53 protein-coding genes and 2 pseudogenes (1 of these 55 running past the window's edge) are annotated in these 55547 nt (G+C 72.6%); 28 read left to right on the forward strand and 27 right to left on the reverse strand.

The window, feature by feature from the left end; genetic code table 11:
• Nucleotides 1-198 precede the first annotated feature (198 nt).
• Complete coding sequence (locus AB0L59_RS21290; RefSeq protein ID WP_365585846.1) at nt 199-1059, forward strand: hypothetical protein; 861 nt, start codon at nt 199-201, stop codon at nt 1057-1059.
• Here AB0L59_RS21290 and AB0L59_RS21295 read toward each other — a convergent pair.
• Entirely contained in the window at nt 1035-1235 is a 201-nt protein-coding gene (locus AB0L59_RS21295; RefSeq protein WP_365585849.1) for a DUF397 domain-containing protein, read from the reverse strand. The genes AB0L59_RS21290 and AB0L59_RS21295 overlap by 25 nt on opposite strands.
• The gene (locus tag AB0L59_RS21300) at nt 1219-2058 is read right to left on the reverse strand and encodes a helix-turn-helix transcriptional regulator (protein ID WP_365585852.1); all 840 of its coding nucleotides are present in this window, start codon (nt 2056-2058) and stop codon (nt 1219-1221) included. Before AB0L59_RS21300 ends, AB0L59_RS21295 begins: the two co-directional genes overlap by 17 nt.
• Before the next feature lie 115 nt (nt 2059-2173).
• Here AB0L59_RS21300 and AB0L59_RS21305 point away from each other — a divergent pair, with 115 nt between their 5' ends.
• The 4 genes from AB0L59_RS21305 (at nt 2174) to AB0L59_RS21320 (ending at nt 5473) form a co-directional block, all read left to right on the forward strand.
• Complete coding sequence (locus AB0L59_RS21305) at nt 2174-2407, forward strand: hypothetical protein (RefSeq protein WP_365585854.1); 234 nt, start codon at nt 2174-2176, stop codon at nt 2405-2407.
• Nucleotides 2404-2616 (forward strand): hypothetical protein, encoded by a 213-nt coding sequence (locus AB0L59_RS21310; protein WP_365585857.1) that lies wholly within the window; start codon nt 2404-2406, stop codon nt 2614-2616. The genes AB0L59_RS21305 and AB0L59_RS21310 overlap by 4 nt, the downstream gene beginning before the upstream one ends.
• Before the next feature lie 115 nt (nt 2617-2731).
• Nucleotides 2732-3856: an NADH:flavin oxidoreductase gene (locus AB0L59_RS21315; RefSeq protein ID WP_365585859.1), complete on the forward strand. Its 1125-nt coding sequence runs from the start codon at nt 2732-2734 to the stop codon at nt 3854-3856.
• A 63-nt stretch (nt 3857-3919) separates the two neighbouring features.
• Complete coding sequence (locus tag AB0L59_RS21320; protein ID WP_365585862.1) at nt 3920-5473, forward strand: carboxylesterase family protein; 1554 nt, start codon at nt 3920-3922, stop codon at nt 5471-5473.
• Between the two features lie 101 nt (nt 5474-5574).
• Here the strand turns inward: AB0L59_RS21320 and AB0L59_RS21325 are convergent, their stop codons facing one another.
• Nucleotides 5575-6150, reverse strand: coding sequence for a hypothetical protein (locus AB0L59_RS21325; RefSeq protein ID WP_365586290.1), 576 nt, complete (start codon nt 6148-6150; stop codon nt 5575-5577).
• Nucleotides 6151-6193: 43 nt separating this feature from the next.
• Here AB0L59_RS21325 and AB0L59_RS21330 point away from each other — a divergent pair, with 43 nt between their 5' ends.
• Entirely contained in the window at nt 6194-6844 is a 651-nt protein-coding gene (locus AB0L59_RS21330) for a methyltransferase domain-containing protein (protein ID WP_365586293.1), read from the forward strand.
• Here AB0L59_RS21330 and AB0L59_RS21335 read toward each other — a convergent pair.
• The 4 genes from AB0L59_RS21335 to AB0L59_RS21350 form a co-directional block, all read right to left on the reverse strand.
• On the reverse strand, nt 6817-7080 hold the full coding sequence (locus tag AB0L59_RS21335; protein ID WP_365585865.1) for a hypothetical protein: 264 nt from the start codon (nt 7078-7080) through the stop codon (nt 6817-6819). The genes AB0L59_RS21330 and AB0L59_RS21335 overlap by 28 nt on opposite strands.
• A 102-nt stretch (nt 7081-7182) precedes the next feature.
• Entirely contained in the window at nt 7183-8583 is a 1401-nt protein-coding gene (locus AB0L59_RS21340) for a PTS transporter subunit EIIC (RefSeq protein ID WP_365585868.1), read from the reverse strand.
• A 16-nt stretch (nt 8584-8599) separates the two neighbouring features.
• On the reverse strand, nt 8600-9523 hold the full coding sequence (murQ, locus tag AB0L59_RS21345; protein ID WP_365585870.1) for an N-acetylmuramic acid 6-phosphate etherase: 924 nt from the start codon (nt 9521-9523) through the stop codon (nt 8600-8602).
• A 46-nt stretch (nt 9524-9569) separates the two neighbouring features.
• Nucleotides 9570-10475: a MurR/RpiR family transcriptional regulator gene (locus AB0L59_RS21350; protein WP_365585873.1), complete on the reverse strand. Its 906-nt coding sequence runs from the start codon at nt 10473-10475 to the stop codon at nt 9570-9572.
• A gap of 56 nt (nt 10476-10531) precedes the next feature.
• Here AB0L59_RS21350 and AB0L59_RS21355 point away from each other — a divergent pair, with 56 nt between their 5' ends.
• Together AB0L59_RS21355 and AB0L59_RS21360 are read left to right on the forward strand one after the other, a co-directional pair.
• Nucleotides 10532-10915, forward strand: a complete 384-nt coding sequence (locus tag AB0L59_RS21355; protein WP_365585876.1) for a hypothetical protein — start codon at nt 10532-10534, stop codon at nt 10913-10915.
• Nucleotides 10912-11193, forward strand: a complete 282-nt coding sequence (locus tag AB0L59_RS21360) for a DUF4031 domain-containing protein (RefSeq protein WP_365585878.1) — start codon at nt 10912-10914, stop codon at nt 11191-11193. Before AB0L59_RS21355 ends, AB0L59_RS21360 begins: the two co-directional genes overlap by 4 nt.
• Here the strand turns inward: AB0L59_RS21360 and AB0L59_RS21365 are convergent.
• Together AB0L59_RS21365 and AB0L59_RS21370 are read right to left on the reverse strand one after the other, a co-directional pair.
• Complete coding sequence (locus AB0L59_RS21365) at nt 11175-12278, reverse strand: GNAT family N-acetyltransferase (RefSeq protein ID WP_365585881.1); 1104 nt, start codon at nt 12276-12278, stop codon at nt 11175-11177. The genes AB0L59_RS21360 and AB0L59_RS21365 overlap by 19 nt on opposite strands.
• A 27-nt stretch (nt 12279-12305) precedes the next feature.
• Nucleotides 12306-12950 carry a hypothetical protein gene (locus AB0L59_RS21370; protein ID WP_365585884.1) on the reverse strand — a complete coding sequence of 215 codons (645 nt, stop codon included), beginning with the start codon at nt 12948-12950 and terminating at the stop codon, nt 12306-12308.
• A gap of 47 nt (nt 12951-12997) precedes the next feature.
• Between AB0L59_RS21370 and AB0L59_RS21375 the strand changes: the two genes are divergently transcribed.
• Together AB0L59_RS21375 and AB0L59_RS21380 are read left to right on the forward strand one after the other, a co-directional pair.
• The gene (locus tag AB0L59_RS21375) at nt 12998-13666 is read left to right on the forward strand and encodes a maleylpyruvate isomerase family mycothiol-dependent enzyme (protein WP_365585886.1); all 669 of its coding nucleotides are present in this window, start codon (nt 12998-13000) and stop codon (nt 13664-13666) included.
• Nucleotides 13667-13766: 100 nt separating this feature from the next.
• Nucleotides 13767-14468, forward strand: coding sequence for a copper homeostasis protein CutC (locus AB0L59_RS21380; protein ID WP_365585889.1), 702 nt, complete (start codon nt 13767-13769; stop codon nt 14466-14468).
• Between the two features lie 64 nt (nt 14469-14532).
• On the opposite strand, the gene AB0L59_RS21385 is transcribed toward AB0L59_RS21380, so the two are convergent.
• The gene (locus tag AB0L59_RS21385; protein ID WP_365585892.1) at nt 14533-15342 is read right to left on the reverse strand and encodes a hypothetical protein; all 810 of its coding nucleotides are present in this window, start codon (nt 15340-15342) and stop codon (nt 14533-14535) included.
• Between the two features lie 56 nt (nt 15343-15398).
• Complete coding sequence (locus tag AB0L59_RS21390; RefSeq protein WP_365585894.1) at nt 15399-17495, reverse strand: UvrD-helicase domain-containing protein; 2097 nt, start codon at nt 17493-17495, stop codon at nt 15399-15401.
• A gap of 284 nt (nt 17496-17779) precedes the next feature.
• Here AB0L59_RS21390 and AB0L59_RS21395 point away from each other — a divergent pair, with 284 nt between their 5' ends.
• Complete coding sequence (locus AB0L59_RS21395; RefSeq protein ID WP_365585897.1) at nt 17780-17962, forward strand: hypothetical protein; 183 nt, start codon at nt 17780-17782, stop codon at nt 17960-17962.
• 177 nt (nt 17963-18139) lie between these two features.
• Here AB0L59_RS21395 and AB0L59_RS21400 read toward each other — a convergent pair whose 3' ends face one another.
• On the reverse strand, nt 18140-19792 hold the full coding sequence (locus tag AB0L59_RS21400; protein WP_365586295.1) for a DNA repair helicase XPB: 1653 nt from the start codon (nt 19790-19792) through the stop codon (nt 18140-18142).
• A gap of 65 nt (nt 19793-19857) precedes the next feature.
• The gene (locus AB0L59_RS21405) at nt 19858-22404 is read right to left on the reverse strand and encodes a helicase-associated domain-containing protein (protein ID WP_365585899.1); all 2547 of its coding nucleotides are present in this window, start codon (nt 22402-22404) and stop codon (nt 19858-19860) included.
• Between the two features lie 132 nt (nt 22405-22536).
• Between AB0L59_RS21405 and AB0L59_RS21410 the strand changes: the two genes are divergently transcribed.
• Both AB0L59_RS21410 and AB0L59_RS21415 read left to right on the forward strand, forming a co-directional pair.
• On the forward strand, nt 22537-23595 hold the full coding sequence (locus tag AB0L59_RS21410; protein WP_365585902.1) for a hypothetical protein: 1059 nt from the start codon (nt 22537-22539) through the stop codon (nt 23593-23595).
• Nucleotides 23596-23648: 53 nt separating this feature from the next.
• Nucleotides 23649-24275 (forward strand): haloacid dehalogenase-like hydrolase, encoded by a 627-nt coding sequence (locus tag AB0L59_RS21415; protein WP_365585905.1) that lies wholly within the window; start codon nt 23649-23651, stop codon nt 24273-24275.
• Here the strand turns inward: AB0L59_RS21415 and AB0L59_RS21420 are convergent.
• Nucleotides 24251-24502 carry a hypothetical protein gene (locus AB0L59_RS21420; RefSeq protein ID WP_365585908.1) on the reverse strand — a complete coding sequence of 84 codons (252 nt, stop codon included), beginning with the start codon at nt 24500-24502 and terminating at the stop codon, nt 24251-24253. The genes AB0L59_RS21415 and AB0L59_RS21420 overlap by 25 nt on opposite strands.
• A 176-nt stretch (nt 24503-24678) precedes the next feature.
• On the opposite strand from AB0L59_RS21420, the gene AB0L59_RS21425 reads away from it, so the two are divergent.
• Nucleotides 24679-25062, forward strand: a complete 384-nt coding sequence (locus AB0L59_RS21425) for a cold-shock protein (RefSeq protein WP_023549364.1) — start codon at nt 24679-24681, stop codon at nt 25060-25062.
• A gap of 26 nt (nt 25063-25088) precedes the next feature.
• Here AB0L59_RS21425 and AB0L59_RS21430 read toward each other — a convergent pair whose 3' ends face one another.
• The 4 genes from AB0L59_RS21430 to AB0L59_RS21445 all read right to left on the reverse strand — a co-directional run bounded on the left by AB0L59_RS21430 (nt 25089) and on the right by AB0L59_RS21445 (nt 28706).
• Entirely contained in the window at nt 25089-25940 is an 852-nt protein-coding gene (locus AB0L59_RS21430) for a 1,4-dihydroxy-6-naphthoate synthase (RefSeq protein ID WP_365585912.1), read from the reverse strand.
• Nucleotides 25930-26676, reverse strand: coding sequence for a futalosine hydrolase (locus AB0L59_RS21435; protein ID WP_365585915.1), 747 nt, complete (start codon nt 26674-26676; stop codon nt 25930-25932). The genes AB0L59_RS21430 and AB0L59_RS21435 overlap by 11 nt, the downstream gene beginning before the upstream one ends.
• Entirely contained in the window at nt 26649-27122 is a 474-nt protein-coding gene (locus AB0L59_RS21440; RefSeq protein WP_365585917.1) for a DUF2771 domain-containing protein, read from the reverse strand. The genes AB0L59_RS21435 and AB0L59_RS21440 overlap by 28 nt, the downstream gene beginning before the upstream one ends.
• A gap of 171 nt (nt 27123-27293) precedes the next feature.
• Entirely contained in the window at nt 27294-28706 is a 1413-nt protein-coding gene (locus AB0L59_RS21445) for an MFS transporter (protein WP_365585920.1), read from the reverse strand.
• 301 nt (nt 28707-29007) lie between these two features.
• Here AB0L59_RS21445 and AB0L59_RS21450 point away from each other — a divergent pair, with 301 nt between their 5' ends.
• The 5 genes from AB0L59_RS21450 (at nt 29008) to AB0L59_RS21470 (ending at nt 36244) form a co-directional block, all read left to right on the forward strand.
• Nucleotides 29008-29934, forward strand: coding sequence for a DUF3027 domain-containing protein (locus AB0L59_RS21450; protein WP_365585923.1), 927 nt, complete (start codon nt 29008-29010; stop codon nt 29932-29934).
• 200 nt (nt 29935-30134) lie between these two features.
• Nucleotides 30135-33284 (forward strand): molecular chaperone Hsp90, encoded by a 3150-nt coding sequence (locus tag AB0L59_RS21455; protein ID WP_365585925.1) that lies wholly within the window; start codon nt 30135-30137, stop codon nt 33282-33284.
• A 133-nt stretch (nt 33285-33417) separates the two neighbouring features.
• Entirely contained in the window at nt 33418-34176 is a 759-nt protein-coding gene (locus AB0L59_RS21460) for a calcium-binding protein (RefSeq protein ID WP_365585928.1), read from the forward strand.
• Nucleotides 34177-34299: 123 nt separating this feature from the next.
• Nucleotides 34300-35190, forward strand: coding sequence for a hypothetical protein (locus tag AB0L59_RS21465; RefSeq protein ID WP_365585931.1), 891 nt, complete (start codon nt 34300-34302; stop codon nt 35188-35190).
• Between the two features lie 229 nt (nt 35191-35419).
• A complete protein-coding gene (locus AB0L59_RS21470; RefSeq protein ID WP_365585934.1) occupies nt 35420-36244 on the forward strand; it encodes a hypothetical protein in 825 nt (274 codons plus the stop codon).
• Between the two features lie 136 nt (nt 36245-36380).
• Here AB0L59_RS21470 and AB0L59_RS21475 read toward each other — a convergent pair whose 3' ends face one another.
• Together AB0L59_RS21475 and AB0L59_RS21480 are read right to left on the reverse strand one after the other, a co-directional pair.
• Entirely contained in the window at nt 36381-38780 is a 2400-nt protein-coding gene (locus tag AB0L59_RS21475; protein WP_365585936.1) for a cation-translocating P-type ATPase, read from the reverse strand.
• Between the two features lie 94 nt (nt 38781-38874).
• Nucleotides 38875-39141 (reverse strand): DUF2530 domain-containing protein, encoded by a 267-nt coding sequence (locus tag AB0L59_RS21480; RefSeq protein WP_365585939.1) that lies wholly within the window; start codon nt 39139-39141, stop codon nt 38875-38877.
• Nucleotides 39142-39312: 171 nt separating this feature from the next.
• On the opposite strand from AB0L59_RS21480, the gene AB0L59_RS21485 reads away from it, so the two are divergent.
• Nucleotides 39313-40764, forward strand: a complete 1452-nt coding sequence (locus AB0L59_RS21485; RefSeq protein ID WP_365585942.1) for an NCS2 family permease — start codon at nt 39313-39315, stop codon at nt 40762-40764.
• Between the two features lie 16 nt (nt 40765-40780).
• Here AB0L59_RS21485 and AB0L59_RS21490 read toward each other — a convergent pair whose 3' ends face one another.
• A complete protein-coding gene (locus AB0L59_RS21490) occupies nt 40781-40963 on the reverse strand; it encodes a BrnA antitoxin family protein (protein ID WP_228624546.1) in 183 nt (60 codons plus the stop codon).
• A 155-nt stretch (nt 40964-41118) separates the two neighbouring features.
• Between AB0L59_RS21490 and AB0L59_RS21495 the strand changes: the two genes are divergently transcribed.
• From AB0L59_RS21495 to AB0L59_RS21505, 3 genes are all read left to right on the forward strand, one after another.
• A complete protein-coding gene (locus AB0L59_RS21495) occupies nt 41119-41556 on the forward strand; it encodes a MarR family transcriptional regulator (protein WP_365585945.1) in 438 nt (145 codons plus the stop codon).
• Nucleotides 41557-41582: 26 nt separating this feature from the next.
• Nucleotides 41583-42920: an MFS transporter gene (locus AB0L59_RS21500; protein ID WP_365585947.1), complete on the forward strand. Its 1338-nt coding sequence runs from the start codon at nt 41583-41585 to the stop codon at nt 42918-42920.
• A gap of 127 nt (nt 42921-43047) precedes the next feature.
• Nucleotides 43048-44193: a TIGR03118 family protein gene (locus AB0L59_RS21505; protein WP_365585950.1), complete on the forward strand. Its 1146-nt coding sequence runs from the start codon at nt 43048-43050 to the stop codon at nt 44191-44193.
• Nucleotides 44194-44226: 33 nt separating this feature from the next.
• On the opposite strand, the pseudogene AB0L59_RS21510 reads toward AB0L59_RS21505, so the two are convergent.
• A pseudogene (locus tag AB0L59_RS21510) lies at nt 44227-44656 on the reverse strand (GNAT family N-acetyltransferase).
• A gap of 39 nt (nt 44657-44695) precedes the next feature.
• Between AB0L59_RS21510 and thpR the strand changes: the two are divergent.
• Nucleotides 44696-45268 carry an RNA 2',3'-cyclic phosphodiesterase gene (thpR, locus tag AB0L59_RS21515; protein WP_365585953.1) on the forward strand — a complete coding sequence of 191 codons (573 nt, stop codon included), beginning with the start codon at nt 44696-44698 and terminating at the stop codon, nt 45266-45268.
• A gap of 210 nt (nt 45269-45478) precedes the next feature.
• Here thpR and AB0L59_RS21520 read toward each other — a convergent pair whose 3' ends face one another.
• The 3 genes and pseudogenes from AB0L59_RS21520 to AB0L59_RS21530 all read right to left on the reverse strand — a co-directional run bounded on the left by AB0L59_RS21520 (nt 45479) and on the right by AB0L59_RS21530 (nt 47444).
• On the reverse strand, nt 45479-46471 hold the full coding sequence (locus tag AB0L59_RS21520) for an aldo/keto reductase (RefSeq protein WP_365585956.1): 993 nt from the start codon (nt 46469-46471) through the stop codon (nt 45479-45481).
• Between the two features lie 153 nt (nt 46472-46624).
• A pseudogene (locus AB0L59_RS21525) lies at nt 46625-46750 on the reverse strand (Uma2 family endonuclease); the annotation flags it as partial.
• Nucleotides 46751-46760: 10 nt separating this feature from the next.
• Nucleotides 46761-47444 (reverse strand): GDSL-type esterase/lipase family protein, encoded by a 684-nt coding sequence (locus tag AB0L59_RS21530; protein WP_365585959.1) that lies wholly within the window; start codon nt 47442-47444, stop codon nt 46761-46763.
• Between the two features lie 113 nt (nt 47445-47557).
• Here AB0L59_RS21530 and AB0L59_RS21535 point away from each other — a divergent pair, with 113 nt between their 5' ends.
• Nucleotides 47558-48523 carry a WD40 repeat domain-containing protein gene (locus AB0L59_RS21535; protein WP_365585961.1) on the forward strand — a complete coding sequence of 322 codons (966 nt, stop codon included), beginning with the start codon at nt 47558-47560 and terminating at the stop codon, nt 48521-48523.
• 40 nt (nt 48524-48563) lie between these two features.
• Here the strand turns inward: AB0L59_RS21535 and AB0L59_RS21540 are convergent, their stop codons facing one another.
• Together AB0L59_RS21540 and serC are read right to left on the reverse strand one after the other, a co-directional pair.
• Complete coding sequence (locus tag AB0L59_RS21540) at nt 48564-49301, reverse strand: hypothetical protein (protein WP_365585964.1); 738 nt, start codon at nt 49299-49301, stop codon at nt 48564-48566.
• A 284-nt stretch (nt 49302-49585) separates the two neighbouring features.
• Complete coding sequence (gene serC / locus AB0L59_RS21545; RefSeq protein ID WP_365585967.1) at nt 49586-50704, reverse strand: phosphoserine transaminase; 1119 nt, start codon at nt 50702-50704, stop codon at nt 49586-49588.
• Between the two features lie 156 nt (nt 50705-50860).
• Here serC and AB0L59_RS21550 point away from each other — a divergent pair, with 156 nt between their 5' ends.
• From AB0L59_RS21550 to AB0L59_RS21560, 3 genes are all read left to right on the forward strand, one after another.
• Nucleotides 50861-53767: an FAD-binding and (Fe-S)-binding domain-containing protein gene (locus AB0L59_RS21550; RefSeq protein ID WP_365585970.1), complete on the forward strand. Its 2907-nt coding sequence runs from the start codon at nt 50861-50863 to the stop codon at nt 53765-53767.
• A gap of 345 nt (nt 53768-54112) precedes the next feature.
• The gene (locus tag AB0L59_RS21555; protein WP_365585972.1) at nt 54113-54244 is read left to right on the forward strand and encodes a hypothetical protein; all 132 of its coding nucleotides are present in this window, start codon (nt 54113-54115) and stop codon (nt 54242-54244) included.
• 86 nt (nt 54245-54330) lie between these two features.
• Nucleotides 54331-55547, forward strand: partial view of an ABC transporter ATP-binding protein gene (locus AB0L59_RS21560; RefSeq protein ID WP_365585974.1) — the 5' portion only. The gene runs 907 nt beyond the window's last position; only the first 1217 of its 2124 coding nucleotides appear in the window; it begins with the start codon at nt 54331-54333; its stop codon lies beyond the right edge, outside the window.

Raw genomic sequence — 55547 nt, forward strand, 5'->3', positions numbered from 1 at the left:
TCCAGCTTCCGGCTGGGGGTGCCGCCCTCGGGCGTTTCGGCCGGCGTGCCGAGCGCCGCCTGCCCCGCTTCCGGATGCCCCTGCCCTGCCTTCCGCAGCCCCTGCTCCAGCAGGGTGAAGGACTTGGGCGCTCCGCCCGGCTGCGGCTCGCGCTCTTCGCGGCCCCCGCCGCGGTAACCGGCCTGCCGGCAGTAGGCGTTGAGCCGGGCGTTCCCCGAGGCCCGCTTCCCGGCGTTCCGGTTCTGTCCGCCGGGAGCCACCGACGGGCAGCGGCAGTACCGGGTCGACGTCGCGGCGAAGGAGGCCGCCGACCGGCCCGGCATCACCGAGGACCAGCTGGCGAGCGGCGGCTACACCGTGCGCACCACCTTCGACCTCCCCCTGCAGGACTCGACGGCGGAACAGGTCAAAGGTCTTAAGTCCGCCAAGGGCGGTGTACGGCTGCACACCGCGGTCGTCGGCATCGAACCGGGCGACCGAGCGGTGCGCGTGCTGTACGGCGGGTCGGACTACGCCCGGCAGCCCTTCAACGACGCGGTGAGCGGGGCGGTGGAGGCGGGCTCGGTGCTGGGACCACTGGCGGGGATGCGCTTCGGCGCGCCGCTCACCGCGGTGCCGAAGACGGCCGCGCCCACACCGCTGCGGCTCACGTCGGCGTACGCGGCGGTCGCGGCCGACGGCGTGTACGCGGCGCCGTACACCGTCACGGGCATCACCGGCGACGGCCGGACCGTCTACTCCGCGCACCCCGAGCGCCGCCGGGTCCTGCCCGAGAAGACGGCCCGCGCGGCGGCCGCGCCGGTGCGGGGCGGCCGCCAGGCCACCCCGGTCGCCGGCCCTCCGGCGAACCTGTTCACGGCGGGCGCGGGCGGCGGCACCACCCGCCGCACGGTGTGGACCGTGGCCTACGACGCCCGGCTCACCCTGACCGTCGTGCTCTTCGCCGACAAGCCCGGTGAGAAGAAGGACTCGACGGTGCCCGCGCAGCTGCCGACTTATCCCTCACCGACGGGGTTCACGGAACAGGCGGCGACTCAGCTCCGGGGACGCTTGAGGTGAACGACGAACGCGGACCAGGCCGTCGGCCGGAAGACGAGCCTCGGCCCCTGGGGGGTTTTGGAGTCGCGGACGGGGATGAGGGTGGGGTGGGCGTCGGCGACTTCCAGGCAGTTGTCGCCGCCGGTGCTGTACGTCGACTTGCGCCAGCTCACCTCGTGGTCAGGGGTGTTCCTCATGGGCGTAATTCTGCGCCAACGCCTCAATCAGAGCCAGGGACTTCTCTCGTGAGAGCGCCTGGGCCACGAGGAGGTCGTACACAAGCCTCAGTTGGGTGACGGTGGCCGGGTCGTCCTCCAGCCGCCGGTTGCGCACCCCCTCGAAGTAGACCAGCGGAGCGGCGTCCGCGAACTCCATCAGCTTCAGGGCACCCTGCATTGCGGCGTGCGCCCCCGCGCTGAAGGGCAGTACCTGCACGATGACCCGGCTCCGGCCGGCCAGTCCGGCGATGTGGTGCAGGGCCTCCGCCATCACTGCCCGGCTACCGGCCTCTCGGCGCAACGCCGCCTCGTCAAGCACAGCCCACAACAACGGCTTTGTTGGGTGGTCGAGTAGACGGATCCGCTGCAGTCGGCCTTCCGTCCACTCCTCGATGGTCTCCTCCGGTGCCATCGGGTCGTATGCGCGGTTCACGGCCCGTGCGTACGCGGCCGTCTGCAGCAGCCCAGGGATCAGCAGCGGCGTGTACTCCCGGATCGCCGTGGCCTGAGCCTCCGCCTCCGCGACCACCTCGAAGTGCTCCTCGTACTTCGATTTGGCCGCCGCCCTGCAGTTCCGCGAGAAGAAACCCCCCGTCCCCAGCACCTCGTCCAGCATCCGCGCGAACTCCGGCTGCATCCGCCGGGTCCCCGCCTCCAGCTGCCCGATGAACGACCCGCTCACGAACAGCCGCTGGCCCAACTGCTCCTGACTCAGCCCCTTTCGCTCACGGGCATGCCGTAACTCGGCGCCCAGTAAGGCCCGCGGCGATGTCGAGGGGTCGAGGTCCTTCGGTCCTGCCATGGCAACTCCTGGTCCGACAGCAGAGTCTGTTGGGACGCCGTGTCTGGCCAGGTTAGAGCGCTGACGGCCACTCTGTGTGGTGAACGCGAACACTCAGCGTGGAGGAATTGGCGCAATGGAGATGAAGGAAACGACGGCGGACGAGCGGCCCGCCCGGAGTGCCGAGGAAGCGGTGGAGCGGCTGCGTGAAGCCCTGCGCGGCGTCGGGATCGTCCTGCCGTCGCTGCGGATCGATCCGGTGACCGGCGCCCACGGGCATCCGTACGCCCTGGTCGACCTGGGCCGATGCAACCTGGGCGTGGCCTCCCGGCTGGCGGCGGCCCTTCGCGTGAAGGGCGGTGACGCGTGAGCCGTGCACCCGTGTACGCCGTCGACCTGCGGAACGGGCGGATCGGCGAGGTCATGGCGCGGGTAGGCGGGTACGTCCAGCTCCGGCCCGTCGGCGGTGGCCGGGAGTGGGACTGTCCGCCTCAGGAGCTGGGGGAGGCGCCGCCGGACGAGGTGCTGCGGGAGCGGGTCCGGCGACTGAATCGGGAGAGTGTGAGCGGCGTCACGTAAAGGCCTCCCGGGGGCCGGAATGTGGGGCAGCGCATAGGCGATTACTTAAGGAGCTGCAACAATGCGTGCTCACATACCGACTGGTTAACAGACCCTTCCCCCGAGGAGCCCCCACGTGACCGTGACGACGCCCGCCTCCCGCGCGGCCCAGCTTCTGTCCCGCCCGATCGCGCTCAACGGTCTCACCGTTCCGAACCGGATCGTGATGGCGCCGATGACCCGCATGTTCTCCCCGGGGGGCGTCCCGGACGAGGCCGTGCGCTCGTACTACGCCCGCCGTGCCGCCGCCGGCGTCGGGCTGATCGTCACCGAGGGCACGTACGTGGGTCACGAGTCGGCAGGCCAGAGCGATCGCGTGCCGCGGTTCCACGGGGAGGAGCAGCTGGCGGGCTGGGCCAAGGTAGCCGAGGACGTGCACGCGGCGGGTGGCACCATCGTCCCGCAGCTCTGGCACATCGGCATGGTCCGCAAGGACGGCGACGCCCCGTACCCGGAGGCCCCCGCGATGGGCCCGTCCGGCCTGGTCACGGCGGACGCCGAGCCCACCGGCAAGGCGATGACGCAGGCGGACCTGGACGCCGTCATCGGCGCGTTCGCCGAGGCCGCGGCGGCCGCCGAGCGCATCGGCTTCGACGGCGTGGAGCTTCACGGCGCCCACGGCTACCTCGTCGACCAGTTCCTGTGGGAGGGCACCAACCGCCGCACGGACGCCTACGGCGGCGACCCGGTGGCCCGCACCAAGTTCGCCGCGGAGATCGTCGCCGCGGTCCGCGAGGCGGTCTCCGCCGACTTCCCCGTCATCTTCCGCTACTCGCAGTGGAAGCAGCAGGACTACACCGCCCGGCTCGCCGAGACCCCCGAGGAGCTGGAGGCCATCCTGACCCCGCTCGCCGCGGCCGGCGTCGACGTCTTCCACGCCTCCACCCGCCGCTACTGGGTGCCGGAGTTCGACGGGTCGGACCTGAACCTGGCCGGCTGGACCAAGAAGATCACCGGCAAGCAGGTCATCACCGTCGGCTCGGTGGGCCTGGACGGCGAGTTCCTGGGCGCCTTCCAGGGCCAGGGCTCCGAGGTCAAGGGCATCGACAACCTCCTCGACCGGCTGGAGGCCGAGGAGTTCGACATGGTCGCCGTCGGCCGCGCGCTGCTCCAGGACCCGGAGTGGGCGGCCAAGGTGCTCGCCGACCGCCTCGACGAGCTGAAGCCGTACGACGCGGCCGCGGTGAAGACCCTCAGCTGACCCCCCCGCCGGGCACTTGTGATCGTCGTCGTCCGTTCCCCTGACGACCAGTGAGGAGCGAACATGACGACGAGCGAGGCACAGGCCCGGCCGGCGGAGACCGCCGGACCCGTGGTGCGCACCGTCTCCGGGGCGGTGCGCGGCCGCCACGAGGACGGTCTGGCGGTCTTCCGGGGCATCCCCTTCGCCGCGCCCCCGGTCGGTGAGGCCCGGTTCCAGGCCCCCCGGCCGCCCCGCCCCTGGGACGGCACCCGGGAGGCGTACGCGTTCGGGCCGCCCCCTCCGCAGGACCTCGGCGTCCAGGGCCGTCCGGGCGCGGCGGCCGGCCCCACGGGCGACGACTGGCTCACCGTCAACGTGTGGACGCCCGAGGCGGACCCGTCCGCCCGCCGTCCGGTCATGGTGTGGATCTACGGCGGCTCGTACAAGATGGGCCACGCCGGCCAGCCGGCCTACGACGCGCAGCGCATCGCCCGGGACCGTCACGTGGTCATGGTCAGCTTCAACTACCGGGTGGGCGTCGAGGGCTTCACCCGTCTGGACGGCGCACCGGCGAACCGCGGCCTGCTGGACCAGGTGGCCGCCCTGGAGTGGGTGCGGGCGAACATCGAGGGGTTCGGCGGCGACCCCGACCTGGTCACCGTCTTCGGCGAGTCGGCCGGGGCGGGTTCGATCGCCTCGCTGCTGGCGATGCCGGGGGCCCGCGGTCTGTTCCGGCGGGCGGTGGCCCAGAGCGTGCCCGGCACGTTCTTCTCCGACGAGCTGGCGCGGGACCTGGCGCGGGCGCTCGCGGCCGAGGCGGGGGGCAAGCCCACGGCGGCGGACCTGGCCACCGTCGACCCACGCCGACTCACCGCCGCCGGGCAGGCGTTGAGCGCAAAGATGGCCCCGCGTACGGACCGCTGGGGCCAGGCGGCACCGACGGTCACGCCCTTCTCACCGGTCGTCGACGGCGACGTCCTGCCCACCACGCCCTGGCAGGCGCTGGCGGCGGGGTCGGCCCGGGAGGTGGACCTCCTGGTCGGCCACAACCGCGACGAGACCCGGCTGTTCCTCGCCCTGGCCGACAGGCTGGGCAGGATCACGGACGAGCAGGTGACCGCCGCCCTGCGCCTGCTGGCCCCGGGCGGCGAGGCGGGCGAGCGGGCCTACCGCTCCGCCTTCCCGGACGCCTCCCCGTCCGCGCTGTACGAACGGGTCCAGACGGACTGGCTGTTCGCGATGCCGACCCTGCGGCTGGCCGAGGCCCAGATCGCGGGTGGCGGCAGCGCCCACGTCTACGAATTGACCTGGCCGGCCCCCGGCGGCGGCGGCGCACTGGGCGCCTGCCACACCCTGGACGTCACCCTGCTCTTCGGCGGCTACCGCGCCGACCTGGGGAGGCTGCTCTTCGCCGGGGTGGACATACCGGCCGAGGCGAAGCAGCTGTCGTCCCGCTTCCGCCGCGCGTGGACGTCCTTCGCCCGGACCGGCGACCCGGGCTGGCCGGCGTACGACACCGAGGCCCGCCTGGTGCAGATACTGGACGCGGAGCCGACGGTCACGGCCTATCCGGAGGAGCGCAGCCGACGCCTGTGGGAGGGGTACGACTTCCGCCCTCTGCCCCTGCTCGGCTAGGCCTTGTCGTCCGAACTCCCGCCTGCCCGGCACGCCGAGAGCACGCACTGACGCCACGAGGCCCGCCCTCCGGGCGGACGACGGGAGTTCGACGACAGGCCCTAGAGGCCCAGGCCTCCCATCGGCTCGATGTCGACGTGCACGGGCGTGCCCCACACCCGCAGCACCTCGTAGTCGGTGAACTCGTGCACGAGGCGGTAGGCCATCGCGGGCCGTGATCCGCGCCGCTGGGCGGCGAGATACGCCTCGGCCTCGCGCCGGTCCCTGCGCGGTGTCCCGCACAGCTGCCACTCCTGTCCGTTCCACGCCTCCGGCAGCCAGCGCTGCTGCGGCTGGGGACGGTCGGCGCGGACGCCGTAGCGGGAGGGCGCGCCGGCCGCCGGCCCGGTGGGACTCGGCCTGCCGCCGAACTCCGACCGCCGGGCGGCCCGGCGCCGGGTCTCGCAGAGCAGGCACAGATCGGGCGCGCTCTCGTCGACGGGCCCCTGCGGGTGCTCGGCACACCGAGTGCTGGGCGCGCCGCTCCCTACGCTCTCCTCCACCAGGTCCAGCGCCCGGCGCAGATCGGCCTTGATCTCGTGCAGCCGGGCGTCCGGGGTGTCTGCGCTCAGCGCCTCCCCGTGTTCCCCGAGGAGCCGGAGCGCCCGTCCGAGGGCGGCGAGCTGGGTGTGGTTCATGGTGTTCGACGGTAGCGCGTTCGTGTAGAACGGGGGCGTGATCATGCTGCCGCGCCTCCTGACAGCCGCACTGCATCGCTTCAACGCCACATACCCCTGGGACCACAACGCGCACTACCACCGCTGGCTGCTACGGCAGCTGCCCCGCCGCTTCCGCTCCGCCCTGGACGTCGGGTGCGGCAGCGGTGACCTGGCCCGGACGCTGGCCCCACGCGCGGAGTCGGTCGTCGGGGTGGACGCCGACCCCGAAATCCTCGCCTCGGCCCGGGAGCTGACGGGACAGGCCGCCTGTGTCACCTACACCCTCTGCTCCGCCCCGGACGGTCTGCCGCCCGGCCCGTACGACGTCATCACCTGTGTCGCCGTGCTGCATCACCTGCCCTTCGCCGAGACCCTCGCCCGGCTCCGGCGGGAGCTGGCGCCGGGCGGCACGCTGGTGGTCGTCGGGTGTGCGCGGGCCGCGAGCCGGCTCGACCACGCGATCGGGCTCGCCGCCATCCCGCTCAACGCGCTGACCGGGTGGCTGAAGAACCACGGGCGGCCGGCCCCGCACCGGCCGGTCCATGACCGCACTCACCCGGGAGCCCGGGACGAGCTACGACGAGGTCCAGCGGGAGGCCGCCCGGCGCTTCCCGGGGCCCGGTTCCGGCGGCGGCTGTTCTGGCGCTACACGCTGGTCTGGCGGGCTCCCTGAGCGCCCGGATGGATCAGGCTGCCCTCACCGCAGGCCGGAGCGGGGTCGCGCAGCGGCAGGGGGGACACGGCATTGACCAGGGGGATGACGACGAGGTCGGTGGCGCAGGCGGCGGTGTCGGCGGCGGTCCACTCGCCGTCGGGGTGCGCGGGGGCGGCCACGGCGGCGTGCGCGGGGCCGGCCAGGGCGGCGGCGGAGACCGTGAGGGCGGCGGTGGCCAGGAGCTTCTTCATCATGCCCGGGCAAACGACCCGACCCCACGGCGCGTCACGCGGATACGGCCGGCCGGGCCCGCTGCGGCCGGTGGCCCGCAGGTGTCCGGTGCGGGGCATCCGGCGTCAACTCCCGTCGGCCGTCCTGACTTTCCCTGAACCGTGCACGACGTCCGTCAGCCCGAAGAAGTACGTCGCCGCGAAACCGACCGCGTACCCCGTGAGCAGGCCGCCCGCGTAGATCGCCGCCGCCGGCCCCGCGCCCCGGTTTCCCGTCAGCAGCGGGAACAGGGCCCAGCCCGAGGGACCGATCGCGGTCGCGCCCACCCGGGTGCCGAGTGTCGCGAAGAAGCCGACGAACGCGCCGCCCGCCGCGCCGCCCGCGCAGGCGGTCAGGAACGGCCGGCCGAGGGGGAGCGAGACGCCGTAGATCAGTGGTTCGCCGACGCCCAGCAGGCCGGCCGGGAGCGCCGAGCGGATCGTCGTCCGCAGGGAGACGTCGTGGCGCAGCCGGACGTACACCGCGAGCGCCGCGCCGACCTGGCCCGCGCCCGCCATGGCCAGCAGGGGCAGCAGGACGGTGTAGCCCTGCTGTTCGATGAGGGTGGTGTGGACGGGGATGAGGGCCTGGTGCAGGCCCAGCATGACCAGCGGCAGGAAGAGGCCGCCGAGGACGAGTCCGGCCACGGCTCCGGCGGTCGCGAGCAGCCAGTTCGTCGCCGTGCCGATCGCGGAGGCCACCGCGCCGGCCGCGTACATCAGGCCGTACAGCGTCACCAGGCCGGACACCAGCACGGTGACCGCGGGGGTGAGCAGGACGTCCAGCGCGCCCGGCACCCGGCCCCGTACCCACCTCTCCACCCGGGTCGCGAGCAGCGCCGCCGCGAGCGCGCCGAGCACGCCGCCCTGGCCGGGAGCGAGGTGCGTGCCGAACACCGTCACCTTCGTCACGCCCGGGTGGACGACCACGGCCGCGACCGCGCCGCCCAGGACGGGCGTCCCGCCGAACTCCTTGGCCGTGTTGTGGCCGACGAACACCGCGATCAGCGCCAGGAACCCGGAGGCGATCGAGGAGAGGGCCGGTGTCAGGGCGGCCAGCCAACCGGCGTTCAGCAGCAGGCCGTTGAGACCGGAGAGGACGCCGCAGCCGATCAGTGCGGGGATCAGCGGGACGAAGACGTTCGCGACCCGGCGCAGGGCGGCCTTGACCGGGGTGGCGTTGCGCCGCCGGAGCTCCTCCTTCAGCCGGGCCCCGCGGTCCTCCCGTGGCCCGGCGGCGACCAGCGTCTCCACCTCCGCCGTGACCGCCTCCACCACCCCCGGGCCCAGCACGACCTGCCGGCCCGGGCCGTCGGACACCACCCCGAGGACGCCGGGAAGGGCCCGCAGCCCCTCGTCGTCGGCCACCGCCGGGTCGGCGAGGGTCAGCCGGAGGCGGGTCACGCAGTGGGCCACGGAGGTGACGTTGGCCGGGCCGCCGACCAGGGCGAGGACGGCGGCCGCGGTGGCGGCGGGGTCGTTGCGCACGCCCCGAGCGTGCGGGTCAGCGGGGCGCGTGCGCCAGCGCGGCGCGCAGATGGCCGCCGGACTCCTCCAGAAGGCGGGCGGCCGTCGGGCCGTCGACACCGGCGAGGAGCGCCAGGATCGCGTTCTTCACCTCGCCGCCGGACTCGGTCAGGGCCCGCTCGATCTCGTCGTCGCCCACTCCGGTGGCCAGCGCGACGATCCGGCGGGAGCGGGCCCGGAGCTTGTCGTTGGACGCCCGGACGTCGACCATCAGGTTCCCGTAGGTCTTGCCGAGCCGGATCATCGTGATGGTCGAGAGCATGTTCAGGACCAGCTTCTGGGCAGTACCGGCCTTCAGCCGGGTGGAGCCGGCGATCAGCTCGGGGCCGACGACCACCTCGATGCCGTGCTCGGCGGCGGCCGCGAGCGCGCTGTGCTCGTTGCAGGCCAGGCCGATGGTCAGCGCGCCCAGGGCGCGGGCGTGTTCGACGGCGCCGATCGCGTAGGGGGTGCGGCCGGAGGCGGAGACGCCGACCACCGTGTCCTCAGCGGTCAGCTTCAGCGCGTCCAGGTCCCGGCGGGCCAGCTCCGGGGAGTCCTCCGCGCCCTCGACGGAGGTCACCATCGCCTCCGGGCCGCCCGCGATCAGCCCGACGACCTGCGCGGGATCGGTGTTGAAGGTGGGCGGGCACTCGGAGGCGTCCAGCACCCCGAGCCGGCCGGCCGTGCCCGCGCCGGCGTAGATCAGCCGGCCGCCACGGGCCATGCGTGCGGCGACGGCGTCGATGGCCGCGGCGATACGGGGAAGCTGGGCGCCCACGGCGGCGGGCACACCGGCGTCCTCGGTGTTCATCAGGCGGGCGATCTCGAGGGTGGGCAGACGGTCGACATCGGCGAGCTCGGGCCGGAAGGCTTCGGTGGTCAGGGAAGCCAGCTGACTGCGCAGATCATGGGAGGTCATGGGGGGCGGCTCTCTCAGGTTTGGGTGCCGTTGTGCGCGCTGTTACTCACCTGTGGCTGGTGCGATGCCGGTGAGCCAGCGCCTCGTACGACGCGGCCAGCGCGGGCGCCGCGGTCTCGTACGTGCGCTGGGCCACTCCCACGAACAGGCAGTCCACCACGAGCAGTTGGCTCGTCCGCGAGGACATCGCGGCCGGTCGCAGCTCGCTCTCCCGTGAGGTGGACGTGGTCAGTACGTGGTCGGCGTACTGGGTGACGGGCGAGTCCGGCCGGCCGGTGATGGCCACGGTCGTGGCCCCGTGCTCGAACGCGACCCGCAGTGGCTCGATGACGTCCCCCGTCGAGCCGGAGTGGGTGATCGCGATCGCCACGTCACCCGAGCGGAGCTGTACCGCGTTGGTCACCGCGAGGTGCGGATCGCTGTGGGCATGGGCTATCAGCCCTATGCGCAGCAGCTTCTGCGTGAGGTCCTGGGCGACGAGCCCCGAGGCCCCCACGCCGTACACGTCGGCGCGCCGGGCGCCGGCCAGGGCGTTCACGGCGGCGCCGAGCTGCGCGGTGTCGAGTCCGGCGGCCGTGTCGGCGAGGGTCTGCTGCTCCTCGTAGGCGAGCTTGGTGACGACGTCGGCGATGGGGTCGTCCACCGCGATGTCGGTCGTGATCGCGGGCGCGCGTCCCGACTGCTGCTGCGCGGCGAGTCCGGCGAGGGCGAGCCGCAGGTCCCGGTAACCGGGATAGCCGAGGAGCCGGGCGGTGCGGACGACCGTGGCCTCGCTGGTGCCGGTCAGTTCGGCGAGGCCGGTGACCGTCAGGGCGGCGCAGCCGGCCGGGTCGCTCGCGACGGCCTCCGCGACCCGCTGCATGGACCGGGTCATGGACGGTGCGAGGGTGCGCACCTTGGCGGCGAGGGAACCGCCCGGACTGCCGAAACTTTCCTTCACGTCCTGGGTCACAGGTGAAAGATATTTTCGGTTCGGTGTCGTGGTCAAGAGTGCGCACAATGGGTCGTATGGAACCCATCAGTCCTCTTGAGCAGGCCCTGCATGCCGCCCGCGCCCTGGTGCTCGCCGATCTGGTCGCGGGCGAGGTCGCGGAGGCGGACGTGGTCTCGCTGGTGGAGGACTCCGTCGCCGAGCGGCGCTGGTGGGTCGAGCAGTGGCCGGAAGGCGCGTCCTTCGTCGCCGGGCTGATCGCCCAGGACGTACAGGACGCCCTGCTGGAACGGTACGGCCGCTGGCCGCTGTGCCCGGTGTGCGGCTCCGGCGATCCGCACGCACTGGACGTGGAGCCCGAACTCGGCCCCGACCCGCACTGGGTGTGCCACAAGGCGGGCGTGAAGGTCGCGGCGGTGGGTTCGCTGGGCCCGGCCACGGGCGGGATGACGTCCTCGTGACCCTGTACATCGACCCGCCCGCCTGGCCGGGGCACGGCCGCATGTGGTCGCACCTGGTCAGTGATGTGTCCTACGACGAACTCCACGCGTTCGCCGAGCGGCTGGGCGTGCCGAGGCGCGCCTTCGAGCGCGACCACTACGACCTTCCCTCGCACCGGTACGCCGACGCGGTGGCGGCAGGGGCGGTCGAGGTAGGCAGCCGCGAGGTGGTGCGGCTGCTGCTCGCCTCGGGCCTGCGCCGGCGCAAGCGCAACGGGGCTCAGGCGCGGCGGACGTAGAGCTGCAGCCCGTCGTCCAGGCCGTGCTCGTCGTGGGCGAGGCGCTCCTCCTCCACGGTCGCCCGGGTGAATCCGGCCCGGGACGCGACGCGCTGGGAGGGCACGTTGGCGTGCTCGATGGTCGCGAACACCATCTCGACGTCGTCGCGGGCCAGCGCCCAGTCCGTCAGCGTGCGCAGCGCCTCGGTGGCGTACCCCTGGCCCCGGGCGCCTTCGACGACGTCGTAGCCGACCTCCACCCAGCCCTGCTCGTTCGGGGCGCCGTGGAAGCCGATGCCGCCGACCGCGCGGCCGTCCTCGTGCCGGACGAGCGCGAAGACCCCGAACTCCGGCCGGTGCACGCCCGCTTCGTACGCCTTCAGCAGGAAGGACGCGGCCTCCCGGGTGCCCTCGTACGGGCCGCCGTCGAGCCAGGTGAAGCCGCCGTCGCCGCCCAGGCGCAGATCGTGGGCGGCGGCCGGGCGCAGGCCAGTGAGGGTGATGCGCTCGGCCGGGATGACGAGGTTGTTGCGCCAGCGCCACTCGGTGACCGGGGTGCGGCCGGACAGCTCGCCGCGGCCGGTGGCCCACAGCAGGGTCGGCCAGGGGGCGGCGCCGGGCTGGACGTGCGGGAAGAGGCAGGCCAGGAGGGAGGCGACGAGCTCGGCCGGCGGCTCGTAGGGGATGCCAAGGCCCTTGGCCATGTCATGCGTGTGCAGCAGCACTTCGGCGATGCCCATCGCGGCGAAGCCCTCGGCGTCCGCGCTGCGGAAGGGGTAGGGGTGGAAGGCGCGGACGCCGGGCGGGGCGGTGCGGACGGCGGCGGCGAGCAGGGCGCCGGTCGTCTCGATGACGTGCAGCAGGCCCGCGTTGCCGGTGCCCTCGTCGAGGGTGAGCTCGAAGGGGAGGTAGCCGTCCTGCGCGCGTCCGGCCAGGTTGGCGGCATAGGCGATCAGGTCGTCGGCGACATGGACAGCGGTGGCGTGGCAGTCCCACTCCAGCCGCCCGGCCCGTACGGCCCTCCAGTCCCGGTCCACCGCCACGCGCAGGGCCGCCGTGCAGCCGGCCACCGCCTCGGTCACATCGTCCCCGTTTATCGGTCGCATGGGGCGAACCCTAGGGCGCCGGTCCCCTCAGGTCGACAGCATTTCCAGCTCCGCGGAGAGGTTGTAGCGGGCGGTGGCCTCCCAGTGCTCCTGCCCGTAGGGGGTGCGGAACAGCCGTGGCAGACCGAGGAGTTGGCGCAGAATCGCCGAACGCCCCTCGCGGAAGGCGTCGTTCGGCACGAAGTGGTACTCCTCGCGCACCTCGGCGGTGTACGCCGCGTACGCCGACGGGGGCGCGGCCAGGATCGCGAGGTCGGCGTCGCACAGCACCTGGCCGTCGCGGTCGTCGTCGGCCGGGTCGTGCGTGATGGTGAGCCGGACCAGGCGGGCCACCTCGGCGGTCTTGTCCTGCCCGACGCCGGCCTCGGGCAGGGCGCGTTCGGCGAGGCGGGCGGAGCGCTCCTCGTTCGACGACCGGTCGGGCAGATAGACGGCGTCGTGGAACCAGGCGGCCAGGCGTACGGCATCCGGGTCGTCCGCGTACCTCTCGAGCACGTCGACGCGGTCGAGGACCGCCGCCAGATGCTCGACGGTGTGGTACCGGCGCTGCGGCTCCTGCCAGCGGCGCAGCAGGGCATCGGCGTACCGGTACGGATCCGGGTGGCAGGGGTCGTCCCGTGTCGCGAGCAGGGCACGCACCCAGCGGGAACGCAGGTCGTCGAGATCGGCCATGGCGTCATTCTCCCGCCCGCCGACCCGATGCACCTAGCGTGGCCCCCATGACTGACGTACAGGAAGTGCGGGACCCCGAACTGCCCGGCCGGCTGCTCGCTGTCGAGCGGGACGCCCTGATACCGCTGCTGCGGGCGCGGCCGGACGCGGACTTCGCGCTGGCGGCCACCGCGTGTCCGGGGTGGTCGGTGCGGGATGTGCTGGCGCACTGTTCGGCCGCGTTGACGCGGGTGGTGGAGAGCCGGTTCGAGAAGGGCGTGTTCTCGCCCGAGTCCAACGACCGGGACATCGCCGAGCGGGCAGAGTGGTCGAACGCCCGGGTCGTGGACGAGCTGGAGCGCGGCATGACCGAGGCCGGCCCGGTGATCGCCAGGGCCGGCGGGGTGCTCGACATGATCGCGCTCGGGGAGTGGGTGCACGCCGGTGACGTGCGCGACGCCGTCGGCGCGCCGGGGGCGTACGCGGGGCCCGGCCTGCCGGACGCCCTGACGCTGCTCGTCCGGATCACCCGGGAGAAGGAGCACCTGCCCCTGCACGCCGACCTCGACGACGTGGACGAGCCGCTGCGGCTCGGCGCGGCGGTCGCGGCGGCCCCGCCCGCGCGCTACATCGGCGGCGCGGCCACGCTCGTACGGCTGTACTCGGGGCGGCCGGTGAACGGCGACGGATTCGAGCTGGCCGGCGCGCGAGAGGCGGAACTCAACATCTTCGGGTGAAGGGCGCTCCGGCACAGGCGTAGTCTTGGAATTGGACTAGACCTGTAGTCGTCGGCCGTACCCCGCGTACGCGCCGAGGATGCCGATGAAATGGGGTGCCATGAGCAAGCGTGCAGTCCTGGAGGTGATCGCGCTCGACGTCGAGGACGCGGTCGCCGCCCAGGCCGGAGGCGCGGACCGGCTGGAACTGGTCACCGACATGGCGGCCGACGGGCTCAGCCCGGTTCCCGCCACCGTCGCCGGGATCCGGGCGGCCGTCGACATCGACCTGCGCGTGATGCTCCGCCTCGCGGACGGGTTCGCGGCCGGAGACGTGTCGCGGCTCGTGGGGACGGCCGGGGAGCTGCGCGAGGCCGGCGCCGACCAGTTCGTCCTCGGCTTCCTCGGCCCGGACGGCGGGGCCGACCTGGCCGCCGTCGAGCGGGTGGTCGGCGCGCTGGACGGCTGCGCGTGGACCTTCCACCGGGCGATCGACCGCGCCGAGGACCGCGACGCCCTGCGCAAGCAGCTCGCCGACCTGCCCGGCCTGGACACCTACCTCACCGCGGGCGCCCCCGGCGGGGTCGACGCGGGGCTGGCGACGCTGGTCGCGGAGGCGGGCCGGCGAGGAGAGCCGGGGTACGACCAGACCCTCCTGGTCGGCGGCGGCCTGCGCCTGGACCACGTCCCGCGGCTGCGGGCCGCCGGCCTCGACGCCTTCCACATCGGTGGCGCGGCGCGGCCCTCCGGGTGGGACGGGCCGGTCTCCGCGGCGGCCGTGGCCGAGTGGCGGGAGGCGCTGGACGAGCGGGCCGCCGCCTGAGGCCTCTCCCCGGATCGGGCCGGTCCCGGCGCGATCCGGAAGAAGACCGTGGCCGCTCCCGGGGTCAGCCGGCGGCCAACCCGATGAGCACGAGGAGCACCACCAGGGCGAAGACGGTGAGCGGGACGAGCCCCACCATTCCGCTCGGGCGCAGGAACACCGGGCGGCCCGGGTCCAGCCCGGGGCCCTGGGCGGCGGCCGGCGCCGGGAGCCTGCGGATCCTGGCCAGGGCGAAGAGGTTGATCAGCAGCGTGACCGGCGTGATGAGCATCGACATCGGACCCCACCAGCCCTGCACGAGGGTGTCCGCCTGCATCTTCCGGAAGACGGCGAGCCCGCAGGTGCGGCAGAAGGTGCCCTCCCGCCGCAGGAACCGCATCATCACCACCATGCCCTGATGCCCCCGGACCTTCACCGGCGCGGCGGGCGACGCCCCGCACACCCGGCACCCGGTACCGGGAGCCGCCGCGTACGCCCCGGGGGCCTGCGGGTACGGAGCCTGCCCGTGGTGACCGGGCGCCTGCTGGTGCGGCCCGGCAGGCTGCTGGTGCCCCGCCGGCGCCTGCGGGTGCCCCGTCGGGGCCTGTGGGTGTCCCGCCGGGGCCTGCGCGTACGGCGCGGGTCCCGGCTGGTACGGGCCGGGGGCCTGCTGGTACGGCCCCGGCGCCTGCGCGTACGGGCCGGGTGCCTGCGCGTACGGGCCGGGTGCCTGCGCGTACGGGCCGGGAGCCTGCTGGTACGGCCCCGGTGCCTGCTCGTACGGGCCGGAGGCCTGCTGGTAGGGGCCGGGAGCCTGCTGGTACGGACCGGGGACGGGCGGGTAGGGCCCGGGGTTCTGCTGGTACGCCGGATGGGGCGGCTGCGAGGTGCTCAACGAAGGCCCTTCCATGGGGACATGCCGGAACGGCACGACACCCTAGCCGTGGGCCCTCAGGCCAACTGAGCGGGTACCGGCGCCGCGTGGGTCACGATCAGGCCCGACACCGCACGGGTGAGCGCCACGTACAGCCGGCGCAGACCCGTGCGCTCGTCCGGCTCGCCGTCCACGACCGCCTGGGGCTCGTCCAGGACCACGTAGTCGTACTCCAGACCCTTGGCGAGGGACGCCGGGACCAGGGTGAGGCGGGTCTCCCGGGTGGTCTCCTCGCCGGGGGCGAGGTAGGCGATCCCCGCCGCCGTCAGGGCCTCGGCCAGCGCCGGGATCCGGGCGTCGGCGGCGATCAGGCCCGTCGAGCCCTCGTTGCGCAGCAACTCCTCGCACGCGGCGACCACGTCGGACGTCTGCGTGCTCGCGCGGATCTCGAAGAAGCCGGGGTTCTCACGGACCGAGGCGACCGGGGTGAGGCCGGGCGCGATGTGCGGCAGGAGGCGGGAGGCATAGGTGATGACGTCCGTGGGCACGCGGAAACCGGCCGTCAGCTCCTCGATGACGCCGTCGCGCTTGCCGAGATGGGCCAGCGCCTCGTCCCAGCCGCGGGTCGCCCAGGGGGTGGTGCCCTGCGCCAGGTCGCCGAGGACGGTCGCGCTGCCGGTGGTGCAGCGGCGGCCGACGGCCCGGTACTGCATGGGGGAGAGGTCCTGCGCCTCGTCCAGGACGACATGGCCGAGGGAGTGCGTGCGCTGGATCAGGTCGGCCGCCTCGTCGATCAACACCGCGTCCGCCGCCGCCCACTTGGCCGACTTCACACTGCGCACGGGCCTGGCCCACAGGATCGTCTTCTGCTCGTCCTCGTCCAGGATCCCGGCGGCGTGCTCGGCGAGGAAGTCCGCGTCCGTCAGCAGGCGCAGGACCAGCTTCGCCGGGTCCACCACGGGCCAGAGGGCCTTCACCGCCGCCTTCACCGCGCTGTTGCGGGCCACGGCGTCCTGCACCCGGTCGTCCGGTGCCTCCCCGGACCGCTCCATCTGCACCAGCACCGCGTGCGCGATCCGCTGCGGCAGCGCCTCGCGGGCGGCGCCGTACCGGATGTCCCGCTGCAGCAACTCCCGGACGATGTCCTCCAGTTCGTACGACGGCACCCGCCAGCGCCGGGAGCCTCGCACCACCACCACGGCTTCGGTCGGCATGGTCACGTGCGAGTACAGGGCCCGGCGCAGCACCTCGGCCATCCGGGCGTCGCCCTTGACCACGGCGGCGGCCGCGTCGTCCGTGCCGCGCACCTCGACGTGGGCGACCAGGTCGTCGACGGTGGCCTGCTGCACGGTCAACTCGCCCAGCGCGGGCAGGACCTGCTCGATGTAGTGCAGGAAGGACCGGTTGGGCCCGATCACCAGGGTGCCGGTGCGGGCCAGCCGTTCCCGGTGCGCGTAGAGGAGGTACGCGACCCGGTGCAGGCCGACGGCGGTCTTTCCGGTGCCGGGACCTCCCTGCACGCAGACGGTCCCGCCGAGTCCGCTGCGGACGATCTCGTCCTGCTCCGGCTGGATGGTGGCGACGATGTCCCGCATGGGGCCGACGCGCGGCCGCTCGATCTCCTGCTGGAGCAGCTTGCTGGTGGTCGCTCCCCCGGCGGAGCCGGAGAAGGTCGCCGCGGCCGGGTCGGAGAGGTGCTCGTCCTCGTACGCGGTCAGGTCGCCGCCGGTGTAGCCGAAGCGGCGGCGCAGCCCGATGTCCATCGGGTCCTTCCTGGACGCCCGGTAGAACGGCTGTGAGACCGGCGCACGCCAGTCGATGACCATGGGGTCGCCGTCGGCGTCGTGGACATGCCGCCGCCCGATGTAGAACTGCTCGCCCTCGGCGCCCTCGGCCTGATCCGCGCCCGGTGCGTGCAGATAGTTCAGCCGGCCGAAGAACAGCGGGGTGTCGCTGAGGTCGGCCAGCGCCTTGATCCGCTCGTCGATCTGGTGGGCCAGTGCTTCCGCGTTGACCCAGTTCGCGGTGACGTCCCGGATGTCCAGCGACTCCACGTCCTCGCGCATGGCGCGCAGCGCGGCACGGGAGTGGGCGAGGTGGGAGCGCTCTCGGGCGAGGGCGTCGTCGAGGTCGCCGGGGGAGCCGTCGAGTGGTTCGTGGGCGGGCGCGGACAAGGGGGTGCCTCCGGATCTGCTCTCGCGTAACTGACGCATGGCTGACGCATGGCTGGGGACCGTCCGGTTGCCGACCGGGCGGCGGCGCTCCGTGAGGGGAGGCGGGCAAGAGCGGAGATTCTAGGCGAGGGTGCGGGGAGGGGGCCAACGGTTTTCGTGTCCCCTAGGGGACGCGAGGCCCTCGGAGTAGGGGCCGGAGTCCACCCGGAGATCTACGCGCAGCCGTCCGGGATTGGCTCTGGAGACCGATGCGGACCTTATGCCCGGCGTTCCACCATGGAGACATGAGCGCAGCAACCATCTCTCCAGGCCCTGCCCGACCGCCGGCCGGCGCCACAGCCGTGGACGGCCCGCACCACCACCCGCTCGGCAACGCCCTGCGCGCCATCAAGGTGTTCGCGGAGGCCGCGTTCGGTGTGATCATCCTCGGCGAGTACGGCGAGGAAGCGGGCATACGCCGTAAGTAACCGCAGGGGTCCCCTCCGTACGGAGACGGACGGCAGCCGGGCCGAGGGCGCGGCCGTGGTCCACGGCACGACCCGCCTCCCTCGCGGGCAGCGCGCTCCTGCTCGCCGCTCTGGTCATCCTCTTGTCCCGCCTCTCGCCGCCGTACCCGCTGCCGGGGCCCGGGCACCGCGCTCGGCTCAGCCGGTGCTGTCCTCCGTCAGGAGCTCGTCCGCGTCCATGATCCGGTAGGCGTAGCCCTGTTCGGCCAGGAATCGCTGGCGGTGGGCGGCGAAGTCCTGGTCGATGGTGTCGCGGGCGACGACCGAGTAGAAGTGCGCCTGGTGCCCGTCGGCCTTCGGGCGCAGGACCCGGCCGAGCCGCTGGGCCTCCTCTTGGCGGGAGCCGAAGGTGCCGGACACCTGGATGGCGACCGTGGCCTCCGGCAGGTCGATGGAGAAGTTGGCGACCTTGGAGACGACCAGCACGCTGATCTCCCCCTCGCGGAAGGCGTCGAAGAGCTTCTCGCGCTGGGCGTTGGAGGTCTCCCCCTTGATGACGGGGGCGTTCAAGTGCTCGCCCAGCTCGTCGAGTTGGTCGATGTACTGGCCGATGACGAGGATCTGCTGCCCGGCGAAGCGGCGGACGATCGCCTCCGTGACCTTCCGCTTGGTGTCGGTGGTGGCGCAGAAGCGGTACTTCTCCTCCGTCTCGGCCGTCGCGTACGCGAGCCGCTCGGAGTCCGTCAGGTTCACCCGGACCTCGACGCAGTCGGCCGGGGCGATGTACCCCTGCGCCTCGATCTCCTTCCAGGGCGCGTCGAACCGCTTCGGCCCGATGAGGGAGAACACGTCCGACTCGCGGCCGTCCTCACGGACGAGGGTGGCCGTGAGGCCCAGCCGCCGCCGTGCCTGCAGGTCGGCGGTGAACTTGAAGACGGGAGCGGGCAGCAGGTGCACCTCGTCGTAGACGATCAGGCCCCAGTCCCGGGAGTCGAAGAGTTCCAGGTGCGGGTAGACGCCCTTCCGCTTGGTCGTCAGCACCTGGTAGGTGGCGATGGTGACCGGGCGGATCTCCTTGCGCGTACCGCTGTACTCGCCGATCTCGTCCTCGGTCAGCGAGGTCCGCTTCACCAGCTCGTGCTTCCACTGCCGTGCGGAGACGGTGTTCGTGACCAGGATGAGGGTGGTCGACTTGGCCTGGGCCATGGACCCGGCGCCGACCAGCGTCTTCCCGGCGCCGCACGGCAGCACGACGACACCGCTGCCGCCGTGCCAGAAGTTCTCCACGGCCTGCTTCTGGTACGGCCTGAGCGCCCAGCCGTCCTCCAGCAGCTCGATCGGGTGCGCCTCACCGTCGACGTACCCGGCCAGGTCCTCGGCCGGCCAGCCCAGCTTCAGCAGCACCTGCTTGATCTGCCCGCGCTCGGACGGGTGCACGGCGACCGTGTCCGGGTCGATCCGCGCCCCGACCAGTGGGGCGATCCGCTTGGACTTCAGCACCTCCTCCAGCACCGGCCGGTCGGTGGTGCTCAGCACGAGTCCGTGCGCGGGGTGCTTGCTGAGCGTGAGCCGCCCGTACCGGTCCATGGTCTCGGCGATGTCGACGAGCAGCGCGTGCGGCACCGGATACCGGCTGTACTGCACCAGCGCGTCCACGACCTGCTCGGCGTCATGCCCGGCGGCACGCGCGTTCCACAGCCCGAGCGGGGTGACCCGGTAGGTGTGGATGTGCTCCGGCGCCCGCTCCAGCTCGGCGAACGGCGCGATGGCACGCCGGCAGTCGTCGGCCCGCTCGTGGTCGACTTCCAGGAGCAGGGTCTTGTCCGACTGGACGATCAGCGGTCCGTTCACGTAGAGCACACACCCTTTCCACAACGGCCAAACGTCCAGTGTGCCGCATCGGCCGCCGGACCGGGTCAGTCCGCCGCCAGCTCCGCCACTCCCGTGATCCGGTGCAGCGGATAGGTGCGCACCTCGTCCGCCGTGTGGTCGTACGCCGTGACGAAGCCGCCCTCCACCTTGACCGGGGCGATGACCCGCTGGCTGGCGGCGCCCTCGGCGTTGACGTAGCCGATCCAGAGCGATCCGCCGGTCAGCACGGCTGCCTGCACGGTGGCGAGGGTCTCGGCGGAGGACGTACGGGGCAGTTCGCCGCCCGCCAGGGGCGTGCCGGCGGCCGGCTTGCGCGGGGTGGTGGCGGCCAGGTCGCCCGCCCGGATCGCGCGGATCGCCGCCGCGAGCAGCGTGGCGTCGGGTACCGGCGGGCCGTCCGGGACCGGCTCCGGGGCGGTGCGCGGAGGGGTGCGGCGGGCGTGGGCGCGCGCGATCAGGACGTCGCCCTCGGCGGACTCGGCGGCCGGGGCGTAGCCCATCGCCCGCAGGCCCTCCAGCAGCGTCGCCGGGTCGGACGGGGCGGCCAGCACGGTGGGCGCGAGGCGGCGCAGGCGCAGGGCGGCGGCACGCCTGTCGGCGAGGATCTCGTTCAGCAGGGTGTCGTCGTCGCACCGCACGTACGCCGAGGCCGCACCGACCCGGAGGTGACCGTGCCTGCGGGCCACGTCGTCGATCAGATAGGCGAGCGGCTGCGGCACCGGGGTGCGGGAGTGCTCGGCGAGGAAGGCGTGCAGGTCGGCGGCGGTACGGCCGGCGTCCAGGGCGCGCCGCACCGAGGCCGGGGTGAAGCGGTACACCGTCGCGCCGCCCTTGGACTCGACGTCCGCGAGCACGCCCAGCAGATCGGCGAGCGGACGCCGCAGCGGCCCCGGCGCCACCGCCGTCAGGTCGGCCTGGAGCAGCACATGGTCCAGCGGCTCGGGGAGCAGCGGCGCGAGGAGCCGGGCGGCGGCGGCCGTCGCCACCGCCTGCTCGGCGGGGGAGAGCGGAGCGGGCACGGCGGCCGGCCGGTGCTGATGGTGCACGGGCAGCTTGTCACCGGGGCCCGAGGGCCGCGGCGAGCCGGAGGGCACCGGCGAGGTGTCCCGTGCGCCCAGCAGTGCCCGCCCGTGCGCCGACAGCGCGCCCCGGCCCGTGATGCCCAGCAGCTCCGCCTCGGACAGGGTCCAGCGGGCCAGCCGGGAGCGCAGGTCCTCGTCACCGTCCCGCTGGGGTCCGCGCAGCGGCCGCTCCCAGCGCAGCCGGGCCAGCACCGACCCGGTGTCGGGGGCCGTGCCGGCGGGCAGCCCGGCCAGCAGGGTCAGCACCCGGTGTCGTACCTCGGGCGCGGCCGAGCGGTCCAGGCCCGGGCCGAGCGCGGCGAGCGTCCGGTCCTTGGTGTCCCGCCCGCCGACCAGCCCCGCAGTGCGGGTGGCCGCCAGCCAGGCCTCCGCCAGCCGGGCCCAGCGCTCGGCGGGGGGCCGCTCCAGCCACTCGTCGTACGCGGGCGTGGCCGCGTACCGCTCGTCGGCCTCGCCGTCGGGGGCGATCAGACCGGCCGCGTACGCCAGCTCCACCCAGAACGCGGCGACCGGCTCGGCCACGTCCAGTGCGACGGCGGTCCGCTTCAGGTCGCGGACGCTCAGGCCACCGGCCCGCAGGACGGCCGGGCCGCCCTCGTCCCAGTCCTTCAGCAGCTCCTCGACGGTGGCGAGCGTGGTGTACGCCTGTCCGGCCGCCGTCGCGTCCACCACCTGCGGGCCGTGGGCCGCGGCCGGCTCCACGGCGGGCGGCAGCGGCTCGGGTGCGCGGTGGGCGCAACCCTCGCGCAGATGCAGGGCCACCTCGCGGGGCAGGACGACCGTGCCCGGCGCGGTGGGCAGCAGCAGGCCACGGTCGAGCAGCCAGCGCAGATGGGCGGCGGGGTCCGGGGTGACCTGCCCGTACGGCGGTCCCCACACCAGCCGCGCCAGCACCTCCCGGGCCGCCTCCGGGGCGCCGGAGAGCAGCTCGGCCATGTTCTTCCGGTCGGCGAACAGCGCGCTGAGCGCGGCCGCGGCGGACACCGCGTCGTGCGTCGAGGGCAGCCCGGCGGTCGTGACGAGCTCCTGGATGCGGCCCGGCGACATGCCCGAGGTGGCCTCCTGCACGGTGGGCCCGAGCCCGGTCGGAGAGGGGTGCTGCGGGGACGGCGCGAGGAGTTCACGGGCCGTGCGCACCAGCCGCAGCCGCTCGTCGTCGCCCCACACCAGGGCCTGTTCGCGCAGGCCGGCGAGGGCGTGCGGCAGCGCGGCGGCCACCGCCGGGTCGCCGGCGTCCCCGGCCATCAGCGAGAGCAGCGTGTCGTACGACGCCGGGTCCGGGGCCACGGCCAGCGCCTCCGCCGTCTGCAGCGCGAACCGGTCCAGCCGCTCCAGCGCGCGCAGCACCGAGGCACGGGTGCCGGCGCGGGTGGCCAGCTGGGTGAGGTCGGTCGGGACGGGCGTGATGAGGTCGGGGCGGCTGCGCAGCAGCGCGGCCAGGGAGACGTCGTCCCGCGCGCGGAGCGCTTCCGCGAGGGAACGGGGTGCTGGGTGGGCCGCTTGGCTCATCTGACCCACGGTAGCGGCTGCCGCTCCCGAGGGGGCGCCCCCGGACACCCGGTACCCGGGAACGAGTTCGCACCACGACTCTGCGCTACCGTCCTCACGGGGTTTCATCACCGTCGCCCCGGAGGGGTTCCGTTGGGGATCGAGAGCGACCAGGTCGTCTACGAGTACCTGAGCCGTGTCGGAGACATCGCTCAGCAGCGGCAACTGCCGTCGGCCACGCGGATGCGGCTGGTGTCGGAACTGCGCAACGAGATCGACCGGCACCGGGCCAGGACGACGGTCGACAGCCCCGCGGCGGTCCGCCGCATCCTGGACCGCCTGGGCAGCCCGGACGAGGTCGTCGAGGCGGCGGGCGGTACGTCCGGCTCGTCCGGCACCGGCCGGGTCACGCAGCCGCCCGCGCCCGCCGTACCGGTCCAACCCGCGCCGCGTACACCGAAGGCGAGGGCGGAGCCGGAGCCGGAGCCGGCGGACGGGACCGGGGAACGGCGCAGGGGCCTGCGCCGGGTCGTCCCCCGCCCGCGCCCCACCGAGCCGCCCGCGCCCGCCGCGCCGCGCGACGCCGCGTCCCCGCCCCACCTGGCCGCCGCGCACGAACTCGGGGACAGCGCCGTACAGCCGGACTGGTGGCGGGCCGGCGGCAACCCGTTCGCCGTCGCGGCCGAGACCGACTCGGTGCCGGGGTTCGTGGGCGGGGTGGAAATCCCGGAGCTGCTCAGGCGGCCGCAGAAGCAGAGGGAGGAGACGCCGAAGCCGGAGGCGAAGGCCGGGCCGGGAGCCGAGACCGGCGCTGAAGCCGGGGCCACGGGGACCGAACCGGCCCCGCGCCGCCGCCTGTTCCCCGGCCCCGCCACCGGCTGGACCAACCCCTTCCTGCTACTGGCCGCCGCCGCACTGGTCGCCGGGGCGGTGCTCGGGAACTGGTTCGCGCTGATCCTCGGGTGGGTGATCGCCTACGGTTCCCGCCGGCTCACCCCCGCGGAGACGAAGGTGGCCGTGATGGTCCTGCCCGGCACGGCCGGCGCGGCCGGTCTCGTCTGGCTGTGGGGCAGGGACGACGGCCGCTGGGGGACACCGATCGCCCAGGGCCACATGAACGACGCGATCGCCGGGACGTGGCCGTGGGTGGTCCGGGGAGCGGCGATCGCGTCCGCGCTGTATCTGGTGTGGCGCTCACAAAGGCGAAGGTGAACGCACCGCACCCGCACCCGGCGACGGATCCGCGCACCCACGGCGCTGACACAATGGCCCATATGACTCTCACCGTCGGCTTCGACCTCGACATGACGCTCATCGACTCCCGCCCCGGTATCCACGCCTGCTACACGGCGCTGGCCGAGCGGACCGGAACGTACATCGACGCCGATCTGGCGGTGACCCGGCTCGGTCCGCCGCTCGCGGAGGAGCTGGTCAACTGGTTCCCCGCGGAGCAGGTGCCCGCGATGGCCGACCTGTACCGGGAGATGTACCCGTCGATCGCCATCGCCGCGACCCCCGCCATGGACGGCGCCCGTGAGGCCGTCACCGCGGTGCGCGCGGCGGGCGGACGGACGATGGTGGTCACGGCGAAGTACGAGCCCAACGCCAAGCTGCACCTGAGCCACCTCGGCATCGAACCGGACGTGGTCGTGGGCGACCTGTGGGCGGAGCAGAAGGCGGAGGCACTACGCGAGTACGGCGCCGGTGTCTACGTCGGCGACCACATCGGGGATGTGCGCGGCGCCCGTACCGCGGGAGCGCTGTCGGTCGCCGTGGCGACCGGCCCCTGCTCCGCCGCCGAGCTGCGCGCGGCCGGCGCGGAGGTCGTCCTCGACGACCTGTTCGCCTTCCCGGACTGGCTGACCGGCTACCGGGCGGCGGCGCGCGCCTGACGGCGCCCCGCGGCCACCGAGCGCAGCACCCCCGCGCCGGCCAGCAGGAAACCGACGCCCATGAGCATGCTCAGGCAGTACATGTACGTCGGAAAAGGCTTGGCGCCGAGGAACAGCGGGGCCATCGTGACGAGAGTGGCCACGGCCCCGGCGAAGAACACGATCGCACCGGTACGGATCAGCCGGTCACCCGGCGCGGCGGAATTCGTTTGGGTTTTGTCACGCACCGGACCAGGGTAGTTCCCAGCGCGAGAGAACAACCGGGGGACGTCTTGTCACCCGCCCCGAGACCATTACGCTTGGTAGCGGCGGGTCACAGTCGACCCGCTGCAGTGCTGTCCAGAGCACTTTCCGAGCAGAAGCAGCAGCAGTACTCCAACTAGTACGAGGACGAGGACAGACGGTGCCGACCGGGCGTGTCAAATGGTTCAACAGCGAGAAAGGCTTCGGCTTTCTCTCCCGCGACGACGGCGGTGACGTCTTCGTCCATTCCTCGGTTCTCCCCGCCGGAGTCGACGCACTCAAGCCGGGACAGCGCGTGGAGTTCGGCGTCGTCGCCGGCCAGCGCGGTGACCAGGCCCTGTCGGTGACCGTGCTGGAGCCGGCCCCGTCGGTCGCCGCCGCCCAGCGCAAGAAGCCGGACGAGCTGGCCTCGATCGTGCAGGACCTGACGACCCTTCTCGAGAACATCACGCCGATGCTCGAGAAGGGCCGGTACCCGGACAAGGCCTCGGGCAAGAAGATCGCCGGCCTGCTGCGGGCGGTCGCCGACCAGCTGGACGTCTGAGCCGGCTCCCCTGCGACCCCGTCGTCCTACGGGAACGCGAGCGCATCAGGGCCGAGGGGCGGCACCAGCCCCTCGGCCGCCGCGCGGGTCAGCAGCCCGCGGACCGCGGCATAGCCGTCCTCGCCGAGCCCGGCGGTGAACTCGTTGACGTACAGGCCGATGTGCTGGTCCGCGACGGCCGGGTCCATCTCCTGGGCGTGCGCCATGACGTACGGCCGGGAGGCCTCCGGGTCGTCCCAGGCGGCCAGGACGGAGGCGCGGACGGAGTCGGCGAGCCGGGTCAGCGTCTCCGCGCCCAGCGACCGCTTGGCGACGATCGCGCCGAGCGGGATCGGCAGCCCGGTGGTCCGCTCCCAGTGCTCGCCCATGTCGGCGAGCTTGTGCAGCCCGTAGTTCTGGTACGTGAAGCGTGCCTCGTGGATGACGAGTCCCGCGTCCACCTTCCCGTCCCGCACGGCGGGCATGATCTCGTGGAACGGCATGACCACGATCTCGCCCACGCCGCCACTCGGAAGGGTGTCCGCCGCCCACAGGCGGAACAGCAGATAGGCCGTCGACCTCTCGCTGGGCACCGCGACCGTACGGCCCGTCAGATCGACGTCCGGCTCCCGAGTCAGCACCAGCGGCCCGCAGCCCCGCCCCAGCGCGCCGCCGCACGGCAGCAGCGCGTACTCGCCGAGCACGTACGGCAGGACGGCGTACGACACCTTCAGCACGTCGAACTCGCCGCGCTCGGCCATGCCGTTGGTGATGTCGATGTCGGCGAAGGTCACGTCCAGCGCGGGGGCGCCGGGGACGCGACCGTGGGCGAGGGCGTCGAAGACGAAGGTGTCGTTCGGGCAGGGGGAGTACGCGATCTGCAAAGCCTCAGCGGTCATGTGGTTTCCAACTCTCCAGTGCGGGCGTGAGCTTCCCGAACGCCTCGGTGAGGGCGGTGAGGGCGTCGCCGATGCGCCAGGCGGCGCGGTCGCGCGGGCCCACCGGGTTGGAGACCGCGCGGAGTTCCAGCACCGGCACGCCGTGGGCGGCGGCCGCCTCCGCCACCCCGAAGCCCTCCATGCCCTCGGCGAGCGCGCCGGGGTGCCGCTCGCGCAGGGCGGCGGCGCGGGCGGCGGTGCCGGTGACGGTGGAGACGGTGAGGATCGTGCCGGTACGGGCGCCGGTGGCCTCGGAGACGGCGCGTACGGCCGACTCGGGCGGGGCGTGGGTGACGGTGCCGAAGCCCAGTTCGGTGACCGGCAGGAAGCCGTCGGCGGTCTCGGCGCCCAGGTCGGCGACGGTGATCGCGTCGGCGACGACGAGGGAGCCGACGGGGGACTCGGGCAGGAAGCCGCCGCCGATGCCGGCGCAGACGACCAGGTCGTAGGGGGCGCCTTCGAGGGCGGCGGCGGTCAGGGCGCCGGCGGTGCCGGCGGCGGCGAGCGCCGGGCCCACGCCGGCGGCGAGCAGGTCCCAGCCCGTGGTGGTACGGCACAGCAGGGCGCCGGGGAGCCGGGTCCGGCTCACGGCCGAGGGAAAGGCCCGTGCCACCGCGTCCCGCTCGACGGGGACGGCGGTGGCGACGAGGACGCGTGCGGAGGCCGTGATCAGGCCTTCTTCAGCTTGAACGACCACATGCCCTGGTTGGACTTCGCGCCCATGCGGATCGTGACCGTGTTGGTGTTGCCCTGGGTGCCGTACTGCTGGTTGAAGAACGCGCTGCCCGGGATGGTGCGGTAGGTCTTTTTGCTGACGTCGGTGAACTGCTGGCCGTTCACCAGCAGGACCCAGCCGGCGTCCGCGATCTTCGGGTCGACACCGATGCGGACGGTCTCGTCCTGGTCCACCGTGATCGACTTGGCCTTGTCGACGTTCTTGACGCATTCGGTCAGCGACTTGGCGTCCAGGGCGTTGCCGTCGTTGTAGCACATGGCCTCGGAGTTGACCGAGCTGTCGCCGACGGTGACCGTCGCGACGGGCGTCGGCTTCTCGCAGGCCGAAAGCAGGAGCAGTCCGGCGGAAACGGCGCCGGCGGCGGCGACGGCGCGGCGGCGTCGCACAACGGATTGCAGCGTGGTCATGGCCGAAGGCTATCGGGCGCCTGGAGCCGTCCGCCCACGTGGGGTGCGGCGTGCCCGGTTCGTTACGCCAGCCGTGCCCGGGGCCGGGGACATGGTGTCCGGATCGTTACGCCGGCCGTGCCCGGGGCCTGGGCGCCTTGTCCGGTTCGTGGGGCCGGCCGTGGGAGCTGTCTACGCCACGCGGGGCCGGTTGCGGCCGCCGTGGCGGGCCGAGGCGAGGAGGCCCTTCAGCGTGGCCAGCCAGCCGATGGCCACGAACACCGCGCCGATCAGCAGGCCGACGGTCCCGTTGAGCGGCAGCACGATGCCGACGGCCCCGCCGAACACCCACGCCATCTGCAGCAGCGTCTCCGAGCGGGCGAACGCCGAGGTACGCACCAGCTCGGGCACGTCCCGCTGGATCAGCGCGTCCAGGGCCAGCTTGGCCAGCGCCTGGCCGAACCCGGCGACGGCGGCGAGACAGGCCACCAGGAACGCCCCGAAGAACAGGGCGGCCACGATCGCCGTGCCGAGCACCACCGCGACGACGGTCACGATGATGATCTCCGGGGCGCGTGATCTCAGCCAGGCCCCGACGGCCGTACCCAGCGCGTTGCCCGCCCCGGCCGCGACACCGACCATCCCCAGGGAGACCGCCGCGCTCTCGCCGGTCAGCGGATGCTCACGCAGCAGGAAGGCGAGGAAGAAGATCAGGAAGCCGGAGAGGCAGCGCAGGGCGGCGTTGGCACCGAGCGCGTGGGTGACGGCGGGCCCCACGGTCCGCAGCCCGGGCCGCTTCACCTGCTCCCGGTCCTTCCTGCGCTGCGATCCGTGCAGACGCTGTGCGTCGGCCGCGAGCAGCGCCACGTCCTCGCCCTTGGCCGAGTCCACCTTGGGCGGCAGGGAGAACGACAGGAGCGTTCCCGCGACGAAGATCACGAAGGCGCCGTACAGCGGCCAGGGGTCACCGACCTTGTGCAGTCCCGCCGCGACCGGCGCGGCGACCCCCGTGGCCAGCAGCCCGGCGAGGGTGACCCGGGAGTTCGCCTTCACCAGCGAGAACCGGGGCGGCAGCAGCCGCGGCACGACCGCGCTGCGGACCACCCCGTACGCCTTCGACGCGACCAGCACCCCCAGCGCGGCGGGATACAGCTCCAGGCTGCCGCTCGCCACGGCGCCCGAGATGACCAGCGCGAGCAGGGCACGGGCCAGCATGGCCCCGGCCATCGCGGCGCGCCGGCCGTGCGGCAGCCGGTCGAGGAGGGGACCGATGACCGGGGCGAGGACGGTGAACGGCGCCATGGTGATGGCCAGGTACAACGCGACGCGCCCCCGCGCCTCGGCCGTCGGCACGGAGAAGAACACCGTGGAGGCGAGCGCCACGGTGATCATGACGTCGCCGGCGCCGTTCACCGCGTGCAGCTCGATCAGCTTGCCGAGGCCCGACTCGCCCGCACCGTGCGCGTGCGTGGCCTTGCGGATCCCCCGCGCGGCACCGGTGACCGGAAAGTGCAGGGCACGCCCGACGGAACGGACGGCGCCACCGGCCCGGCTCGCGCCGCCACCCCGAACACCACGTTTGTCCGCGGTCGCCACGTGCTTCATAGTGCCCCGAGAAGGCGGCCGATAGTGCGGTACGGCGCGGCCGAGATGGGCGGGGGCCGGCGCCGCGCGAGCGCGGCCGCGCGGGAAGGGGGGCGGGAGGGTGGGAAAAGCTGCCGCGTAGCAGTGAGGAATCTCGTTCGGTGTAGCGTGCGTATCTCAGCCATAACGCAGAATGGATGGCAGAGGTGCGCCCGAGCGCGCGGATGCATGACGTCGATGCGGTCCTGAGGTCCGCTCCGTCGGCAGGCCCGCCTTCAGGCAGCCGCACTCGACGAGACGGCGTAGGAGAGAAGCGATACCTGTGAGCGCAGCGACAACGCGAAGCCGCACCCCCGACCGTCTGTGCGCCGAGGCGGTCGATCTCGCCCGCGCCGCCGCCGAGGAGGCCGCCGCGCCCGGCGTGGTCGGTGAGCACGCCGGGCTCGTCTCCGAGGGCGACCGCGTTGTCACGCACTTCTTCGAGTGCAAGGAACTGGGCTACCGCGGCTGGCGCTGGGCGGTCACCGTGGCCCGCGCCTCCCGCGCCAAGGTGGTCACCCTCGACGAGGTGGTCCTCCTGCCCGGCCCCGACGCCCTGCTCGCCCCCGAGTGGGTCCCGTGGAGCGAGCGCCTGCGCCCCGGCGACCTCGGCCCCGGCGACCTGCTCCCCACCGACCAGGACGACCTGCGCCTGGAACCGGGCTACAGCGGCGAGGAGGAGCCGCTGCCGAGCTCGGCGGTCTCCGCGGAGATGGCGGAACTGGCCGAGGCCGAGGACGCCGACGTGACCCCTGGCGCCCCGGCGGTCCAGCCCACGATCCCCTCCCGGGGCTCGATCGCCGCCGTCGCCGAGGAACTGGGCATGCGCCGCGCCCGCGTCCTCTCCCGCTACGGCCTGCACGTCGCCGCCGACCGCTGGGAGGAGTCGTACGGCCCCAAGACCGCGATGGCCCAGGCGGCCCCCGCGACCTGCCAGACCTGTGGCTTCCTCACCCCCATCGGCGGCTCCCTCGGCCAGGCCTTCGGTGTCTGCGCCAACGAGTTCTCCCCGGCCGACGGCCGCGTGGTCTCCCTCGCCTACGGCTGCGGCGGCCACTCGGAGGCAGCGGTCATGCCGAAGCCGCCCCAGCCGGCCCCGCCGGTCATCGACGAGACCCGGGTGGACCCCTTCCCCCTCCGCCCCGCCCGCGACTCGGGCTCGGTCCCGGAAGCGGGCGACGAGGAGACGGCGGAGCTGGGCCACTCCTGAACACCGGCCACGAGGTCCACCGGCCCGCCGGGAGCCGCCCGCCCGCCATGCGGCGGCCGGCTCCCGCCGCATCGTGGAGCGGCCGGCCCCGCCGCCCCGTCACCCCGAGCACCGGGGCCGCGTTCCTGACCCACGCCTCCCGCGCCTGACCTCTTCCTTCGGTCGCCTGCCGGTGCGGGCGGTACCTTCTCCTCACGCCGATGAGGAGTGTGAACGTGAGCAGCAAGTACGTGCGGCCGGCGGCCGAGGGTGCCGATCCCTTCGGGACGGCCCGGCTGCGCCGTGGTGTCCTCGACGCCTGGGCCACCAGTCCCGCCCGGTTCCGTGAGGACGCCAACGCCGAGGAGGACCTGGTCCTCGGTGGCTACCGGGACCGGCTCGTCGTCGAACTGGCCCAGAACGCCGCCGATGCCGCCGCCCGGGCGCGCGTGCCGGGGCGGATGCGGCTCACCCTCCGGGACGGGGTCCTCGTCGCCGCCAACACCGGTGCCCCGCTGGACGCGACCGGAGTGGAGTCCCTCTCCACGCTGCGCGCCTCCGCCAAACGGGACGCCGACGCCACCCAGGGTGCCGTCGGGCGGTTCGGGGTCGGGTTCGCCGCCGTCCTCGCGGTGACCGACGGACCCGCGATCGTGGGACGGCACGGGGGCGTCCGGTGGTCCCTCGCCGAAGCGCGGGAGCGGGCCGCCGAGACCGCCCGGCACAGCCCCGGACTCGGGGACGAGATCCGGCGCCGGGACGGGCATGTGCCGCTGCTCCGGCTGCCGTTCGCCGCCGAGGGCACCGCCCCGGACCCGTACGACACCGCCGTCATCCTGCCCCTGCGGGACGCGGGCGCCGCCGATCTCGCCGAGCGGCTGCTGAACGCCGTCGACGACGCTCTGCTCCTCGCCCTGCCGGGCCTGGAGGAGGTCGTCGTCGAGGTCGGGGACCACGCGCCGCGCGTCCTTCGCCGTCGGGCCGAGGGCGCTGTCACCGTCGTGGAGGACTCGCGGGACGGGACCACGCGCTGGCGTACCGCCTCCGCGCACGGGCCGCTCACCCCCGACCTGCTCGCCGACCGGCCCGTGGAGGAGCGGCTGCGCCCGCACTGGTCGGTGACCTGGGCCGTACCCGAGGACGTGGAAGGGCGTCCGGGGCGGCCCCGTACGTCCCCCGTCGTGCACGCGCCGACCCCGAGCGACGAACCCCTTGGCGTCCCCGCCCTCCTGATCGCCTCCTTCCCCCTCGACACCACCCGCCGGCACACGGCCCCCGGCCCGCTCACCGACTTCCTGGTGCAGCGCGCCGCCGACGTCTACGCCGAACTGCTGGCCGAGTGGCGGCCCGTGACGGACGGGGTCATCGACCTCGTACCGGGGCCGCTCGGCAAGGGCGAGCTGGACGGGGCGCTGCGGCAGGCCGTGCTGGAGCGGCTGCCGCGTACCGCCTTCCTGCCCCCGGCCGTCGTCTCGAAGGGCGACGACGAGCTGCCGGAGGCGCTGCGGCCCCGGGACGCCGAGGTCGTGGAGGGCGCCGGCGCAGCCACGGTGCGGGTGCTCGCCGAGGTGCTGCCCACGCTGCTGCCCGCCGGCCTCGAGCGGCGCGTCGAGCTGCGCACCCTCGGGGTCGCACGCCTGCGGCTCGCCGACGCCGTCGACCGGCTCGCCGGCCTGGAGAAGGACCCCGGCTGGTGGTGGCGGCTCTACGACAGCCTCGCCGGGGTCGACCCCGAGCGGCTCTCCGGGCTGCCCGTGCCGCTCGCCGACGGCCGGACCACCATCGGCCCCCGGCAGGTCCTGCTGCCGACCCCGGACGCCACCCGCATCGACGCGGACGTGCTCGGACGGCTCGGGCTGAAAGTGGCCCACGAGGAGGCCGCGCACCCGCTGCTGGAGAAGCTGGGCGCGCTGCCCGCCTCCGCCCGCGCGGTGCTCACCACCCCGCAGGTGCGGGCCGCCGTGGCCGCCTCGCTGGACGAGGAGGGCGTGCTCGGAGGATGGGAGCAGGACGCTCCGGACGCCGAGGAACTGGCCGACACCGTCCTGTCCTTGGTCCGCGACGCGGGCCTCGAACCCGGTGACGAGCCGTGGCTGGGGGCACTCGCCCTCCCCGATGAGGACGGGGAACTGGCCCCCGCCGGTGAACTGGTCCTTCCCGGCAGTCCGTTCGCGCGTGTGATCCGCGAGGGCGAACTCGCCGCCGTGGACCACGACCTGGCCGACAAGTGGGGCGAGCAGCCGCTGGCCGCCTGCGGGGTGCTCGCGAACTTCGCCCTGGTCCGTGCCGCCGACGTCGTCCTGGACCCGGACGAACTGGAGCCCCGGGAGGGCGACTTCGCCGAACCGGACGACGCCGGGCTGCTGGACGCCGTCGACGTGTGGTGCGAGGACATCCTCGACCGCTTCCCGGACAGTCCGGTGCCGCCGGTCGCCACCGAGCTGATCGCCGTACGCGACCTCGACCTGGTGGACGACGACCGCTGGCCGGAGGCGCTCGCGCTGCTCGCGCAGCCTCCGCTGCGGGACGCCCTCACCCAGCCGGTGCGGATCCTGCTGCACGACGGCACGCACGAGGTGGTACGGCCGTACACCGCGTGGTGGCTGCGCGGGCACCCGGTGCTGGACGGGCGCCGGCCCGCCGGTCTGCTCGCGGCCGGCGGGGATCCGCTGCTGCGCGGCCTGTACGACGAGGCCGACGCGACCGGGTTCGAGGACGAGCAGGTGCTGCGGGCCCTGGGCGTGCGCACCTCGGTGGGGGCCCTGCTGGACGAGCCCGGCGGCGCCGCCGAGCTGCTGGACCGCCTGGCCGACCCTGAGCGGCCGGTCACCGCGGCCCAACTTCACGGGCTGTACGGGGCGTTGGCCGAGCTGGATCCGGAGCAGGTGACGCTGCCGGACGAGCTGCGGGCCGTGCTCGACGGCCGGGTGGAGGTGGCGGACGCGGGGGACGCGGTCGTCGTCGACTCGCCCGACCTGCTGCCCTTCACCTCCGGGGTCCCGCTGCTGCCCGTCCGGCCGGCCCGGGCCGCCGAGCTGGCGGAGCTGTTCCAGGTGCGGCGGCTGAGCGAGTCCGTCACCGGCGAGGTGCACTCCGAGGGCACCGAGCACGACGTGCCGGAGTCGGTGCGGGTGCTGCTCGGCCCGCGGACGCCGACGACGTACGTCGAGCACGAGGAACTCGTCGTGGACGGCGTGGAGATCGACTGGCGGCTCACCGACGACGGCGTGCTGCACGCGGCCACGCTGGAGGGCGTCGCGGCCGGGCTGGCGTGGGCGGCGGGGCAGTGGCCGCGGCGCTTCGAGGTGGCGGCCCTGCTGGAGGACCCCTCGCGGACGGAGGAACTGGCCCGGGACCGCTGGTTCGACTGACGGCACCCCGGAACCGAGGCCTCCACAATTCCCTTACCTCGTCTTCAACTTACGTACAACCGTTCCCCTGCGTGCCGAGTCTGACCCACCGGAGCCGACTGGCTCATCTGTCACTACGCACGCAGGGGAACACATGCGTATTCGCGCCTCTGCCGCCGTCGTCGGCGGCGCTCTGGCCCTGTCCGCCCTCGCCGTGCCGGCCGCGCAGGCCAGCGGCAGCCAGGGCGACACCAAGATCACCAAGGTGGTCGTCGACGGAGACAACAAGGTGTCCATCGGCACTTCCGGCGCCGTGACCTTCAAGGTCAGCGTGACCGCGACGGACGACTCCGGCATCAAGGACGCCGACTCCTTCGACCTCTTCGGCCCCGGCTACGGCGTCGAGTCCACCGGCAAGCCCACCTGCACCCGGGTCAACGCCACGACCTCCACCTGCACCGGCACGGTGAAGATCGACCCGAGGGTCGACTACCTGCTCAACAAGAACGCCGGCACCTGGTACGTCGACGCGTGGATCAACGCCGACGACGAGGACTACGTCTGGCAGGAGAAGGCCGGTTCCTTCTGGTTCCAGCGTGCCGCCAAGCTCACGGTCAACGCCGCCCCGGAGCCGGTGAAGAAGGGCAGGACCCTCACGGTCACCGGTGCCCTCACCCGCGCCAACTGGGAGTCGCTGAAGTACGGCGGCTACGGCTCGCAGTCCGTGCAGCTGCAGTTCCGCAAGAAGGGCGCCGGCGCCTACACCACGCTGAAGACGGTCAAGGCGGACTCCAAGGGCAACCTGAAGACCACCACCACGGCGACGGCCGACGGCTACTACCGCTTCTCCTTCGCGGGCAACTCGAGCACCGCCGCGACCAGCGCCGCCGGGGACTACGTCGACGTGCAGTGACCAGCGGACTTCACAGCTTCACCCGTACAACCCCCCAGTCACTTCACGGGTCTGACCCCGCGAGTCGACTGACTCCTTGATCACTTGGACCTCGGGTCCACCTTTCTCCACACAGGGGAACGCATGCGTATTCGCGCCACCGTGGCCGCCGTCTCCGGCGCCCTGGCCCTCTCCGCCTTCGTCGTGCCGGCCGCCCAGGCCGCCGACGCTGGTTCGTCCCACCGCGTCGACTTCGCGAAGTACTTCGGCCAGTACGCGTCTTCCGGCAAGACCGCCTTCAGCGCATCCGGCGCGGTCGAGGGCGACCTCGACGTGTCCTTCTCGAACTTCAAGATCGCCAAGGCGATCAAGGTCGGCACCACCAACAAGGTGTCCACCACCGTCACCTACACGCTGACCCACGGCGCCGACGTGGACATCACCTCGGACAACTTCCTCACCGTTCCGGTGATCTACCACGGCTCCGACGCCACCCCGGACAGCGTCCAGGGCCCCGACCTCGCGGCCGTCTGCAAGGCCGTCTCGGCGACCACCGCCACCTGCAAGGGCAGCATCGACATCTACCCGAAGACCACCGACGCGGACCTGAAGCTGCGCAACTCCTACGCCGGCACCTGGCACGGCGCGGGCATCGCCCTCGACCTGGAGAGCGAGCAGAGCGCCCTGCAGACCGGTCTCGCCACCACCCTGGTCCAGCGCAACTCGACGCTGACGGTCAACGCCGCCCCGGAGCCGGTGAAGAAGGGGGCCACCGTCACCGTCACGGGCAAGCTCTCGCGCGCCAACTGGGAGGACCACAAGTACCACGGCTACACCGGCCAGTCGGTGCAGCTGCAGTTCCGCAAGAAGGGCTCCAGCACCTACTCCACGCTGAAGACCGTCAAGACGGACTCCACGGGCAACCTGAAGACGACGACCAAGGCCACGGTCGACGGCTACTACCGCTACGCCTTCGCGGGCACCTCGACCACCCCGGCGGTCAACGCCACGGGTGACTTCGTCGACGTGAAGTAAGCCGTACGGCTCCGGCCCCGGAAGCGCGCGCCGCTCCCGGGGCCGGAACGTTTCCTCTCACTTGTGCCACGGCCTGGTAATGCCCGCACGGCTTGTGTCACGGCCTGGCAATGCGGGCCCCAAATCTGGCCGGAACACGTTCCCGCCGTACAACCGGCCCCAGGGGTCACGGATCTGATCGCGTGAGTCAACCGACTCCACGATCACTTATCCCTCCAGGGGAACGCACATGCGCATACGTGCCACCGTGGCCGCCGTCTCCGGCGCCCTGGCCCTCACCGCCCTCGCAGTCCCGGCCGCGCAGGCCGTCACCGACTCGGGCGCGCCGTACACCCTGAACGCGAGCTTCTCCCACCTCTCGATCGCCAAGGCGACCAAGGTGGGCACCAAAGAGGTCAGCGTCAAGTACTCGTACACGCTGACGCACGGCACCAACGTGAACATCGCCGCGAAGGACTTCTACACGGACGCCTTCCTCTACCACGGCACCTACAGCGACTCGGCCCCCGAGCTGTACGGCGACGACCCGGCGACCTGCACCGCCACCTCGTCGACGACGGCCACCTGCACGGGCTCCGTCAACATCTACCCGCACGACGACCTGAAGAACGCCTGGGCCGGCAGCTGGGGCGTGGCCGCCGAGGCCGTCGCCTTCAACGGCCAGGACCCGAACAACCCGGACATGAGCAAGGTCGGCTTCAAGGACCAGAGCGGCATCACGACCTCCCTGGTCCAGCGCAACCCCGCGCTGACGGCCGACGCCACCCCGGAGCCGGTGAAGAAGGGCGCGACCATCACCGTCACCGGCAAGCTGACCCGCTGCGACTGGGAGCACCTCACCTACAACCCGTTCGGCGGCCAGCCCGTCAAGCTCCAGTTCCGCAAGGCGGGCACCTCCACCTACACCACGATGAAGACGATCACGACCTCGTCCACGGGCACCCTGAAGACCACGGTCACGGCCGGCTCCGACGGCTACTACCGCTACAGCTTCGCGGGCGTCACGACCACCCCGGCGGTCAGCTCGGCGGGCGACTACGTCGACGTGCAGTGAGTCGGCGCCCCGGAGGGGGCACGAGGCCGTGCTGATGCGCGGCTGCGCCGCGTGAGCGCCACCAGCCACAAGGCTCGCGCGGTTCTCCACCGGCGGTTTCCCCCGGCCTCGTCGGCCACGGCTCGGCGTACAGCACCTAGTCGGGAGACCGCCGGTCCACCCACTTCCACAGGAACTCCAGCGCGGCCGACCCCACCACCGCGATGCCGACGGCGGTCCACGGCATCGTGACGCCCACCAGCTTCAGCGCGAAGAAGGCCTGCAGCGCCGGCACGGCCAGGACCAGCAGGAACGCCACGCCCATCGCGACCACCAGGGTCACCCGCCACCAGGTGTAGGGGCGGGCGACGATCGCCAGGATCCACAGGGAGATCAGGAAGAGAGTCAGTGTCGCCGCGCTCGTCTCGGCACCCAGCTGACCGCCGCCGCCGGAGTAGTAGTGCCGGGCGATGAGATAGGTGACGAAGGTCGCCACCCCGGCCACCACGCCACCCGGGACCGAGTACCGCATGACCCTGCGCACGAAGTGCGGTTGTGCCCGCTCGTTGTTGGGCGCCAGGGCCAGGAAGAACGCCGGGACGCCGATGGTGAGGGTGGACAGCATGGTCAGGTGCCGGGGCAGGAAGGGGTATTCGACCTGCCAGCAGACCACCAGGACGGCCAGCAGCACCGAGTACACGGTCTTCACCAGGAACAGCGTCGCGACCCGTGTGATGTTGCCGATCACCCGGCGCCCCTCGCCCACCACCGACGGCAGGTTCGCGAAGCTGTTGTCCAGCAGCACGATCTGCGCCACCGCCCGCGTCGCCTCCGAGCCGGAGCCCATCGCGACCCCGATGTCGGCGTCCTTCAGCGCGAGCACGTCGTTCACGCCGTCGCCGGTCATCGCGACCGTGTGCCCGCGCGACTGCAGCGCCCCGACCATGTCCCGCTTCTGCTGCGGGGTGACCCGCCCGAAGATCGTCCCCTGGTCCAGCGCGTCCGCCATCCCGGCCCGGTCGCCGGGCAGGTGCCGGGCGTCCAGGGTCTCGCCCTCCAGACCCAGCTTGGCGGCGACCGCGCCGACCGAGACCGCGTTGTCGCCGGAGATGACCTTGGCGCGGACGTTCTGGTCCGCGAAGTAGCGCAGGGTGTCGGCCGCGTCGGGCCGCAGCCGCTGCTCCAGGACGACGAGGGCGGTGGGGCGGGCGCCGCGGGTTGGCTCGGGGTCGTCCAGATCGCGGCCGGCGCGGGCCAGCAGCAGCACCCGCAGACCCTGCTCGTTGAGGCGGCCGGTTTCGGCCAGGGCCGGGTCGCCGTCGGCGAGGAGCACGTCCGGTGCGCCGAGCAGCCAGGTGCTGGTCTCCCCGTCGCCCTCGCTGAACGCGGCCCCGCTGTACTTGCGGGCCGAGGAGAAGGGCAGCGACTCCACGCAGCGCCAGTCCTCGCTGTCCGGATAGGCGTCGATGATCGCCTGGAGGGAGGCGTTGGGGCGCGGGTCGGACTCGCCGAGGGCGCCGAGCACCCTGCGTACGTACCCCTCGTCGGCCCCGTCGAGCGGCCACAGCTGGGTGACGTCCATGCCGCCCTCGGTGAGGGTGCCGGTCTTGTCCAGGCAGACGGTGTCGACGCGGGCCAGCCCCTCGATCGCCGGCAGCTCCTGCACCAGGCACTGCTTGCGGCCGAGCCGGATGACGCCGATCGCGAAGGCGACGGAGGTGAGCAGCACCAGCCCCTCCGGGACCATCGGGACGATGCCGCCGACCGTGCGGGCCACGGCGTCCTTGAAGCCGTTGTTCTTGACCACGAGCTGGGTGATGACCAGGCCGATCGCGGCCGGGACCATCATCCAGGTGACGTACTTGAGGATCGTGGAGATGCCGGTGCGCAGCTCGGAGTGGACCAGGGTGAAGCGGGAGGCCTCCTCGGCGAGCTGGGCGGCGTAGGCCTCGCGGCCGACCTTGGTCGCCTTGACCGCGCCGCCGCCCGCGACCACGAAGCTGCCCGACATGACCTGGTCGCCGGGGCGTTTGACGACGGGGTCGGCCTCGCCGGTGAGCAGCGACTCGTCGATCTCCAGCCCGTCGGCCTCGGCGCACACCCCGTCCACGACGATCCTGTCCCCGGGCCCGATCTCCATGAGGTCGTCGAGCACGAGCTCGTTGGTGGGCACCTCGGTGGAGGTGCCGTCCCGGCGTACGGTCGGCCGGGCCTCCCCGATCACCGCGAGCGAGTCGAGGGTCTGCTTGGCCCGCCACTCCTGGACGATGCCGATGCCGGTGTTGGCGAGGATGACGAAGCCGAAGAGGCTGTCCTGGATCGGCGCGACGAACAGCATGATGAGCCAGAGCACGCCGATGATCGCGTTGAACCGGGTGAAGACGTTCGCCCGGACGATCTCCCCGAGCGAGCGGCTGCTGCGCACGGGTACGTCGTTGACCTGGCCGCGGGCCACGCGTTCGGTGACTTCGGCGGAGGTCAGCCCGGCCGACGGGCTCCTCGGCAGGGCCACGGGGTGCACCGGGTCGAGTTCGGCACCCGCGTCTATATGGCTCATGTCATCGACGGTACGTGCGGATCTGCCCGTCCACCTGCCGAGCGGAGCCGATTTCCGACCTGGGGACGACCCCGGTCCTGCGCAGGTCGTACGGCTACTTCGCGCCCGTCGCCTTCAGCGCCGCGTCCCGCTTGATCGCGGCGTCCCGCCTGCGCACGTACCAGATGCCGACCAGGCCCAGCCCGCCCCCGGTCAGGCAGGTCCACAGCCACCACAGATGGCCGTGGTCGTCGAACCAGCCGTAGAACGGCAGCTGGACCAGGAAGAGTACGAACCAGACGATCGTGCCGCCGGTGATGGTGGCGACCACGGGCCCCTCCAGGGGCTCCGGCGCCTCGTGCTTCGGGGTCCACTTCGCCATGCGCACAGCTTAGAGCGCCCCTTTCAATCCCAGGCGCCGCCGTCGTCTACGCGCGGAGATAGCGATCTAGCACTCATACGTTCATACTGAAACCGTTTGTCTTTGACCACTTCTGCTCGTATGAAACGCCAAAAGGGGCTCGGGGGAACCCCCTAGGTGATGGAGTCCCGCATGCCCACCTCGGCACCCGCCAAGGCACCCACCCCCGAAAAGCCCGGCGGCGCGCCCGCCCAGGGCGCTCTCGACCGCTACTTCAGGATCTCCGAGCGCGGCAGCTCGGTCGCCCGGGAGATCCGGGGCGGTTTCGCCACCTTCTTCGCGATGGCGTACATCATCGTGCTGAACCCGATCATCCTCGGCAGCGCGAAGGACATGTACGGGCACCATCTGGACAACGGCCAGCTGGTGACGGCGACCGCGCTGACCGCCGCCTTCACCACCCTCCTCATGGGCGTCATCGGCAACGTGCCGATCGCGCTCGCCGCCGGCCTCGGCGTGAACTCGGTCGTCGCGCTCCAGCTCGCGCCCCGCATGTCCTGGCCGGACGCCATGGGCATGGTCGTACTGGCCGGTTTCGTGGTCATGCTGCTGGTCGCCACGGGACTCCGCGAGCGCGTGATGAACGCCGTGCCGTTCGGGCTGCGCAAGGCGATCTCGATCGGTATCGGCCTGTTCATCATGCTGATCGGCCTGGTCGACTCCGGCTTCGTCACCCGTATGCCGGACGCGGCGCAGACCACCGTCCCGCTGCAGCTCGGTGTCGGTGGTCATCTGCACGGCTGGCCGGTGCTGGTCTTCATCCTGGGCGCGCTGCTGACCTTCGCGTTGATCGTCCGCAAGACGCCCGGCGCGATCCTGATCTCGATCGTCGGCATGACCGTCCTCGCGGTGATCCTCAACGCGGTCACCACGATCCCGTCCTGGGGCCTGACCGTCCCGAAGTGGCCGGGCAACCCGGTCGCCACCCCCGACTTCGGCCTGGTCGGCCACGTCAGCCTGTTCGGCGGCTTCTCCAAGGTCGGCGTGCTGACCGGCATCCTCTTCGTCTTCACGGTCCTGCTGTCGTGCTTCTTCGACGCGATGGGCACGATCATGGGCGTCAGCGACGAGGCCAAGCTGACGGACGCCCAGGGCTACATGCCGGGCATCAACCGGGTCCTGTTCATCGACGGCCTCGCGGTCGCGGCGGGTGGTGCCAGCTCCTCCTCGGCCACCACCGCGTTCGTGGAGTCCACGGCGGGCGTCGGCGAGGGTGCCCGTACGGGCCTCGCGAACGTCGTCACGGGCGGCCTCTTCGCCGTCGCGCTGTTCCTCACCCCGGTCGCCACCATGGTCCCGTCCCAGGCGGCCACCCCGGCGCTGGTCGCGGTCGGTTTCCTGATCCTGTCGAACTCCATCAAGGAGATCGACTGGGCCGACTACACCATCGCGATCCCGGCGTTCGTGACGATGCTGATGATGCCGTTCACCTACTCGATCACCAACGGCATCGGCATGGGCTTCATCACCTTCACGGTGCTGCGCCTGGCGGCCGGCCGGTTCCGGGAGATCCCGGTCGCGATGTACGTCGTCTCGGCGGTCTTCGCCTTCTACTACCTGATGCCGGCCCTGGGTCTCACATGAGCCCCTCGGGTAGTCCTCAGGTGACCCCGTAGAACCTCTCCGTCTCCTCGACGGCGGCCTGGAAGCGTTCGTCGAAGTCGTCCCGAATGAGCGTGCGGACCACATAGTCCTGCACGCTCATTCCTCTTTTCGCCGCGTGGTGCCGGAGCCTTTCGAGCAGCTCCCCGTCTATCCGCAGGCTGAGCACACTGGTCCCCATGCGTACGAGGGTCGCCACATCCGGCCGTCCCGTGCGTCACTTTCCGGAACCGACTCACTCATACGGGTGATCGCGGGGTTCAGTGGCCAGGGTCACGGGCATCGCGGGCGTGTCGCGGTGGTCCTTAGCGAGAGTAATGAGTTACTCTAAAGAACATGCCGGACCTCACCCATGGCGACAACGCTGCCGCCGTGAACTCGCTTCGCTCCGCCGTGATGCGTCTGTCCCGTCGGCTCAAGCACCAGCGGGTCGACGAGTCGCTGAGCCCCACCGAGATGTCGGTGCTCGGCACCCTCTTCCGCTGTGGCTCGGCCACACCGGGCGAGCTCGCCCGCAAGGAGCACGTCCAGCCGCCGTCGATGACCCGCATCGTCGCGCTGCTCGAGGCCAAGGGCCTGGTCCGGCTGGAGCCGCACCCCGAGGACCGGCGCCAGAAGGTCGTCACCCAGACCGAGCAGGCCGAGGCGATGCTCGAGGAGAGCCGCCGCAAGCGCAACGCTTTCCTGGCCGGCCTGGTCGAGGGCCTCGACGAGGACGAGTGGGCCAAACTGCGCGCCGCCGCCCCCGTGCTGGAGAAGCTCGCACACCTGTAAGCCGTCCATGGAGGAGGCGAACCCTTTTGAGTACGGGACCCGGAGCACCTTCCGCCCCCGCACCGACCACCGACACCCCTCGTAAGTCCTCGATGTTCAGCTCGTTGAAGATCAGGAACTACCGTCTGTTCTTCATCGGTCAGGTCGTCTCCAACACCGGTACCTGGATGCAGCGCATCGCCCAGGACTGGCTGGTCCTGAGCCTCACCGGCTCCTCCGCCGCCGTGGGCATCACGACCGCCCTGCAGTTCCTGCCGATGCTCCTGTTCGGCCTCTACGGCGGTGTCCTGGTCGACCGCCTCCCCAAGCGCCCCACGCTGCTGGTGACCCAGTCCTCGATGGCCCTGTCCGGTCTCGCGCTCGCCGCGCTGACCCTCTCCGGCCACGTCCAGGTCTGGCACGTCTACCTCGCCGCCTTCGCCGTCGGACTCGCGACCGTGGTCGACAACCCGGCCCGCCAGTCCTTCGTCTCCGAGATGGTCGGCCCCGACCAGCTGCAGAACGCGGTCAGTCTGAACTCGGCGAACTTCCAGTCCGCGCGCCTGGTCGGGCCGGCTGTCGCCGGCCTGATGATCACCGGTGTGGGCACCGGCTGGGCGTTCCTCGCCAACGGCCTGTCCTTCGCGGCCCCCATCGTGGGCCTGCTGCTGATGCGGGCCCGCGAGCTGCACGCGGTCCAGCGCACTCCGCGCGGCAAGGGACAGCTGCGCGAGGGCCTGCAGTACGTGGCCGGCCGCCCCGAGCTGATCTGGCCGATCGTGCTGGTCGGCTTCATCGGCACCTTCGGCTTCAACTTCCCCGTGTGGCTGTCGGCCTACGCGGACGACGTCTTCCACTCCGGCGCCGGCTCCTACAGCCTCTTCAACACCCTGATGGCCGTCGGCTCCCTGGGCGGCGCTCTGCTGGCCGCCCGGCGCGGCACGGCCCGGCTGCGCATCCTGACCGCCGCCGCGCTGGCCTTCGGCACGCTGGAGACCGTGGCCGCTCTGGCCCCGTCGTACTGGCTGTTCGCGCTGCTCATGGTGCCGATCGGGGTGTTCGGCCTGACGGTGAACGTCACCGCGAACACCGCGGTCCAGATGGCCACCGACCCGGCCATGCGCGGCCGGGTGATGTCCCTGTTCATGATGGTGTTCATGGGCGGTACGCCGCTGGGCGCGCCGGTCGTCGGCTGGATCACCGACACCTATGGCGCGCGGTTCGGCTTCGCCCTGGGCGGCGTCGTCTCCGCCGCCGCGGCCGGCGTGATCGGCCTGGTCCTGGCCCGCGTCGGCGGTCTGCGGCTGACGGTGGGCTGGCACCGCGGTCATCCACGGGTGCGGTTCGTGCCGCGGGAGCGGGAGGAACTGGCGACGGCCGCGTAGAAAATCGCCGCGTCCTGGCCCCGTACGGATGCCTGCCTGCGTGTCATCACCGGTGAGATTGCCCTTACATGAGATGACTTCTGGCGGTAAGCCCGATTTGCATCCGTACGGGAACAGGAGCATCCGCATGGCACCACTGGTATCGACCCCGGGACCCCGCTCCCGCCTGCGGCGACTGACGGCGATCGCGCTGACCCTGGTCACGGCCGGGGCGCTCGCCGCCGCCGCGCCGGCCGGGGCCGTGGACGCGCGGCACAAGGCCGGCCAAGGCTTCCGGGAGCGCGACCTCGTCTCCGACCTTCCGGGCAGGGCGGAGCAGCAGGACCCGAACCTGGTGAACCCCTGGGGGCTGGTGCGCACGGCGCACGGTGCGATCAGGGTCTCGAACAACGGAACCAACACGTCCACGGTGTATTCGGGTGCCCGGGACGACGAGCCGGTCAGATTCCTCTCCCCCGTCGTACAGCTCCCCGAGAACGCCGACCCGACCGGGATCGTGCGCAACGACACCGACGCGTTCCGCTTCACCGACTCCGGAAGGTCCGGCCCGGCGCGGTACATCTTCGCCGGGGAGAACGGCGGACTCTTCGCCTTCAACCGGGACGTGCGCCCGGCGGACGCCGTCCAGGTCGCCCAGGAGGACGGTGCCGTCTTCAAGGGCCTGACGCTCGTGGACCGTGAGTGGAGGGCCGCGAAGGGCGACCGGCACCAGCCGCGCATCCTCGTCGCGAACTTCCACGACGCCCGTATCGACGCCTTCGACACCCACTTCGACCAGGTGAGACTGCCCGCCGGCGCGTTCCGGGACCCGCACATCCCCGACGGCTTCGCGCCCTTCGACGTGAAGAACATCGACGGCAGGGTCTTCGTCACCTACGCCAAGCAGGACGCGGACAGGCACGACGACGTCCCCGGCCCGGGCAACGGCTTCATCGACGTGTTCAGCGTCCGGGGCACGCTGCTCGCCCGTTTCGCCAGCCGTGGCGTGCTCAACTCGCCCTGGGGCCTGGAAACGGCACCCGACGGGTTCGGGAAGTTCGCCGGTGACCTGCTCGTCGGCAACTTCGGGGACGGCCGCATCCACGCCTTCGACCTGCACAGCGGCCGGTTCGAGGGAACCCTGAAGGACCCCGGCGGGCAGCCGATCACGATCGACGGCCTGTGGGGGCTGCAGCGGGGCACTGCCGAGTCCGGCGGCGAGGACAGCGTCTGGTTCGCCGCGGGAATCGAGGACGAGGAGCACGGGCTGCTCGGCACCCTGCGCGCCGAGTGACCTCTCACCCCATCCTGGGTGCCGGTCAGGCGGTCACACCCGCCTGGCCGGCACCGGGCCGGGCCACTCGTCCGCGCCGATCGTGAACGGCTCGGCGCGGGTGAAGCCGGTCCTCGGCGGCGTGGGCGAGCAGGGCGGCGCCGACGCCGAGGCCCCCGAACCGGCGGTCGGCGGCGAAGAGGTGGATGTACCTCTCGGGTTCGTCGGCGGGCTCCAGATAGGGGCCCTGGCCCCCGCTGAGCGTGAGCGTGGCGGCCGGCGCGCCGTCCACCTCGGCCATGTAGGGCGTGCCGTCGGCGGCATACCGGTGCACCGGCTCCACGGCCCGCTCGTCCGACGACCGCGGCTGGGTGTCCCACTGCCCGGTACGGCCCTGTGACACCAGCCACTCCACGGCGCTGTCCAGCATGCCGAGGATCAGGGGTGCGTCGTCGGGGCCGCCTGTGCGGATGGTGATCGTCACGGGCCCGTCCTGCCCGTCCGGGTCTGCGAAGGTGAAGGCATGAGACTCTTCGCAGCGGTGCTCCCTCCGGAGCGCGTCGTCCATGAACTCGCCGCCGAAATCGACCGGTTGAAGAGGCTGCCCGGCGCGGAGAGGCTGCGCTGGACCCACCGCCCCGGCTGGCACTTCACCCTCGCCTTCTACGGCGAGGTCGCCGACGACCTCGTACCCGGCCTGTCGGACCGCCTGGCACGCGCGGCGCACCGTACCGAGCCCTTCGGCCTGGCCCTCGCCGGCGGCGGCCAGTTCGGGCACGGCAGGGCCCTGTGGACGGGGGCCCAGGGCGAGGTGGAGGCGCTGCGGCTGCTGGCCGACCGGGCGGAGTCGGCGGCACGGAAGGCGGGCGTACCGATGGGGGAGCACCGGCGCTACAAGGCCCACCTGACGGTGGCGCGGGGCCGGGACTCGGTGGACGTACGGCCGCATGTCGATCTGCTCCACGAGTTCACCAGCAGCACCTGGACGGTGAGCGAGCTGGTGCTGGTGCGCAGTAACCTGCCCCGGTCCGGGGTGGCGGGGGAGCAGCCGCGGTACGAGGCGGTTGCCTGCTGGCAGCTCGGCGGGGTTGGTTAGGCTCGGGTGCGTGGACCCGAAAACCCGGAACCGGATCATGGCCGGTGTGCTTGTGCTGATGTTCGTGGTGGTGGCCTTGGCGGCGGCCGTCAAGTAGCCGTCGCTCCGGCCGCCTCAGGGGCTGGGGAGTGCGCGTGGCCCGGCGGCCGCCGGGCCGTCCGTGGCCGGTCGCGCAGTTCCCCGCGCCCCTGGGTCGGCCACCCGCAGGGGCTACCAGGCGAAGGCCTCCGGGGACGGCCCCGGGCCCGGGAAGACCTCGTCCAGGCCGCTCAGCAGTTCCTCGCTCAGCTCCAGATCGACCGCCCTGATCGCCGACTCCAGCTGCTCCGCCGTGCGCGGGCCGACGATCGGGCCGGTCACGCCGGGGCGGGTGAGCAGCCAGGCCAGGGCCACCTCGCCGGGCTCCAGGCCGTGCTTGTCGAGCAGGTCCTCGTACGCCTGGATCTGGGCGCGGGCGGTGGGGTCGGCGAGGGTGTCGGCGGCCCGGCCGGACGCGCGGCGACCGCCCTGGACCTCCTTCTTGATCACGCCGCCCAGCAGACCGCCGTGCAGCGGCGACCAGGGGATGACCCCGAGGCCGTAGTCCTGCGCGGCAGGGATGACCTCCATCTCGGCGCGCCGCTCGGCGAGGTTGTACAGGCACTGCTCGCTGACCAGCCCGATGGTGCCGCCGCGGCGGGCCGCGATCTCGTTGGCCTGGGCGATCTTGTAACCCGGGAAGTTGCTGGACCCCGCGTAGAGGATCTTGCCCTGCTGGACCAGAGTGCCGACCGCCTGCCAGATCTCCTCGAACGGGGTGTTCCGGTCGATGTGGTGGAATTGGTAGAGGTCGATGTAGTCGGTCCCCAGCCGCTTCAGGCTGGCGTCCACGGCCCGGCGGATGTTGAGTGCGGAGAGCTTGTCGTGGTTGGGCCAGGCCTGGCCGTCGGCGCCCATGTTGCCGTAGACCTTGGTGGCGAGGACGACCTTGTCGCGGCGCTCGCCGCCCTTGGCGAACCAGGTGCCGATGATGCTCTCGGTCCGCCCCTTGTTCTCACCCCAGCCGTACACGTTGGCGGTGTCGAAGAAGTTGATGCCGGCGTCCAGCGCCGCGTCCATGATGGCGTGGCTGTCGGCTTCGTCGGTCTGCGGCCCGAAGTTCATCGTCCCGAGGACGAGCCGACTGACCTTGAGTCCCGTGCGTCCAAGCTGCGTGTACTCCATGGTCCTCTAGCCAACGGCTTGAAGTGCGCTCGAAGCAAGGGCTTTCGGGCCTTGGCTGCTCGGGATCCCTCAGATGCCCGGTCCGCCCGCGACCTCGTCGCGGGAGCGGGGCTTCGTCGTCGAGGCGAGGTAGCCGCAGGCCGTGGGCCGCGTGAGGGCGACGTCGGAGCAGAAGCCGCCGAGGTGGCCCGGACAGTCGATGCGGACCTCCGACTTGGCACGCCTGCGCGGGTACTTGGCACGCAACCGCTCGACGATGTCCAGGATGGTCTCCCAGTGGGGAGTTCGGTCAGCTTGTTCCGGCCGCGTACGTTTGTCCAATCCCCCAAGCCCCCCACATCGCCTCCGCGAACGCCTCCGCGATCCGGTGCTCCCCGCGCGCGTTGGGGTGCGTGCCGTCGTAGGTGTCGGTGTGGATGTCGTACGACTCCGGGGGCGAGGCCAGCAGGATCGGGGAGCGGGGCTCGTCCAGGTCGGCGGCCGCCTTGGCGAGGAGGACGTTGAACAGGTCCACCTGGGCGGCGAAGGACTCGTCGGCCTCGGCGCGGATGTTCGGGATCACCGGCAGCAACACCATGCGGATGCGCGGGGCGGCCTCGCGGGCACCGGTGACGAACGCCCGCACGTTCTCCGCCGTCTGCTCCGCGTCGGTGTAGAAACCCAGGTCGATCAGGCCCAGGGAGACCAGGAGCACGTCCGCCCGGTGTGCGCGCACCGCGCCGCCGATCAGCGGGGCCATGTGCAGCCAGCCCTCGCCCCAGCCCGCCAGGTGGCGGCGCGGGAAGTCGGGGTCGGCGTACGCGTACGACGTCGGAGCCTCGGCCGACTTGTCGTACAGCTCCTCGCGCGGGCCGACGAAGGTGAACGGGCCGCCGTGCGTGTCCCGCAGATGCTGCCACAACCGGTAACGCCATGTGTGCTCGCCCGCACTCCCGATCGTCATGGAGTCACCTACGGGCATGAACCTAAGCATCCGCTCATGATGGACGATCACGTGCGCCGGTGGGATGTGAGGCCCACCACGTCCGGCGGGCGCCCGTGGGAGCACGCCCGGCGAATCCCGGGAGGCAATGGCAGTCTTGGGCCATGCGTCGATCGTCCGCCGTCCTCGCCGGGGTGCTGCTCGCCGGCTCCTGCGCGCTGCCCGCCTCCGCCGCCGACGGTGACGGCGACCACGGGTTCACCCTCAAGGACCCGCGGATCGCCGAGTCCAGCGGGCTCGCCGCCTCCCGCCTCCACCCCGGCATCTACTGGACGCACAACGACAGCGGCGACGGGCCGTACGTCTACGCCGTGGACAGCCGGACCGGGAAGACCGTCGCCCGGGTGACCCTGCGCGGCATCGGGTCCCCGCGGGACGTGGAGGCCATCTCGATCGGGCCGCACAACGAGATCTACCTGGGCGACATCGGCGACAACCTCGGCGGCAAGTGGCCGTACGTGTGGATCTACCGGCTGCCCGAGCCGAAGGAGCTGAGGGACCAGACGGTCACCGCCACGCAGTACGTGGTGAAGTACTCGAACGGGCCGCGGGACGCCGAGTCACTGGTCGTCCACCCGAAGACCGGGCGGGTCTACATCATCGACAAGAAGGAGGACGGGGGGCACCTGTACGAGGGACCGGCCACCCTGTCCACCGCCGGCGCGAACATCTTCAGGCCGATCGCCGCCGTCGACCTGTGGGCCACGGACGCGGCCTTCTCGCCGGACGGCCGGCAGCTTGCCGTGCGCGGGTACCTCGGCGGGATCTCCTACGACTGGAACGGCGGCCGGATCAGGCGCGAGGGCCGGCTCGACGTGCCCCTGCAGGGTCAGGGCGAGGGCGTCTCCTACTCGGCCGACGGCACCAAGCTGCTGTACAGCAGCGAGGGTGCCGGCAGTGAGGTCGTGGCGAAGGACGCGCCGGGGCTGCCGACGTCCAAGTCTCCCTCGGCGAGCGGCGGTTCGGGCCCGGTCGGGAGCGGCCGAGCCGACCTGGAGGTCGGCGCGGCCGTCGTCGCCGCCGGGCTGGCCCTGCTGTTCGGGCTGCGGCGGTTGCGGCGGCGGGGCTGAAGGAGGGGGTGCGCGGGGCTCCGCTTCCGGGTCTACCGCGTCACTTCACGCACCCTGGCGCCGGGAAGTCCGTCGTGCCCGCGGGGTGGCCGCCGCCCTCCATGTTGGTGAGGAGCTCGGGGGCGGGCCCGTAGGGGTTCACGATGCGGGCGACGAAGCCGGCGCTCCTCGGCAGCGCGGGGTGCGCGCGGTTGACGACACCACCGACGCGCGTGCCGTCACCCGCGTCCTTGAAGAACGCCTCCGGCCCCTGGGGGCCGTTGCTCAGCACGGCGACGATCCCGGCACCGATGGACGACTCCTGGACGAGAGTGCAGCCCCGTGCGTCGGGGGTGCCGACGCGGGGGAGCGGGAAGGTGTGCGTGCCGCCCTTGGCGGAGGTCACCCGGAGCGCGGGAGCGGAGCCGCCGGCGCCCACCAGACGCAGAGAGAGGCCGCGTTCCCGGGCCGTGCCGTTGTCCTGGTCGAGCTTGGCCAGGACGCGGTACATGTAGGCGTCGCCCTGCCGCCACTGCGCCGACACGGCGCGGATCCATGCCTCGGGGCCGCCGGCGCGGGGGTCGTCGCGCAGGACGGCGACCATGTCCTGGCCGATGGCGACGGCCTTGCCCGCGTAGCGTGCGGACGGGCCGTCGGCGGCGCCGGCGGTGGGGGTGGCCCCCGCGGTGGGGGCCGCCGAGGCGGCCCCCACCGGCAGGAGGGCGGTGGCGCCCACGGAGCCCAGGAGTACCGAGGCGGTCAGCAGGGAGTGGCGGTGGCGGGCGAAGAAGGCTGGCATGGAAGAGCTCCTCGATGCGACGACCGGAAACACCGGAAGGAAAGGGTCTGCATGCCGCTCCTCACCGGCCCGGCGCATCGGCCTCGCTGTCGGTGACGAGGCGCCAGGTGCCCGGTGAGACGGGGGGTGGCGACGAAATGACGATATGTGATCGAATTACATATTCCAGTGCCAGCATTGTCACGGAAAATCCACAGAAAACGGAATCGTGGTCTCCCACGACGAAGGGCGCCCGGCGGAACCTGGTCCGCCGGGCGCCCTTCGCTGCCGTATGCGACAAACGCCTACAGCTTCTCGATGACGTAGTCGACGCAGTGCGTCAGCGCCTCGACGTCCGCCGGGTCGATCGCCGGGAACATCGCGATGCGCAGCTGGTTGCGGCCGAGCTTGCGGTACGGCTCGGTGTCCACGACGCCGTTGGCGCGCAGCACCTTGGCGACCGCGGCCGCGTCGATCTCGTCGGCGAAGTCGATCGTGCCGATGACCTGCGAGCGCTTGGCCGGGTCGGCGACGAACGGGGTGGCGTACTTGGACTCCTCCGCCCAGGTGTACAGGCGGGTCGAGGAGTCCTTGGTGCGGGCCGTGGACCAGGCGAGGCCGCCCTGGCCGTTGAGCCACTCCAGCTGCTCGTTGAGGAGGAAGAGGGTGGCGAGGGCCGGGGTGTTGTACGTCTGGTTCTTGCGGGAGTTGTCGATCGCCGTGGGCAGCGAGAAGAACTCCGGGACGTGTCGGCCGGAGGCGTGGACGCGCTCGGCGCGCTCGATCGCGGCCGGGGAGAAGACGCCGATCCACAGGCCGCCGTCGGAGGCGAAGGACTTCTGCGGGGCAAAGTAGTAGACGTCGGTCTCGGCGACGTCGACCGGCAGGCCGCCCGCACCGGAGGTGGCGTCCACGAGGACGAGCGCACCCTCGTCGGCCCCTGCGACCCGCTTGATCGGCATGGCCACACCGGTGGAGGTCTCGTTGTGGGTGAAGGCGTAGACGTCGACGCCGGCCTCCGCCCGCGCCTCGGGGTGGGTGCCGGGGTCGGTGGAGATGACGGTGGGCTCGGCCAGCCAGGGGGCGAGCTTGGCGGCCTTGGCGAACTTGGAGGAGAACTCGCCGAAGTTCAGGTGCTGGGACTTGTTCTCGATCAACCCGTGGGTGGCGATGTCCCAGAAGGCGGTGGAGCCGCCGTTGCCGAGGACCACCTCGTAGCCCTCGGGCAGGGAGAACAGCTCGGAGATGCCCTCGCGGACCTTGCCGACCAGGTTCTTGACGGGCGCCTGGCGGTGGGAGGTGCCCATCAGGGACGTACCGGTGGCGGCGAGGGCGTCCAGCGCCTCGGTGCGCACCTTGGAGGGGCCCGCGCCGAATCGTCCGTCGGCGGGCTTGATGTCAGCGGGAATCTGGATGTCGGCCACGAGTCGGAGGGTATCCGCTGGGCGAAACCGGACGTAACCGTGTCCGTTCGATGAGACAAGATCATCAAGGGCTGGACTTGTGAATTAGTACGACGATATGCGCGAGACTGTGGAAAACTTTCGGTGACTGTGCGTGAGCGGATGCATCCTGGACGCATGACGGATCTGGCCGGGGAACTGCGCAGGGCCGTCCGGGGCGAGGTCGGTTTCGACGTCACCTCCCGGGCGCTCGTCACCATGGACGCGTCCAACTACCGGCGCGTCCCCGCGGGCGTCGTCGCCCCGAGAGACGCCGACGACGTGGCCGCCGCGCTCGAGGTCTGCCGGGCGCACGGGGTGCCGGTCGTGGCGCGCGGCGGGGGCACGTCGATCGCCGGGCAGGCGACCGGCGCGGGCGTGGTGCTGGACTTCACGCGGTACATGAACGGCCTGCTGGAGCTCGACCCCTTCACCCGTACGGCCGTCGTCCAGCCGGGGCTCGTCCTGGACCGGCTCCAGGAGGCCGCCGCCCCGCACGGCCTGCGCTTCGGCCCGGATCCGTCCACGCACAGCCGGTGCACGCTCGGCGGGATGATCGGCAACAACTCCTGCGGCTCGCACTCGGTGGCCTGGGGGACGACCGCGGACAGCGTGCGCGCGCTGTCCGTCGTCACCGCGCGCGGGCAGTGGCTGCGGCTCGGCCGGGACTGGGCGGGCGCTCCGGACGGGCTGCGCGAGCTGGCGGAGGGCGAGCTGGCGCGGCTGCGCACCGGCTTCCCGGAGCTGCCCCGCCGCATCTCCGGGTACGCGCTGGACGCGCTGCTGCCCGAGAAGGGCGCCGACGTCGCCCGCTCCTTCTGCGGTTCGGAGGGCACGCTGGGCGTGCTGACCGAGGCGGTCGTCCAGCTGGTGGAGGCGCCACGCGCGCGTGCCCTGGCGGTGCTGGCGTACGGCGACGAGAGCGCCGCGGCCGAGGCCGCCGCGGGACTCCTGCCCTACCGTCCGCTGACGGTGGAAGGCATGGCGGCCGATCTGGTGCGCTCGCCGGCCGGGCTGCCCGAGGGGGGCGCCTGGCTGTTCGTGGAGACCGGCGGGGAGTCGGCGGGCGAGGCACGCGCGCGTGCGGAGGCGATCCTCCGCGCGGCCGACGTGGTCGACTCCCTCGTGGTGACGGACCCGGCGGTCCAGCGAGCCCTGTGGCGCATCCGCGAGGACGCGAGCGGCACCGCCACCCGGATGCCCGACGGCAGTGAGGCCTGGCCCGGCTGGGAGGACTGCGCGGTGCCGCCCGCCCGGCTCGGCGCCTATCTCCGGGACTTCCGCGCCCTGCTGTCGGCGTACGGCCTGCGCGGCACGCCGTACGGCCACTTCGGCGACGGCTGCATCCACGTCCGTATCGACTTCGACCTGCTCACCGAGCCCGGCATCGGCCGCTTCCGCCGCTTCTCCGAGGAACTGGCCGGCCTGGTGGTGGCCCACGGCGGCTCGCTGTCCGGGGAGCACGGCGACGGGCAGGCCCGCGCGGAGCTGCTGCCGCGCATGTACGGCGCGGAGACGGTCCGGCTCTTCGAACGGGCCAAGGCGGTCTGGGACCCGGACGACCTGCTGAACCCCGGGGTGCTGGTCCGCCCGGCGCGGCTGGACGAGAACCTCCGCTTCTCGGTGCTGCCCCGCGGCCCGGTCGACGTGGCCTTCGGCTACCCGTCCGACGACGGCGACTTCCGCGCGGCCGTACGCCGCTGCGTCGGCGTCGCCAAGTGCCGTACGACCACGGCGGCCGGCCCCGCCGTGATGTGCCCCTCCTTCCGGGCGACCGGCGAGGACGAGCACTCCACGCGCGGCCGGGCCCGCCTGCTGCACGAGATGCTGGCCGGTGAACTGGTCACCGACGGCTGGCGGTCGACGGAGGTCCGTGACGCCCTGGACCTGTGCCTGTCCTGCAAGGGCTGCCGCTCCGACTGCCCGGTCGGCGTCGACATGGCCACCTACAAAGCGGAGTTCCTGTACCACCACTACGCCGGCCGGCGCCGCCCCGCCGCCCACCTCAGCATGGGCCGGCTGCCGCAGTGGCTGCGCTGGGTCGCTCTCACCCGCACGGCCCCGCTACTCAACGCCCTTGCCGGGATACGGCCGTTGGCCCGGGCCGGCAAGCGCCTGGGCGGGATCGCGGCCGAGCGGGACATTCCCCGGCTGGCGACACGGACGTTCACCGGGTGGTGGCGCGGAAGGGAGCCCGCGCACGACGGCACCGGGGAGCCGGTGCCGGGGGGTTCGGGTCCCGGTGACCTGGTCGTGCTCTGGCCGGACACCTTCACCGAGCATCTGTCCCCGTCCGTCGGCCGGGCCGCCGTCCGGGTGCTGGAGGCCGCCGGACTGCGGGTGGCCCTCCCGCCGACGTTGCTGCCGCGCCGGGGAGGGATCGGCGACGGCCGGACCAGGGCGGCCACCGCACTGCTCACGGTCCGCCGGGCCCGGGTCTGCTGCGGCCTGACCTACCTCTCCACCGGCCAGCTCGACCGCGCCCGCACGGTCCTGCGCCGCACGCTGGACCTGATGGAGCCGGTGCTGCGGGCGGGGCTCCCGGTCGTCGTCCTGGAACCGAGCTGCGCGGCGGCCCTGCGCACCGACCTCCCCGAGCTGCTCCACGAGGACCCGCGAGCGGCACGGCTCTCCTCGGCCGTCCTCACCTTCGCCGAGGCCCTGGAGCGGCACGCCCCCCGCTGGACCCCGCCCGCCGTGGACCGCCCGGTCGCCGGCCAGACCCACTGCCACCAGCACGCGGTGCTCGGCGACACCCCCGACCGCCGGCTCCGCCAGGCCGCGGGCCTCACCGGCGAGCTGAGCGGAGGCTGCTGCGGCCTTGCGGGCAACTTCGGCTTCGAAAAAGGCCACTTCGAGGTGTCGAGGGCCTGTGCGGAGGAACAGCTCCTGCCCTCGGTCCGCAAGGCTCCCGCGGAGACGATGGTCCTCGCGGACGGTTTCTCCTGCCGCACCCAGCTGGAGCAGTTGGCCGGGGTAAGGGGGCGGCATCTGGCCGAGGTGCTGGCCGAGGCGCTGGACCGGGAAGCGAGGGGGGAGAAGTGACGGACGCCCCGGGCAGGTTGGCGGACCCGCTGCCGGACCCCGGCGTCCGCTTGGCCCACGGACGCTTGGCGGTCGACCGGCAGGGCGGCCAGGCCGGCGGCGGGGTCAGGCCGTGCACGGCCGGATGGTGAGTGCTGCAGCCTCGGCGCAGTCCCATAAGGCCACTCTCAGCTTCATAAAAGAACTCTCAGCCTCGCGCGGGTCTCTCAGGAAGCGCCCAGGTATTCACAGCGCCCCTTTGCCAACTTTGCCGTTCGGGCTCCTGGGTGGCGTGTAGGTTCTTCGATGTCGGGTTCCGGACGCGGAATTCAGCACCCACCGTAAAGTGCGACATTAGGAGTCGGAATGAGCTTCAGGAAGCTTGCCCCGCTGCCCCCCAAGCCCAAGGCGAAGCAGCTCCCCCCGCCGCCGAAGCGGAAGCCGAAGAAGCACGCGCCGAAGCCGCTGCCCAAGCCGCTGCCCGGCCAGGGCCAGTGATCCGACGCTGAACGGAATGGGGTCGATGGTGCACCGTCGGCCCCTTTTCATTTCGTTCGGGACGGTGATTCCGGAAGGGAAATCAAATGGCTCATGAGAGTGCCGGTGCGGACGAGTTCGAAGGCGAAACCCCCACCATTCCCGCCCGGACAGCATTCCGCCGATACTGGCCGCTCACCAAGGGGCTCAGAAAATGGCTGCTCGTCGTCTGGCTGTGCACCGTCATCGCCGCGCTCGCCGAGACCGAGGCCATCCTGCTGTTCAGCGATCTCACCGACCACGCCCTGCAGAAGGGCTCGCCGGCCGCGTTCTGGAGCCCGGCGGGCAAGTGGCTGGGGATCGCCGTGGTCGGCGGCGTCGTCGCGTACTCCGGCAACTCCCTCGCCGCCTGGGTGACCGAGCGGTTCGTGATGCGGCTGCGCGAGCACGTCTTCGACCACGTCCAGCAGTTGCCCCCGCACTTCTTCCAGCACCACCGTCAGGGCGACCTGCTCTCCCGGCTGACCGGCGACGTCGAGGCGATCGAGACGATGGTCGTCTCGGGCCTGGTCGGCGCCGCCTCGGCGGCCTTCTCCGCCCTCTTCTACGCGGCCGCCGCGTTCTGGCTGCGCTGGGACCTGGCCGCCGCCACCTTCGTGCTGGCGCCCCTGTTCTGGCTGGCCGCCCGCCGCTTCTCGGGCTCCATCAAGGACGTCTCCCGCGAGGGCCGGGTCGCCGACGGCGCGATCACCTCCGTGGTGGAGGAGTCCCTCGGCAACATCGTGCTCACCCAGGCCTACGACCGCCGGGACGCCGAGCGCCGCCGGCTGCGCGAGGAGGCGAACGCCTGGTTCCGCGCCGCGGTCCGCTCCACCCGTCTGAACGAGGCGTACGAGCAGCTCGTCCAGGTCATCGAGACGGTCTGCGTGCTCGCGGTGATCGGCATCGGCGCCTGGGAGATCTCCACCGGCCGGATGACCCTCGGCCGGCTCCTCGCCTTCGCCGCCTTCCTCGGCTATCTCTATCCACCGGTGCGCGGCCTGGCCCAGCTCGGCCTCACCATCACCGCCGCCACGGCGGGCGCCGAGCGGCTCATCGAGGTCCTGGACGTCCGTCCCTCGGTCGCCGACCCGCGCCGCCCCACGGACAGCGGCCGCCCGGACGGCACGGTCGAGGTCCGGGACGTCACCTTCCGCTACCCGGGCGCCGAGCGGACCGCCCTCGAAGCCCTCTCCTTCACGGTCAGCCCCGGCGAGCTGGTGATCGTCACCGGCCCGAGCGGCGCGGGGAAGTCCACGGTCTCCAAGCTCCTCCTGCGCTTCTA

This window comes from Streptomyces sp. NPDC052109 (genome assembly GCF_040680195.1).
Classification (GTDB): Bacteria; Actinomycetota; Actinomycetes; order Streptomycetales; family Streptomycetaceae; genus Streptomyces.

Bases quoted from the DNA above. Each gene is read 5' to 3' on its own strand.
- AB0L59_RS21445 (WP_365585920.1), bottom strand. From the start codon at position 28,706: ATGAAGCACGTGGCGACCGCGGACAAACGTGGTGTTCGGGGTGGCGGC.
- AB0L59_RS21330 (WP_365586293.1), top strand. From the start codon at position 6,194: ATGCTGCCGCGCCTCCTGACAGCCGCACTGCATCGCTTCAACGCCACA.
- AB0L59_RS21540 (WP_365585964.1), bottom strand. From the start codon at position 49,301: ATGCCAGCCTTCTTCGCCCGCCACCGCCACTCCCTGCTGACCGCCTCG.
- AB0L59_RS21480 (WP_365585939.1), bottom strand. From the start codon at position 39,141: ATGGCGAAGTGGACCCCGAAGCACGAGGCGCCGGAGCCCCTGGAGGGG.
- AB0L59_RS21495 (WP_365585945.1), top strand. From the start codon at position 41,119: ATGCCGGACCTCACCCATGGCGACAACGCTGCCGCCGTGAACTCGCTT.
- AB0L59_RS21475 (WP_365585936.1), bottom strand. From the start codon at position 38,780: ATGAGCCATATAGACGCGGGTGCCGAACTCGACCCGGTGCACCCCGTG.
- AB0L59_RS21320 (WP_365585862.1), top strand. From the start codon at position 3,920: ATGACGACGAGCGAGGCACAGGCCCGGCCGGCGGAGACCGCCGGACCC.
- AB0L59_RS21530 (WP_365585959.1), bottom strand. From the start codon at position 47,444: ATGCTTAGGTTCATGCCCGTAGGTGACTCCATGACGATCGGGAGTGCG.
- AB0L59_RS21380 (WP_365585889.1), top strand. From the start codon at position 13,767: ATGAGCAAGCGTGCAGTCCTGGAGGTGATCGCGCTCGACGTCGAGGAC.
- AB0L59_RS21335 (WP_365585865.1), bottom strand. From the start codon at position 7,080: ATGATGAAGAAGCTCCTGGCCACCGCCGCCCTCACGGTCTCCGCCGCC.
- AB0L59_RS21325 (WP_365586290.1), bottom strand. From the start codon at position 6,150: ATGAACCACACCCAGCTCGCCGCCCTCGGACGGGCGCTCCGGCTCCTC.
- AB0L59_RS21455 (WP_365585925.1), top strand. From the start codon at position 30,135: ATGAGGAGTGTGAACGTGAGCAGCAAGTACGTGCGGCCGGCGGCCGAG.
- AB0L59_RS21370 (WP_365585884.1), bottom strand. From the start codon at position 12,950: ATGGCCGATCTCGACGACCTGCGTTCCCGCTGGGTGCGTGCCCTGCTC.
- thpR (WP_365585953.1), top strand. From the start codon at position 44,696: ATGAGACTCTTCGCAGCGGTGCTCCCTCCGGAGCGCGTCGTCCATGAA.
- AB0L59_RS21550 (WP_365585970.1), top strand. From the start codon at position 50,861: ATGACGGATCTGGCCGGGGAACTGCGCAGGGCCGTCCGGGGCGAGGTC.
- AB0L59_RS21470 (WP_365585934.1), top strand. From the start codon at position 35,420: ATGCGCATACGTGCCACCGTGGCCGCCGTCTCCGGCGCCCTGGCCCTC.
- AB0L59_RS21300 (WP_365585852.1), bottom strand. From the start codon at position 2,058: ATGGCAGGACCGAAGGACCTCGACCCCTCGACATCGCCGCGGGCCTTA.
- AB0L59_RS21460 (WP_365585928.1), top strand. From the start codon at position 33,418: ATGCGTATTCGCGCCTCTGCCGCCGTCGTCGGCGGCGCTCTGGCCCTG.
- AB0L59_RS21490 (WP_228624546.1), bottom strand. From the start codon at position 40,963: ATGGGGACCAGTGTGCTCAGCCTGCGGATAGACGGGGAGCTGCTCGAA.
- AB0L59_RS21535 (WP_365585961.1), top strand. From the start codon at position 47,558: ATGCGTCGATCGTCCGCCGTCCTCGCCGGGGTGCTGCTCGCCGGCTCC.
- AB0L59_RS21405 (WP_365585899.1), bottom strand. From the start codon at position 22,404: ATGAGCCAAGCGGCCCACCCAGCACCCCGTTCCCTCGCGGAAGCGCTC.
- AB0L59_RS21485 (WP_365585942.1), top strand. From the start codon at position 39,313: ATGCCCACCTCGGCACCCGCCAAGGCACCCACCCCCGAAAAGCCCGGC.
- AB0L59_RS21295 (WP_365585849.1), bottom strand. From the start codon at position 1,235: ATGAGGAACACCCCTGACCACGAGGTGAGCTGGCGCAAGTCGACGTAC.
- AB0L59_RS21365 (WP_365585881.1), bottom strand. From the start codon at position 12,278: ATGCGACCGATAAACGGGGACGATGTGACCGAGGCGGTGGCCGGCTGC.
- murQ (WP_365585870.1), bottom strand. From the start codon at position 9,523: ATGACCTCCCATGATCTGCGCAGTCAGCTGGCTTCCCTGACCACCGAA.
- AB0L59_RS21520 (WP_365585956.1), bottom strand. From the start codon at position 46,471: ATGGAGTACACGCAGCTTGGACGCACGGGACTCAAGGTCAGTCGGCTC.
- AB0L59_RS21440 (WP_365585917.1), bottom strand. From the start codon at position 27,122: ATGACCACGCTGCAATCCGTTGTGCGACGCCGCCGCGCCGTCGCCGCC.
- AB0L59_RS21465 (WP_365585931.1), top strand. From the start codon at position 34,300: ATGCGTATTCGCGCCACCGTGGCCGCCGTCTCCGGCGCCCTGGCCCTC.
- AB0L59_RS21415 (WP_365585905.1), top strand. From the start codon at position 23,649: ATGGCCCATATGACTCTCACCGTCGGCTTCGACCTCGACATGACGCTC.
- AB0L59_RS21305 (WP_365585854.1), top strand. From the start codon at position 2,174: ATGGAGATGAAGGAAACGACGGCGGACGAGCGGCCCGCCCGGAGTGCC.
- AB0L59_RS21355 (WP_365585876.1), top strand. From the start codon at position 10,532: ATGGAACCCATCAGTCCTCTTGAGCAGGCCCTGCATGCCGCCCGCGCC.
- AB0L59_RS21505 (WP_365585950.1), top strand. From the start codon at position 43,048: ATGGCACCACTGGTATCGACCCCGGGACCCCGCTCCCGCCTGCGGCGA.
- AB0L59_RS21430 (WP_365585912.1), bottom strand. From the start codon at position 25,940: ATGACCGCTGAGGCTTTGCAGATCGCGTACTCCCCCTGCCCGAACGAC.
- AB0L59_RS21395 (WP_365585897.1), top strand. From the start codon at position 17,780: ATGAGCGCAGCAACCATCTCTCCAGGCCCTGCCCGACCGCCGGCCGGC.
- AB0L59_RS21555 (WP_365585972.1), top strand. From the start codon at position 54,113: ATGAGCTTCAGGAAGCTTGCCCCGCTGCCCCCCAAGCCCAAGGCGAAG.
- AB0L59_RS21375 (WP_365585886.1), top strand. From the start codon at position 12,998: ATGACTGACGTACAGGAAGTGCGGGACCCCGAACTGCCCGGCCGGCTG.